General features: G+C 71.7%; 55 protein-coding genes, 1 tRNA gene, 1 pseudogene and 1 riboswitch. Of the genes and pseudogenes, 28 read left to right on the forward strand and 29 right to left on the reverse strand.

Annotated features, from left to right (window positions below):
* Positions 1–47: 47 nt before the first annotated feature.
* Entirely contained in the window at positions 48–206 is a 159-nt protein-coding gene (locus ACN6LD_RS07820; protein ID WP_199863797.1) for a hypothetical protein, read from the reverse strand.
* Between the two features lie 166 nt (positions 207–372).
* On the reverse strand, positions 373–1098 hold the full coding sequence (gene phoU / locus ACN6LD_RS07825; protein ID WP_319194600.1) for a phosphate signaling complex protein PhoU: 726 nt from the start codon (positions 1096–1098) through the stop codon (positions 373–375).
* Positions 1099–1353: 255 nt separating this feature from the next.
* Here phoU and ACN6LD_RS07830 point away from each other — a divergent pair, with 255 nt between their 5' ends.
* Together ACN6LD_RS07830 and ACN6LD_RS07835 are read left to right on the forward strand one after the other, a co-directional pair.
* On the forward strand, positions 1354–2721 hold the full coding sequence (locus tag ACN6LD_RS07830) for a sensor histidine kinase (RefSeq protein WP_319194602.1): 1368 nt from the start codon (positions 1354–1356) through the stop codon (positions 2719–2721).
* The gene (locus ACN6LD_RS07835) at positions 2718–3398 is read left to right on the forward strand and encodes a response regulator transcription factor (protein ID WP_266890667.1); all 681 of its coding nucleotides are present in this window, start codon (positions 2718–2720) and stop codon (positions 3396–3398) included. Before ACN6LD_RS07830 ends, ACN6LD_RS07835 begins: the two co-directional genes overlap by 4 nt.
* A 215-nt stretch (positions 3399–3613) precedes the next feature.
* On the opposite strand, the gene ACN6LD_RS07840 is transcribed toward ACN6LD_RS07835, so the two are convergent.
* Complete coding sequence (locus ACN6LD_RS07840; RefSeq protein WP_319194606.1) at positions 3614–4276, reverse strand: copper chaperone PCu(A)C; 663 nt, start codon at positions 4274–4276, stop codon at positions 3614–3616.
* A 674-nt stretch (positions 4277–4950) separates the two neighbouring features.
* Between ACN6LD_RS07840 and ACN6LD_RS07845 the strand changes: the two genes are divergently transcribed.
* The 6 genes from ACN6LD_RS07845 to ACN6LD_RS07870 all read left to right on the forward strand — a co-directional run bounded on the left by ACN6LD_RS07845 (position 4951) and on the right by ACN6LD_RS07870 (position 11479).
* On the forward strand, positions 4951–5433 hold the full coding sequence (locus tag ACN6LD_RS07845; RefSeq protein WP_003953493.1) for a CarD family transcriptional regulator: 483 nt from the start codon (positions 4951–4953) through the stop codon (positions 5431–5433).
* 322 nt (positions 5434–5755) lie between these two features.
* On the forward strand, positions 5756–6508 hold the full coding sequence (ispD, locus tag ACN6LD_RS07850; protein ID WP_319194607.1) for a 2-C-methyl-D-erythritol 4-phosphate cytidylyltransferase: 753 nt from the start codon (positions 5756–5758) through the stop codon (positions 6506–6508).
* The gene (gene ispF, locus ACN6LD_RS07855) at positions 6498–7004 is read left to right on the forward strand and encodes a 2-C-methyl-D-erythritol 2,4-cyclodiphosphate synthase (protein WP_319194609.1); all 507 of its coding nucleotides are present in this window, start codon (positions 6498–6500) and stop codon (positions 7002–7004) included. The genes ispD and ispF overlap by 11 nt, the downstream gene beginning before the upstream one ends.
* Before the next feature lie 144 nt (positions 7005–7148).
* Positions 7149–8549, forward strand: a complete 1401-nt coding sequence (gene cysS / locus ACN6LD_RS07860) for a cysteine--tRNA ligase (RefSeq protein WP_319194611.1) — start codon at positions 7149–7151, stop codon at positions 8547–8549.
* A gap of 113 nt (positions 8550–8662) precedes the next feature.
* A complete protein-coding gene (rlmB, locus tag ACN6LD_RS07865) occupies positions 8663–9604 on the forward strand; it encodes a 23S rRNA (guanosine(2251)-2'-O)-methyltransferase RlmB (protein WP_319194613.1) in 942 nt (313 codons plus the stop codon).
* Positions 9605–9811: 207 nt separating this feature from the next.
* A complete protein-coding gene (locus ACN6LD_RS07870; protein ID WP_319194615.1) occupies positions 9812–11479 on the forward strand; it encodes a DoxX family protein in 1668 nt (555 codons plus the stop codon).
* A gap of 242 nt (positions 11480–11721) precedes the next feature.
* Here ACN6LD_RS07870 and ACN6LD_RS07875 read toward each other — a convergent pair whose 3' ends face one another.
* From ACN6LD_RS07875 to ACN6LD_RS07885, 3 genes are all read right to left on the reverse strand, one after another.
* The gene (locus tag ACN6LD_RS07875) at positions 11722–12453 is read right to left on the reverse strand and encodes a nucleotidyltransferase family protein (RefSeq protein ID WP_057579422.1); all 732 of its coding nucleotides are present in this window, start codon (positions 12451–12453) and stop codon (positions 11722–11724) included.
* A gap of 100 nt (positions 12454–12553) precedes the next feature.
* Positions 12554–13024 carry a hypothetical protein gene (locus tag ACN6LD_RS07880; RefSeq protein ID WP_307044004.1) on the reverse strand — a complete coding sequence of 157 codons (471 nt, stop codon included), beginning with the start codon at positions 13022–13024 and terminating at the stop codon, positions 12554–12556.
* Positions 13025–13283: 259 nt separating this feature from the next.
* On the reverse strand, positions 13284–14369 hold the full coding sequence (locus ACN6LD_RS07885) for an ABC transporter ATP-binding protein (RefSeq protein WP_319194618.1): 1086 nt from the start codon (positions 14367–14369) through the stop codon (positions 13284–13286).
* Between the two features lie 405 nt (positions 14370–14774).
* On the opposite strand from ACN6LD_RS07885, the gene ACN6LD_RS07890 reads away from it, so the two are divergent.
* Positions 14775–14848: transfer RNA gene (locus ACN6LD_RS07890), tRNA-Thr, on the forward strand.
* 67 nt (positions 14849–14915) lie between these two features.
* On the opposite strand, the gene ACN6LD_RS07895 is transcribed toward ACN6LD_RS07890, so the two are convergent.
* The gene (locus tag ACN6LD_RS07895) at positions 14916–15806 is read right to left on the reverse strand and encodes an aminoglycoside phosphotransferase family protein (RefSeq protein WP_445042820.1); all 891 of its coding nucleotides are present in this window, start codon (positions 15804–15806) and stop codon (positions 14916–14918) included.
* A gap of 49 nt (positions 15807–15855) precedes the next feature.
* Between ACN6LD_RS07895 and ACN6LD_RS07900 the strand changes: the two genes are divergently transcribed.
* A complete protein-coding gene (locus ACN6LD_RS07900; RefSeq protein ID WP_415924953.1) occupies positions 15856–16494 on the forward strand; it encodes a rhomboid-like protein in 639 nt (212 codons plus the stop codon).
* Between the two features lie 135 nt (positions 16495–16629).
* Here ACN6LD_RS07900 and ACN6LD_RS07905 read toward each other — a convergent pair whose 3' ends face one another.
* On the reverse strand, positions 16630–17601 hold the full coding sequence (locus ACN6LD_RS07905; RefSeq protein WP_445042767.1) for a zinc-binding dehydrogenase: 972 nt from the start codon (positions 17599–17601) through the stop codon (positions 16630–16632).
* A gap of 110 nt (positions 17602–17711) precedes the next feature.
* Between ACN6LD_RS07905 and ACN6LD_RS07910 the strand changes: the two genes are divergently transcribed.
* Positions 17712–18458, forward strand: coding sequence for a pentapeptide repeat-containing protein (locus tag ACN6LD_RS07910; protein ID WP_445042768.1), 747 nt, complete (start codon positions 17712–17714; stop codon positions 18456–18458).
* A gap of 6 nt (positions 18459–18464) precedes the next feature.
* On the opposite strand, the gene ACN6LD_RS07915 is transcribed toward ACN6LD_RS07910, so the two are convergent.
* Entirely contained in the window at positions 18465–18965 is a 501-nt protein-coding gene (locus tag ACN6LD_RS07915; RefSeq protein ID WP_319196868.1) for a hypothetical protein, read from the reverse strand.
* Between the two features lie 58 nt (positions 18966–19023).
* Here ACN6LD_RS07915 and ACN6LD_RS07920 point away from each other — a divergent pair, with 58 nt between their 5' ends.
* Positions 19024–20430 carry a M1 family metallopeptidase gene (locus tag ACN6LD_RS07920; protein WP_445042769.1) on the forward strand — a complete coding sequence of 469 codons (1407 nt, stop codon included), beginning with the start codon at positions 19024–19026 and terminating at the stop codon, positions 20428–20430.
* Between the two features lie 105 nt (positions 20431–20535).
* Here the strand turns inward: ACN6LD_RS07920 and ACN6LD_RS07925 are convergent, their stop codons facing one another.
* From ACN6LD_RS07925 to ACN6LD_RS07935, 3 genes are all read right to left on the reverse strand, one after another.
* On the reverse strand, positions 20536–21495 hold the full coding sequence (locus tag ACN6LD_RS07925) for a bifunctional GNAT family N-acetyltransferase/NUDIX hydrolase (protein ID WP_319196862.1): 960 nt from the start codon (positions 21493–21495) through the stop codon (positions 20536–20538).
* Between the two features lie 28 nt (positions 21496–21523).
* On the reverse strand, positions 21524–23119 hold the full coding sequence (locus ACN6LD_RS07930) for a N,N-dimethylformamidase beta subunit family domain-containing protein (RefSeq protein ID WP_319196860.1): 1596 nt from the start codon (positions 23117–23119) through the stop codon (positions 21524–21526).
* A 257-nt stretch (positions 23120–23376) separates the two neighbouring features.
* A complete protein-coding gene (locus tag ACN6LD_RS07935) occupies positions 23377–23952 on the reverse strand; it encodes a TerD family protein (protein ID WP_057579155.1) in 576 nt (191 codons plus the stop codon).
* Between the two features lie 176 nt (positions 23953–24128).
* On the opposite strand from ACN6LD_RS07935, the gene arfB reads away from it, so the two are divergent.
* Together arfB and ACN6LD_RS07945 are read left to right on the forward strand one after the other, a co-directional pair.
* The gene (gene arfB / locus ACN6LD_RS07940) at positions 24129–24566 is read left to right on the forward strand and encodes an alternative ribosome rescue aminoacyl-tRNA hydrolase ArfB (RefSeq protein ID WP_445042770.1); all 438 of its coding nucleotides are present in this window, start codon (positions 24129–24131) and stop codon (positions 24564–24566) included.
* A gap of 113 nt (positions 24567–24679) precedes the next feature.
* Positions 24680–25654 carry a sigma-70 family RNA polymerase sigma factor gene (locus tag ACN6LD_RS07945; RefSeq protein ID WP_445042771.1) on the forward strand — a complete coding sequence of 325 codons (975 nt, stop codon included), beginning with the start codon at positions 24680–24682 and terminating at the stop codon, positions 25652–25654.
* Between the two features lie 128 nt (positions 25655–25782).
* Here ACN6LD_RS07945 and ACN6LD_RS07950 read toward each other — a convergent pair whose 3' ends face one another.
* Positions 25783–26394: a GNAT family N-acetyltransferase gene (locus ACN6LD_RS07950; protein ID WP_445042772.1), complete on the reverse strand. Its 612-nt coding sequence runs from the start codon at positions 26392–26394 to the stop codon at positions 25783–25785.
* 84 nt (positions 26395–26478) lie between these two features.
* A complete protein-coding gene (locus ACN6LD_RS07955; RefSeq protein ID WP_415924946.1) occupies positions 26479–27054 on the reverse strand; it encodes a flavin reductase family protein in 576 nt (191 codons plus the stop codon).
* Positions 27055–27402: 348 nt separating this feature from the next.
* Between ACN6LD_RS07955 and cdgB the strand changes: the two genes are divergently transcribed.
* Together cdgB and ACN6LD_RS07965 are read left to right on the forward strand one after the other, a co-directional pair.
* On the forward strand, positions 27403–29070 hold the full coding sequence (gene cdgB, locus ACN6LD_RS07960) for a diguanylate cyclase CdgB (RefSeq protein WP_319194301.1): 1668 nt from the start codon (positions 27403–27405) through the stop codon (positions 29068–29070).
* Between the two features lie 147 nt (positions 29071–29217).
* A complete protein-coding gene (locus ACN6LD_RS07965) occupies positions 29218–30171 on the forward strand; it encodes a CBM35 domain-containing protein (protein ID WP_445042773.1) in 954 nt (317 codons plus the stop codon).
* Positions 30172–30254: 83 nt separating this feature from the next.
* On the opposite strand, the gene nagA is transcribed toward ACN6LD_RS07965, so the two are convergent.
* Entirely contained in the window at positions 30255–31463 is a 1209-nt protein-coding gene (gene nagA, locus ACN6LD_RS07970; protein ID WP_445042774.1) for an N-acetylglucosamine-6-phosphate deacetylase, read from the reverse strand.
* Positions 31463–32404, reverse strand: coding sequence for an ROK family protein (locus ACN6LD_RS07975; protein ID WP_445042775.1), 942 nt, complete (start codon positions 32402–32404; stop codon positions 31463–31465). The genes nagA and ACN6LD_RS07975 overlap by 1 nt, the downstream gene beginning before the upstream one ends.
* 164 nt (positions 32405–32568) lie before the next feature.
* On the opposite strand from ACN6LD_RS07975, the gene ACN6LD_RS07980 reads away from it, so the two are divergent.
* Genes ACN6LD_RS07980 through otsB form a run of 3 tightly spaced genes read left to right on the forward strand, consistent with a single transcriptional unit; the run spans position 32569 to position 35070 of the window.
* A complete protein-coding gene (locus ACN6LD_RS07980) occupies positions 32569–33858 on the forward strand; it encodes an extracellular solute-binding protein (protein WP_445042776.1) in 1290 nt (429 codons plus the stop codon).
* 34 nt (positions 33859–33892) lie between these two features.
* Positions 33893–34174 (forward strand): DUF3263 domain-containing protein, encoded by a 282-nt coding sequence (locus ACN6LD_RS07985; RefSeq protein ID WP_319194311.1) that lies wholly within the window; start codon positions 33893–33895, stop codon positions 34172–34174.
* A 29-nt stretch (positions 34175–34203) separates the two neighbouring features.
* Positions 34204–35070, forward strand: a complete 867-nt coding sequence (otsB, locus tag ACN6LD_RS07990; protein WP_445042777.1) for a trehalose-phosphatase — start codon at positions 34204–34206, stop codon at positions 35068–35070.
* On the opposite strand, the gene ACN6LD_RS07995 is transcribed toward otsB, so the two are convergent.
* Both ACN6LD_RS07995 and ACN6LD_RS08000 read right to left on the reverse strand, forming a co-directional pair.
* Entirely contained in the window at positions 35058–36473 is a 1416-nt protein-coding gene (locus ACN6LD_RS07995; protein ID WP_445042778.1) for an alpha,alpha-trehalose-phosphate synthase (UDP-forming), read from the reverse strand. The two genes, otsB and ACN6LD_RS07995, sit on opposite strands and share 13 nt — an antisense overlap.
* A gap of 116 nt (positions 36474–36589) precedes the next feature.
* Positions 36590–37534, reverse strand: a complete 945-nt coding sequence (locus ACN6LD_RS08000; protein ID WP_319194317.1) for a glucosyl-3-phosphoglycerate synthase — start codon at positions 37532–37534, stop codon at positions 36590–36592.
* A 165-nt stretch (positions 37535–37699) separates the two neighbouring features.
* Positions 37700–37855, forward strand: a riboswitch (SAM riboswitch).
* A gap of 18 nt (positions 37856–37873) precedes the next feature.
* On the opposite strand from ACN6LD_RS08000, the gene thrC reads away from it, so the two are divergent.
* The 4 genes from thrC to groL all read left to right on the forward strand — a co-directional run bounded on the left by thrC (position 37874) and on the right by groL (position 42102).
* Positions 37874–39172: a threonine synthase gene (thrC, locus tag ACN6LD_RS08005; protein ID WP_319194319.1), complete on the forward strand. Its 1299-nt coding sequence runs from the start codon at positions 37874–37876 to the stop codon at positions 39170–39172.
* Complete coding sequence (locus tag ACN6LD_RS08010; protein ID WP_057579127.1) at positions 39169–39444, forward strand: MoaD/ThiS family protein; 276 nt, start codon at positions 39169–39171, stop codon at positions 39442–39444. The genes thrC and ACN6LD_RS08010 overlap by 4 nt, the downstream gene beginning before the upstream one ends.
* A 451-nt stretch (positions 39445–39895) precedes the next feature.
* Positions 39896–40102 (forward strand): cold-shock protein, encoded by a 207-nt coding sequence (locus ACN6LD_RS08015; protein WP_007493268.1) that lies wholly within the window; start codon positions 39896–39898, stop codon positions 40100–40102.
* 377 nt (positions 40103–40479) lie between these two features.
* Positions 40480–42102 (forward strand): chaperonin GroEL, encoded by a 1623-nt coding sequence (gene groL / locus ACN6LD_RS08020; protein ID WP_057579125.1) that lies wholly within the window; start codon positions 40480–40482, stop codon positions 42100–42102.
* A gap of 78 nt (positions 42103–42180) precedes the next feature.
* Here groL and ACN6LD_RS08025 read toward each other — a convergent pair whose 3' ends face one another.
* From ACN6LD_RS08025 to ACN6LD_RS08040, 4 genes are all read right to left on the reverse strand, one after another.
* Positions 42181–42861, reverse strand: a complete 681-nt coding sequence (locus ACN6LD_RS08025; protein WP_445042779.1) for a Uma2 family endonuclease — start codon at positions 42859–42861, stop codon at positions 42181–42183.
* 59 nt (positions 42862–42920) lie between these two features.
* A complete protein-coding gene (locus tag ACN6LD_RS08030; protein WP_445042780.1) occupies positions 42921–43772 on the reverse strand; it encodes a hypothetical protein in 852 nt (283 codons plus the stop codon).
* Between the two features lie 288 nt (positions 43773–44060).
* Entirely contained in the window at positions 44061–44252 is a 192-nt protein-coding gene (locus ACN6LD_RS08035) for a DUF397 domain-containing protein (protein WP_319198402.1), read from the reverse strand.
* On the reverse strand, positions 44233–45075 hold the full coding sequence (locus ACN6LD_RS08040) for a helix-turn-helix domain-containing protein (RefSeq protein WP_445042781.1): 843 nt from the start codon (positions 45073–45075) through the stop codon (positions 44233–44235). The genes ACN6LD_RS08035 and ACN6LD_RS08040 overlap by 20 nt, the downstream gene beginning before the upstream one ends.
* 115 nt (positions 45076–45190) lie before the next feature.
* On the opposite strand from ACN6LD_RS08040, the gene ACN6LD_RS08045 reads away from it, so the two are divergent.
* On the forward strand, positions 45191–45424 hold the full coding sequence (locus tag ACN6LD_RS08045) for a hypothetical protein (RefSeq protein ID WP_319198400.1): 234 nt from the start codon (positions 45191–45193) through the stop codon (positions 45422–45424).
* Positions 45421–45648 (forward strand): hypothetical protein, encoded by a 228-nt coding sequence (locus tag ACN6LD_RS08050; protein ID WP_445042782.1) that lies wholly within the window; start codon positions 45421–45423, stop codon positions 45646–45648. The genes ACN6LD_RS08045 and ACN6LD_RS08050 overlap by 4 nt, the downstream gene beginning before the upstream one ends.
* On the opposite strand, the gene ACN6LD_RS08055 is transcribed toward ACN6LD_RS08050, so the two are convergent.
* A complete protein-coding gene (locus ACN6LD_RS08055; RefSeq protein ID WP_319198230.1) occupies positions 45633–46313 on the reverse strand; it encodes a class I SAM-dependent methyltransferase in 681 nt (226 codons plus the stop codon). The genes ACN6LD_RS08050 and ACN6LD_RS08055 overlap by 16 nt on opposite strands.
* A 180-nt stretch (positions 46314–46493) precedes the next feature.
* Here ACN6LD_RS08055 and ACN6LD_RS08060 point away from each other — a divergent pair, with 180 nt between their 5' ends.
* The gene (locus tag ACN6LD_RS08060) at positions 46494–47621 is read left to right on the forward strand and encodes an NADH:flavin oxidoreductase (RefSeq protein WP_445042783.1); all 1128 of its coding nucleotides are present in this window, start codon (positions 46494–46496) and stop codon (positions 47619–47621) included.
* 37 nt (positions 47622–47658) lie between these two features.
* Here ACN6LD_RS08060 and ACN6LD_RS08065 read toward each other — a convergent pair whose 3' ends face one another.
* The 3 genes from ACN6LD_RS08065 to murQ form a co-directional block, all read right to left on the reverse strand.
* Entirely contained in the window at positions 47659–48228 is a 570-nt protein-coding gene (locus ACN6LD_RS08065; protein WP_319198234.1) for a hypothetical protein, read from the reverse strand.
* A 64-nt stretch (positions 48229–48292) separates the two neighbouring features.
* Entirely contained in the window at positions 48293–49798 is a 1506-nt protein-coding gene (locus tag ACN6LD_RS08070) for a PTS transporter subunit EIIC (protein ID WP_445042784.1), read from the reverse strand.
* Between the two features lie 16 nt (positions 49799–49814).
* Complete coding sequence (gene murQ, locus ACN6LD_RS08075) at positions 49815–50750, reverse strand: N-acetylmuramic acid 6-phosphate etherase (protein ID WP_445042785.1); 936 nt, start codon at positions 50748–50750, stop codon at positions 49815–49817.
* 177 nt (positions 50751–50927) lie between these two features.
* Between murQ and ACN6LD_RS08080 the strand changes: the two genes are divergently transcribed.
* On the forward strand, positions 50928–51326 hold the full coding sequence (locus ACN6LD_RS08080; RefSeq protein ID WP_319197437.1) for a hypothetical protein: 399 nt from the start codon (positions 50928–50930) through the stop codon (positions 51324–51326).
* 7 nt (positions 51327–51333) lie between these two features.
* Entirely contained in the window at positions 51334–51687 is a 354-nt protein-coding gene (locus ACN6LD_RS08085; RefSeq protein WP_445042786.1) for a DUF4031 domain-containing protein, read from the forward strand.
* Here the strand turns inward: ACN6LD_RS08085 and ACN6LD_RS08090 are convergent.
* From ACN6LD_RS08090 to ACN6LD_RS08100, 3 genes and pseudogenes are all read right to left on the reverse strand, one after another.
* Entirely contained in the window at positions 51677–52534 is an 858-nt protein-coding gene (locus ACN6LD_RS08090; protein ID WP_319197440.1) for a hypothetical protein, read from the reverse strand. The genes ACN6LD_RS08085 and ACN6LD_RS08090 overlap by 11 nt on opposite strands.
* 112 nt (positions 52535–52646) lie before the next feature.
* A pseudogene (locus tag ACN6LD_RS08095) lies at positions 52647–53141 on the reverse strand (GNAT family N-acetyltransferase); the annotation flags it as partial.
* 32 nt (positions 53142–53173) lie between these two features.
* Positions 53174–53818, reverse strand: coding sequence for an HD domain-containing protein (locus ACN6LD_RS08100; protein WP_445042787.1), 645 nt, complete (start codon positions 53816–53818; stop codon positions 53174–53176).
* Positions 53819–53898: the final 80 nt, after the last annotated feature.

Here is a 53898-nt window from a genome sequence, read left to right on the forward strand (position 1 = left end):
GTCGACCGGCGCCGGAGCCCTCGTCCGGCATGGTTCGCTCGGTCGACTCAGCCGCACTGGCAGGGGCTGCCCGACTGGCAGCCGCAGCCGCACCCGGAACCGCAGCCGCACGCTCCGATCAGCATCAGGTTCCTGATCTCGGCGGGCTGCTCGGTCGGGTGTTCCTGGGTGGGGTCGGACGTCGGAGCGCTGGGGGACTCGGCCATGGGTTCCTCCCGGAGGCGTAGGGCCTGTGCCCATTCCATGCCCGTTCCCCTGGGCGCATCAACGGCGCACAGTGGCTTGCGCACGCCCTGAGCCGGATCCGGCACGCCCCGGCCCGCGTCCCGCCGCCTCCGCCTCGGTGCGCGCGCCGCCCCGCTTGCGCGCCGCCTACGCCCCGGTCCCGGCGTCGGCACCCGTGGCGCCGGAGCCCGCCGTCGGCTGGATCTCCGGCGGCAGGTCCTGCTGGAGCTCGTCCGCGTGCTCGCCCGTCACCAGGAACACCACACGCTTCGCGACGGCCACGGCGTGGTCGGCGAACCTCTCGTAGTAGCGGCCGAGCAGGGTCACGTCGACCGCGGTCTCGATGCCGTGCTTCCACTTGTCGTCCAGCAGGTGCTGGAAGAGCGTGCGGTGCAGCAGGTCCATCTCGTCGTCGTCCTGCTCCAGCTGGAGCGCCAGGTCGACGTCCTTCGTGATGATGACCTCGGCCGCCTTCGCCATCAGGCGCTGCGCGAGCTGGCCCATCTCCAGGATCGTGGCGTGCAGGTCGTGCGGGACCGCACGGTTGGGGAAGCGCAGCCGGGCCAGCTTCGCCACGTGCTGGGCGAGGTCGCCGGACCGCTCCAGGTCGGCCGACATCCGCAGGGACGTGACGACGATCCGCAGGTCCGTCGCCACCGGCTGCTGCCGGGCCAGCAGCGCTATGGCCCGCGCCTCCAGGTCGTGCTGCAGCTCGTCGACCCGCTGGTCGGCCTCGATCACGCTCTCGGCCAGCTTCAGATCGGAGTCGAGGATGGAGGTCGTGGCGCGTCCGATCGCCGACCCGACCAGCCGGGCCATCTCCACCAGGCTGTCGCCGATCGAGTCCAGTTCCTCGTGGTACGCGTCCCGCATCAGGGTTCCCTCTCGTACGTGGTTCTCGGGGTTCGGTTCGGGTTCGGGCTCGGGTTCGCCGGGGTCCGCTCCTGCTGAAGTCCGGGTCCTTCTCGGGCTCCGGGCCCCACGGTGCCACGGTCCGCCCCGTACGCGTCGATTTCCGTCACCCCAAATGAACCACCACTGGCTCCAAGGTGAACTCTGGGCGACGAGTGTTCGAGGTCGCACCTCCGTAGCTGTGGCCAGGACGGATGGCATGCCTAACCTGAGGGCATGAACGTGAACGCGGCGGTCGCCGCAGCGGCAGCGATCGCCGGTGTGCTCACCGGTGTCATCGCCGTGCTGGCGTTCCGCTGGAGCGAGCGGGAGCAGAAGCGCCCCACCCGCACCTCGCTGCATACGGACCCCATGCTTCCGCCCGGCGTGGACACCGTCCTGTCCGTCCTGCGGTCCTCCGCCGTCGTCCTCGACGAGGCCGACGCCGTCGTCAAGGCCAGCTCCGCCGCCTACGCCCTCGGGCTGGTGCGCGGCGGCCGGCTCAGCGTGGAACCCATGCTGAAGATGGCCCGGGACACCCGGCGCGACGGGGAGATACGCCAGGTCGAGCTGGACCTTCCCCGGCGCGGGACCGGGCGCGGCGAGGCCCTCGCCGTGTCCGCCCGGGTGGCGCCGCTGGGCTCCCGGCTGGTGCTGCTCCTGGTGGAGGACCTCACCGAGGCCCGTCGCATCGAGGCGGTCCGGCGGGACTTCGTGGCGAACGTCAGCCATGAGCTGAAGACCCCGGTCGGCGCGCTCTCGCTCCTCTCCGAGGCCGTCATGGACGCCTCGGAGGACCCGGAGGCGGTGGAACGGTTCGCCGGCCGTATGCAGATCGAGGCGACCCGGCTGACCAGCCTGGTCCAGGAGCTGATCGACCTGTCGAGGGTGCAGAACGACGATCCGCTCGAGGACGCGGAGCCGGTCGGCGTGGCCGAGCTGGTCGCCGAGGCCGTGGACCGCTGCCGGCACCAGGCCGGCGCCAAGCAGATCACCATGGCCTCGAACGTGGGCGCGCCCGACGGACCCGACCCGTCCGGCGTACCGCTCGAGGACGACGCCTGCGGGCTGCGCGTCTGGGGGAACCGCGGCCAGCTGGCCGCCGCCCTCGGCAACCTCGTCGAGAACGCCGTCAACTACTCGCCCGCCCGCACCCGCGTCGGCATAGCCGCCCGCCGGGTGAGCGCGCCGGGCGGGGACCAGATCGAGATCGCCGTGACCGACCAGGGCATCGGCATCTCCGACAAGGACAAGGAGCGCATCTTCGAGCGCTTCTACCGCGTCGACCCGGCCCGCTCCCGTGCCACGGGCGGCACGGGCCTCGGGCTGGCGATCGTCAAGCACGTGGCCGCCTCGCACGGCGGGGAGGTCACGGTGTGGAGCGCCGAGAACCAGGGCTCCACGTTCACCCTGCGACTGCCGGAGGCGGGCCCGGCCCGTGACCGCGCGGAACAGTACCCGGACCCGGACGAGGTCGACGACGTCGACGACCTCGACGAGGTCGCCATCTCCTCCTCCCATCCTTCGCCCCGGGCCCCGTCCCGCGCCTCATCCCCCGATTCGACCGCGTACCAGACGCTTTCCGCCCCGGAGGTCCTTCCGTGACCCGAGTGCTCGTCGTCGAGGACGAGGAGTCCTTCTCCGACGCCCTTTCCTACATGCTCCGCAAGGAGGGCTTCGAGGTCGCCGTCGCGACCACCGGGCCCGATGGACTCGACGAGTTCGAGCGCAACGGCGCCGACCTCGTGCTCCTCGACCTGATGCTGCCGGGGCTGCCCGGCACGGAGGTCTGCCGCCAGCTGCGCGGCCGCTCCAACGTCCCCGTGATCATGGTGACCGCCAAGGACAGCGAGATCGACAAGGTCGTCGGCCTGGAGATAGGGGCCGACGACTACGTCACCAAGCCCTTCTCCTCGCGCGAGCTGGTCGCCCGCATCCGGGCCGTCCTGCGCCGCCGCGGCGAGCCCGAGGAGGTGTCGCCGGCGGCCCTGGAGGCCGGTCCGGTCCGGATGGACGTCGACCGGCACGTGGTGACGGTCTCCGGTTCCAAGGTCGACCTCCCGCTCAAGGAGTTCGACCTGCTGGAGATGCTGCTGCGCAACGCCGGGCGCGTCCTGACCCGCATGCAGCTCATCGACCGGGTCTGGGGCGCCGACTACGTGGGCGACACCAAGACCCTCGACGTCCACGTCAAGCGCCTGCGCGCCAAGATCGAGCCGGACCCGGGCGCGCCGCGCTACCTGGTCACGGTGCGCGGCCTGGGATACAAGTTCGAACCCTGAGCCGCCCGCCGGTCCCGCACCGTCGGGCCCTCGCCGTCGGGTGGACGGGGAGGCCGAACGCCTGTGGGGCGCCGGTAGCACCTGGAGGGGGCCAGGCGCGACGCGGTCAGCAGGAATCCCCGTGAGGGGTGCGCCAGGAGTTCGAGCCGTGGGCTCAGGACCGCCGAGGGCGGGAACCCAACCAGGTTCCCGCCCTCGGACGTTCTCACGACCGCTCAGTGGCCGGCCGCCGCGCTGTTCGAGGCGCTCGCGGAAGCCGGGCCGGACGGGGAGGGCGAGCCGGACTCGGCGGTGCCGCCCGCGCCCGCCGACTCCGAGGGCGACGGCGAGGCGCCCTTGGAGGGGGACGCCGAGGCGGTCGGGATCTTGCTCGGTCCCCAGCCGGAGAAGTAGCCCTCGGCCGGCACGACGAAGGCGGCCAGCTTGACCGCGCCGGTCTTGCTGAAGGTGAAGGTGATGTTCTGCGCGTCGCCGTTCTTGACGGCCTCACTGCTGTTCGGCAGGACGGCCGAGGCGTTGCCGGCGCCGCCGATGACGAGCGAGCCGTGGGCCGGGACCGTCAGCTCGCCCCTGCCCTTGGCGGGCTTGAGCTCGGCGGACTTGCCGGTGCCGTCGAGGGTGATGGAGTCGAGCGTCTGCGGGTCGTCGTCGGCGTTGAAGACGGTCGCCGAGACCACGGCCGGCCCGGTGGACTCCAGGTCCGGCTGAGTGATCACGACGACGTTCTGCAGCTTGATCTCGCCGACCTGGGCGGCGGCGTTGTCCGGCTTGATCTCCAGGGTCTGGGAGTCGTTTCCGGCGCCGCAGGCGGCGAGCGAGGCGATCGAGAACGCGATGGCGGAAGCGGCGAGGGCGCCGCGTCGAAGGCTGCTGCTCACGGCGGCTGCAACTCCTTGAACGCACGGGCGGCTCTCATCCGAGACAAAGCCGCCCTAAGGATCAGTCAGGGGCCTCAGGTTATCGAGCCGTTCCGGCGCCGCCGCACCCGACCCGCCTCTTCGGCGATCTCGGGCCGAGTCGGACGCGCGGCGGGGGTTCGTCCCTCCTGTTCCGAGTGGGCCCCGTCACTTCCGTCACTCTCGCCCCAAGAGTCAGAAGCAACGCGTCAGCCACTTTGGCTTCACCGGTCGTCCGCCTGCTCGTCGGTCATTCACATAAGCGCGGTCGACGCGCACTCGCGGATTTTCCGTGAAGGAATGCGAGGCCGTCCGGGGAATTGATCACGGCGCCGGGCGAACGGCCGATGATCAATTCCGGAAACGAGCGGTAACCGGCCAGGCGCTCCGAACGGAGTAGCGGAAGTCGCACGCGCGCAAGCGGACATATGTGGACGTTCGTCCGTTCGGGCGGGCCTCCGGATGCGTGTAACGTACGCGTTTCGCCCCCCTCGGAGAGTGGCTCCGACCTGCGAATACCCGCTTCCGGGGACCCTCCGCAGCACGTTCGTGTCGCAGTTGTCAAGCCCCGAGATATGCCCTGACCTGCGAAAACGCCATTCAGGAACCGCAGTTTCCGTGTTACCCTGGATAGCCACGGAAGGGGTACCTGTCACATGACGTTCAAGGTTGGCGACACCGTGGTCTATCCCCATCACGGGGCCGCGCTGATCGAGGCTATCGAAACTCGCCAGATCAAAGGCGTGGACAAGACCTACTTGGTCCTGAAGGTCGCCCAGGGTGACCTGACGGTACGTGTGCCAGCGGACAATGCGGAGTTCGTCGGCGTGCGTGATGTGGTCGGTCAGGACGGGCTGGACCGGGTCTTCGAGGTGCTGCGCGCGCCGTACGCCGAGGAGCCCACGAACTGGTCGCGTCGTTACAAGGCAAATCTGGAGAAGCTCGCCTCCGGCGATGTCATCAAGGTCGCGGAAGTCGTGCGTGACCTGTGGCGTCGTGAGCGCGAGCGCGGACTCTCCGCAGGTGAGAAGCGCATGCTCGCCAAGGCTCGCCAGATCCTGGTGAGCGAGCTCGCGCTCGCGGAGAACACCAACGAGGACAAGGCGGAAGCCCTGCTCGACGAGGTTCTCGCGTCCTGACGCCGGGCCTGGACCGGCCTCAGCGCACTGAGGAACACTGAACTGCCGCGGTGCCCGATGACGTATTTCCGTCGCCGGGCGCTGCGGCATGTCCGCGCCCGGACATCGCCCTGCGCCCGGCTCTGTACGACTCCTCCGGTGCGCACCGCCCGACGAGTCGACCGATCCGCCCCACGAGGGTGAAGATCCCCCGATACTTGGTGTGCCGGGCCCGGGCTGCCGCCTGACCGGCGCGTCACGGAAGGGTCCGGTCAAGGCGTCGCGCCCGGCACTTCCCAGGCCATACCCACGCCAGGCCGGCACACAAACCTGACAGGAACCGATGTCTGACGATTCGCGTCCCTCCCCCGCGCCGACCCGCACCGCGGCGGTGATTCCGGCCGCCGGGCGAGGTGTCCGCCTCGGTCCGGGCGCCCCCAAAGCGCTCCGCACGCTCAGCGGCACGCCCATGCTGATCCACGCGGTGCGCGCGCTCGCCGCGTCCCGCGCGGTCTCCCTCGTCGTCGTCGTGGCCCCACCGGACGGCACCGCGGAGGTGAAGTCCCTCCTCGACGCGCACGCGCTGCCCGACCGCACCGACTTCCTGGTCGTCCCCGGCGGCGAATCCCGTCAGGAGTCCGTGAAGCTGGGCCTTGACGCGCTGCCGCCCGGCCACGACATCGTGCTGGTCCACGACGCCGCCCGGCCCCTCGTCCCCGTCGACACGGTGGACGCCGTCATCGAGGCCGTGCGCGACGGCGCCCCGGCGGTCGTCCCGGCACTGCCGCTCGCCGACACCGTCAAGGAGGTCCGGCCGGCCGAGACCGCGGGCGACCCCGAACCGGTCGTCGCCACTCCCGAGCGCGCCCGGCTGCGGGCCGTCCAGACCCCGCAGGGCTTCGACCGCGCCACGCTGGTCCGCGCCCACGAGACGATCACGGACGACGTCACCGACGACGCCAGCATGGTCGAGCAGCTCGGGCTGACCGTCGTCGTCGTCCCCGGTCACGAGGAGGCCTTCAAGGTCACCCGCCCCCTCGACCTGATCCTCGCCGAAGCGGTCCTGGCCCGCAGGAGGCTCAACGATGGCTTCTGAGACGCCCTCCGGAGCCGTGCCGCTGCCCCAGGTGGGCATCGGCACCGACGTCCACGCCTTCGAGGAAGGCCGCGAACTGTGGTGCGCCGGCCTCAGATGGGAGGGCGAGGGACCCGGACTGGCCGGACACTCCGACGCGGACGTCGTCGCCCACGCCGCCTGCAACGCGCTCTTCTCCGCCGCCGGACTCGGCGACCTGGGGCAGCACTTCGGCACCGGACGCCCCGAGTGGTCCGGCGCGTCCGGCGTCACGCTGCTCACCGAGGCGGCCCGGATCGTCCGCGAGGCCGGTTTCCTCATCGGCAACGTCGCCGTCCAGGTCGTCGGACCCCGCCCCAAGATCGGCAAGCGGCGGGACGAGGCCCAGAAGCTGCTGTCGGAGGCGGCGGGCGCGCCGGTGTCCGTGTCCGGAGCGACGACGGACGGACTGGGCTTCCCGGGCCGCGGCGAAGGCCTGATGGCGGTGGCGACGGCACTGGTCGTGCGACAGGCGTGAGCACGCCGGGCCGAGGGCCACAGCGAGACCCCGGGGCGCGGCGCAGGGGCGACCGCCCGACCGCCCGGCCCGGCGTCCGCGAACGGCAAGCCTGCCGCCCGGAGGAGGTGTCGGACATCGCCCCGCGCCCACTACCCTGGAGTGGTGACTATTCGCCTGTACGACACCAGCGCCCGGCAGATCCGTGACTTCGCCCCGCTCACACCGGGTTGTGTCTCGATCTACCTCTGTGGCGCCACCGTGCAGGCCGCCCCGCACATCGGGCACATCCGCTCGGGCCTGAACTTCGACATCATGCGCCGCTGGTTCGCCCACCGCGGCTACGACGTCACGTTCATCCGCAACGTCACCGACATCGACGACAAGATCATCGCCAAGTCGCACACCCAGGGCCGCCCCTGGTGGTCGATCGGGTACGAGAACGAGCGCGCGTTCAACGACGGCTACCAGGCGCTCGGTTGCCTGCCGCCCACCTACGAACCCCGCGCCACCGGGCACGTCCCCGAGATGATCGAGATGATGCGCGGTCTCATCGAGCGGGGCCACGCCTACGAGTCCGACGGCAACGTCTACTTCGACGTGCGCTCGTTCCCCGGCTACCTGGAGCTGTCCAACCAGGACCTCGACGACCTGCGCCAGCCCTCGGGCGACGGCGAGACCGGCAAACGCGACCACCGCGACTTCGCGCTGTGGAAGTCCGTCAAGCCGGGGGAGCCGAGCTGGGAGACGCCGTGGGGCCGCGGGCGGCCCGGTTGGCACCTCGAGTGCTCGGCGATGGCGCACAAGTACCTGGGCCCCGTCTTCGACATCCACGGCGGCGGCCTCGACCTGATCTTCCCGCACCACGAGAACGAGATCGCCCAGGCCAAGGCCTTCGGCGACGAGTTCGCGCGGTACTGGGTGCACAACGCCTGGGTCACCATGAGCGGCGAGAAGATGTCGAAGTCGCTGGGCAACAGCGTCCTCGTCGCCGAGATGGTCAAGCAGTGGCGGCCCATCGTGCTGCGCTACTACCTCGGCACGCCCCACTACCGCTCGATGATCGAGTACAGCGAGGAGGCCCTGCGCGAGGCCGAGTCGGCGTTCGCGCGGATCGAGGGCTTCGTGCAGCGCGTCGTCGAGAAGGCCGGCGGGGTCGTCGAGCCCGCCGCCGAGGTGCCGCCCGCCTTCGCCGACGCGATGGACGACGACCTCGGCGTGCCGCAGGCGCTGGCCATCGTGCACACCACGGTCCGGCAGGGGAACTCGGCCCTGGCCGCCGACGACAAGGAAGCCGCGGTGGCCCGCCTCGCAGAGGTCCGCGCCATGCTCGGCGTCCTCGGCCTGGACCCGCTGGACGCCCAGTGGGCCGACGAGGAGAGCCGGGGCGAGGACCTGCACGGCGTGGTCGACAGCCTCGTACGGCTCGTCCTCGACCAGCGCGAGTCGGCCCGCGCCCGCAAGGACTGGGGGACCGCGGACGCCATCCGCGACCAGCTCGCCCAGTCCGGCCTGACCATCGAGGACGGCCCGCAGGGTCCGCGCTGGACGCTGGGCCCGCGCTAGCGCCGCGACGGGGCTCCGCGAGGAGTCCCGTCCTTGATCGACTGTGCCGCCCGGCCGTCCGGGCGGCACACTGCATAAGACATACGTACGACGCTCACGGAGACGAGAGACACATGGCAGCCAACAACCGCCGCATGTCCGGCAAGAAGGGCGCGCAGGTCGGCAGTGGCGGCCAGCGGCGCAAGGGCCTCGAGGGCAAGGGTCCGACCCCGCCCGCCGAGATGCGCAAGAAGCACAAGGCGAACCGCATCGCGAACGCCAAGGCGAAGCAGACCGCGCGCCGGCCCGTCCCGCGCGGCCGCGGCGGCAAGGGCACGTCCGAGATGGTCGTAGGCCGCAACCCGGTCGTCGAGGCGCTGCGCGAGGGCGTGCCCGCGACGATGCTGTACGTCCAGCAGTTCATCGACAACGACGAGCGGGTGCGCGAGGCGCTGCAGCTCGCCGCCGAGCGCGGCGGCATCCACCTCATGGAGGCCCCGCGTCCCGAGCTGGACCGTATGACCAACGGCCTCAACCACCAGGGTCTGGTCCTCCAGGTCCCGCCGTACGAGTACGCGCACCCCGAGGACCTGGCGTCGGCCGCCTACGACGGCGGCGAGGACCCGCTGATCGTCGCCCTCGACGGCGTCACCGACCCGCGCAACCTGGGCGCCGTCGTCCGCTCGGTATCCGCCTTCGGCGGGCACGGCGTCGTCGTCCCCGAGCGGCGCGCGGCCGGCATGACGGCCGGCGCCTGGAAGACCTCCGCCGGCACGGCCGCCCGCACCCCGGTCGCCCGTGCCACCAACCTCACCCGGGCCCTGGAGGCCTACAAGAAGGCCGGCATCGCGGTGGTCGGCCTGGCCGCCGACGGCGAGCACGAGGTCGGCACGCTGAAGGCGCTGGACGGCCCGGTCGTCATCGTCGTCGGCAGTGAGGGCAAGGGGCTGTCCCGACTCGTGGGCGAGACCTGCGACTTCCGCGTCCGCATCCCGATGCCGGGCGGCGCGGAGTCGCTCAACGCCGGTGTGGCGGCGGGCATCGTGCTGTACGAGGCGGCTCGCCGCAGGAGCTGACGCGGCTTGGGTGGACTCGACGACATGCCCGCCTTCAAGCCAGGCGACAAGCCGGGTTTCGTGTCCGGCGACATGCTCGAAGACGCGAGAACGCATGTCCGCGAGTTCACCCGAACGGGTTAATCCCGGCGCGTAGTGCAACCTTGACGGAGTCCGGACAGATCCGGCGGGTCAAAGCAGTGTCCTAACGACACGTCACTCGGTTAGATGAGTGTGGACACCAGAACACCCCGCACACCCACGGGGGACCGCTCGTCGGGATTCGACGACGCTCCCGCGCTGAGCATGGTGAAGGTGCCGAGCGACCCGGCGCAGATCATCGTCAGCCACGCGAGCTTCCGCGTGCAGCTGGCCGCGTCGACGCGGCGTAACCAATCCCCGCGGATCGCCCGGCATGTGAGCGCCATCGATGACACCGCGCGCATGGCCGCCGTCGGGGCGGTGGGCCGAGCGGGCGCCGCCTCCGCGGGCCGCCGTCGGGCCGTCGTCTGGAGCGGCAAGTCCGCCCCCGACGACACCGGCGCCCACCGACTGCTCCAGGCCGTGCGGGCAGGCAGCATCGGTCACGGCGAACCGCCCGCCGCCGACGCCGGAGCCACCCAGGTCATCCCCCGCGTCGGCGACCGCGGATACGACGGCGACCTCGCCGCACAGACCCTCGAGACCCCCGTCGTCGGCGCCCAGCGCCGGCCCGCCGCCGGCGAACACCGCATCCTGCCCCACATGCGCACCGTCGGCAGCGCCTACGACGAACCGGCCTACGACGACGCCCAGTTCGAGGACTTCGGCCCGACCGGCGCCGGCCCCGACCCGGACCGGGCACCCGCCCCCCGCACCCGGCGGCACGGCGAGGACCCCGCCCGGCACGCCTACTTCCCGGGCCGCCGGATGAACCTCGGCGTGGTCCTGCTCCCGCTGCGCATCTTCCTCGGGTTCATCTCCATCTACGCCGGCATGGGCAAGCTCTGCGACCCCGTCTACTTCGACGGCGGCAAGCGCGGCTCCATGGTGAAGTGGCTGAACACCCTGCATCCCTGGGAAGTCGCCGAGCCCCTGCGCCAGTTCGCCCTCCACCACCCCGTCGGCTCCGGCCTCGTCATCGCCTTCCTCCAGGTCGTCGTGGGCGTGCTCACCGTCCTCGGCTGCTGGCAGCGCATCGCCGCGGTCGTCGGCGCCGGGCTCTCCGCCGCGCTCATCGTCACCGTCAGCTGGAAGACCACCCCGGTCTACGACACGCCCCACATCATCTACCTCGCCGCCTGGTCGCCGCTGATCATCGCGGGCGCCCCCGTCTACTCCATCGACGGCCGCCTCGCCGCCGGCGCCTGGCGCCGTCTCGGCCCCCGTTCCGACCTGTGGGAACTGCGACGCTACGTCCTGCGCCGCGGCGCCCTCGTCACCGCGATCGTCGTCGGACTGACCCTGCTGACCGGCTCCCTGCTCGGCGGCGCCGTCCGCGACGCCGACCGCGTGATCGTCCCCGGCCCCGGCGAGCCCCCGCGCAACGAACTGCCCGGCTCGCCCCTGCCCGGGAAGCCCGGCACGCACAAGGCCTCCCGCAAGCCGGCCGCCTCCACCTCGCCCACCCAGGACGCCACCTCGGCCGCCCCGACGGCCGGCGCCGACAGCGAACCCTCCGAGTCCCGCGACACCGGCACCGCCGGCGCCGGCGGCGGAGCGCCCAGCCAGACCCAGGGCACCGCCGGCCAGGCCCCGCCCGAGCACTCCGCCCCGCAGCAGCAGGCCCCCAGCACCAGCTCCGGCCCCAGCTCGGGCGGCTCCACCAGCAGCTCCGGCGGCTCCGACGGCGGCTCGAACGGCGGCGGCTCCACCTCCTCCGGCCAGCCCGGCCTCGTCGGCGGCCTCCTCGGGTAGACCCGCCGGCCCGGATGCGAGGGCCCTCGTGAGCGGAGAAGGGTGCCGTGCGCGGTGAGCGCACGGCACCCTTCGTGTCGTCCGCGGGCGCAGCGGGAGCACCCGGGCCCGCAGCCGGACCATCCGGGCTCTCACAGGCCGGTCACGACCGCCCGACCGGCGGTGCGACCCTCGTCAACGCCCTCAACGCCCTGGCCGCCCCTCGACGCACCTCAGCGCCTGTCGGTGGCCCTCTGCGATCCTCAGCGCCCCTGCGTCGCCAGTTCCTTCGCCGCCTCCGTCAGATCCTTCGCGGTGTCGATGGCCCGCCAGTATGCCCCCTGCGGAATCGGGAAACCGGCCAGCCGCCGCTCACGCGCCAGATGCGGGAACGTCGTGCGCTCGTGGTCGCCGCGCTCCGGCAGCAGCCCGGCGAACGCCGGCGAGAACACGTACACACCCGCGTTGATCTCGTACGTCGTCGGCGGCGCCTCGATGAAGTCCGTGATGTGACCGAAGCCGTCCGTCTGCACCGCACCCCACGGAATGCGCGGGCGCGCCAGGGCCAGCGTCGCTATCGCGTCGCGCTCGGCGTGGAAGTCGGCCATCTCGCGCAGCGAGAAACGGGTCCAGATGTCACCGTTCGTGGCGTACCAGGGCCGGTCGGGACGGGGGAGACGAGCGGCCGCGTACTTCAGGCCGCCGCCGCGGCCCAGCGGCTCGGTCTCCACGACCGTGGTGACGTCGACGGGCAGATCGGCCGTCTTCAGCCAGTCCTGCAGCACCTCGGCGAGATGTCCGCAGGAGACGACCACGTCCGTCACGCCCTCCTCGGCGAGCCAGACGAGCTGATGGCCGATGATCGGCGTCCCCGTGCCGGGGATCTCGACCATCGGCTTGGGCCGGTCGTCGGTGTAGGGACGCAGCCGCGACCCCTGGCCACCGGCCAGGATGACGGCTTGTGTGGGACGGGACGCGGCGTGCGGATCGGTCATGACCGCACTGTACGTGCCGCCCGTGCGCAGGCAGGAGTGCGGATCCCCCGGCGGGAGGGGAGCCCCACGCTCCGGAACGGGCGCCGGGCCCGGCGGCCCCTCAGCCGCGCGCCGCCAGGACGCCCGACGCGAAGGCCGTGTCGCACACCGGGCGGGAGTACGACTGCGCCCGTGACGGGCCGTACATACGGACCGCCGCGCGGCCCAGCGCGCGGGCGATGGACGAACAGTGCCGCGCCAACGAAGGCTTACCGTTCACGGCGGCCTGGAGATGGGTCAGGGCGACGCCCGGATCCTTCTCCTGGAGCTCGGACAGCAACTGGTCGCGCAACACGTCCTGCGGGGCCTTGGCGGCCTTCCGCGAGGACTGGTGCACGGCGGAGACGTCGGAGGCGGTGAGCACCGAATCCGAGGGGTTCCCCGACCAGTTGACCCGGGTGACCGCGAGGGTCCCGGAGAGCACCATGACGACGGGCAGGACGAGAGCGAGCGAGCGGCCGATCCGGCGGGCTGGGCCGCCCCGGCCGCTGCGCGTGCGCTGGGTGGTGGAGTGGTTCGCGGAGTGCTTCACGCGTGAGAGGGTAGCGTGCAGTAATGAGTCCGCGACAATGAGTCACCCGTACGGGGGATGGAGCTTTGCTCCTTTTCGGGTAGGGCGTTGACGACCGCGCACCGAAATGTCCGCTGTGCCGGGGATTTCGCGCGCACGAAAAAAAGGCCCCGCAGCAGGCTGCGAGGCCTTTTTCACCGACCAGAGTGAATCGACGGCGTTTAATCAGGCGCCGTCCACGGTCGTCGGCCCGTTCCGGGCAATCCCGGGGCGGGTCCGGTCAGTCCGACAGACGGGCGCCCGTCGACGTCGAGAACACGTGGGTCTCGCCCGCACGCGGAACGACGTGCAGCGTGCTGCCCTTCTCCGGGACGTCACGGCCGCCGACGCGCACCACGAGGTCCTTCGTCTCGCTGCCGACCTGGGCGCTGCCGTAGACGAAGGCGTCCGAGCCGAGCTCCTCGACCACGTTCACCGTGACCGCGAGACCCTTCTCCACCCCGGTGGCCACGTCGAAGTGCTCCGGGCGGACGCCCACCGTCACCGTCTTGTCGGTGGCGGCCGCGAGCGCGTCACGCTGCACCGGCACCACCGAGTTGCCGAACTTCACGCCGCCGTCGGTGATCGGCACCTCGACGAGGTTCATCGCCGGCGAACCGATGAAGCCGGCCACGAACAGGTTCGCGGGCCTGTCGTACATGTTGCGCGGGGTGTCGACCTGCTGCAGCAGACCGTCCTTCAGCACCGCCACCCGGTCGCCCATCGTCAGCGCCTCGACCTGGTCGTGGGTGACGTAGACGGTGGTGATGCCGAGACGGCGCTGCAGGGACGCGATCTGCGTACGCGTCGACACACGGAGCTTGGCGTCCAGGTTCGACAGCGGCTCGTCCATGAGGAACACCTGCGGCTCGCGCACGATGGCGCGGCCCATCGCGACACGCTGGCGCTGACCACCGGAGAGGGCCTTCGGCTTGCGGTCCAGGTACTCGGTCAGGTCGAGGATCTTCGCCGCCTCCTCGACCTTCTGCCGGATCTCCGCCTTGTTCACGCCGGCGATCTTGAGCGCGAAGCCCATGTTGTCGGCGACCGACATGTGCGGGTACAGCGCGTAGTTCTGGAACACCATGGCGATGTCCCGGTCCTTCGGCGGCAGGTGGGTGACGTCACGGTCGCCGATGCGGATCGCACCGCCGTTGACGTCCTCGAGCCCCGCGAGCATGCGGAGCGAGGTGGACTTACCGCAGCCGGACGGGCCGACCAGGACGAGGAACTCGCCGTCCGCGATGTCGATCTCGAGCGCGTCGACGGCGGGCTTCGTGGAGCCCGGGTAAATCCGGGTCGCCTTGTCGAACGTAACAGTGGCCATGGCTCTGAGGCCCCCTTCTACCGGCAGGAACGTGCCGGACGATCCGTTGTAGGAAGGTGGTTGGTGTAGTCCACATGAGCGAACTGGGTCAGGACGCTACCCCGCGTTCGCCGGATCTGTCAGTACTCGAAGGCATGTGAACTTCGCGGAAATTCTCGAGCGAGGCGGAGCGAATCACTTTTGACCCTGATTCCCGCTGCGCCGCCCGCAGCCGCCCGCACGCAGCCCTGTGAGCTGCGCCTGACCGGCCTTGCCCGGGCTCCACAGGCGATCCGGCCGACGGCCCGTCGGTCCTCCACCTCCTTCGCGGCCCTCGCGTGGCGCGGAGGGGAGATGTTCGTGGCCGTGAGAAACGGGGGCTGTGTACAGTGGAGCCGCCTCGCGTGCGGCGTCGTCGCGCGCGGTGCCTCCTTAGCTCAGCTGGCCAGAGCAACGCTCTTGTAAAGCGTAGGTCGTCGGTTCGAATCCGACAGGGGGCTCCTTCAGGGAAAGCCCAGGTCAGGATGTTTCTGGCCTGGGTTTTTCCGTGCTCTTCGGGCGTTGTCGTCAGCCGCGCAGGAGGCGGGCGGTCTCCAGCCGTCTCGGCTCCGGGGGGCGGCCGTCCTCGATCTCCCAGAGGCAGTCCTGGAGGACCCGGGCGAGGGTCCAGGCGCGGGCCCGTTCGCGGTCGAGGCCGAGGGCGGCGGTCAGCGCGTCGAAGCGCCAGCGCACGTCCGCCGGGTCGTAGCGGTCGGCGATCGCCGGCAGGAGTTCGAAGCCCGGGTCGCCGGCGAGGGGTTTGGGGTCGATGGCGAGCCAGGGGGCGCGGTCGGCGGCGAGGACGTTCTCGTAGTGCAGGTCCCAGTGCAGGAGCCGGTCGCCGGGTTCGGCGACGACCTCGCGCAGGGCGGCCGCGCAGTCGGCGATCAGGCGGCGGTCGGCCGGTTCGGGGACGTGTTCCAGGGCTCGGGGGGCCTCTTCCAGCATGGCGTGGGCGATGTCGCCGAGGCGGCGCATGTCCCTGGGCGCCGGGAGGGTCGTCAGGCGGGTCAGCAGGCCGGCGATGACGAGGACCGCCTCGTGGACGTCGTCCAGGTGGGACAGCATGCGGGTCGGGTCGAGGCGTTCGAGGAGCATCGTGCCCGTGGGCTCGTCGTGCCGGAGGAGGCGGACGGCGTGGTCGCCGTTCCAGAGGCGCAGGGCGACGGGTTCGCCGGCGCTCTCCCCGTCGAGGATCTGGAGCTTGAGGACGGCCCGGGTGTCGTCGGCGGCGGTGACCGGCAGGACCAGGGCGCTCACCCCGTGCATGGAGGGGCCGTCGACCCGTAGTCCCCAACGGTCGAGGAAGCTCTGGGCGAGGGCCGGGAGAGCGGTGATGAAGGCGTGCCCCGCCGGGCCGTTGTACTTCACCTGTTCCGCGGCGAGTGCGGCCGGAACGTCGATCACCTCGGGGACGATACTGGGCCGGGTGAGAGGGCTCAGGGGATTTTCCGGGGTCGGGCGGGCGGTGTGGGCGTACGTCCGCAGTGCGCCCGGCACGTATGTGTGGCTGGCGGTCCTCTTCGTCACGACGGTCGCGCTGCACCGCATGTCCCCGGAGTTCGAGCAGGAGTTCCTGCGGCAGCGGTCGACGAACATCCATGAGCTGTCGAGGCATCCGGTGCGGGTGCTGGTGGCGAGTGCGATGTGGATCGACGGGGGGCACTGGGTGCCGTACGCGGTGCTGTACACGGTGTTCCACGCCCGGGCGGAGCGCTGGCTGGGGACGGCGCGGTGGCTGGCGGTGTGCGCGGCGGCGCATGTGCTGGCGACGTTGGTCAGTGAGGGCGCGCTGGCGGTGGCGATCCAGGAGGGGCTTGCTCCGCAGTCGTCGGTGGAGACTCTGGATGTGGGGGTGAGTTATGCGCTGTCGGGTGTGGTGGCGGTGCTCTTCTACGGGATGCGTTCGCCGTGGCGGTATGCGTATCTCGTGGGCGTCCTCGGTTTCTACGGTCTTCCGCTGGCGGTGGCGCCGACGTTCACGGACTTCGGGCATTTCGTGTCCGTGCTGATCGGGTTGGGGTGTTTCCCGCTGGTCAGGGGGCGGGGAAAGGTGCGGGATCCGAAGGGGACAGCGGCTGTGCCACCGGGTCAGCGATCACGGTGAAGGCGACTGCGCGCCGCTCGGGACACGACGACGGGACGGGGGCGTTCTTCGGCTCGTGGCTGCTCATGGCTGCTCGTGGCTGATCACCGCTGTCTGCCGTCGGGGCTGATCACCGCTGTCTGCCGGCGGGCGGGGTCACGGGGTCAGGATCACTTTGCCGGTGGTTCCGCGGGTTTCGAGGGCGTGGTGGGCTGCGGCGGCTTCGGCGAGGGGGAAGGGGTGCACGGCGGGGGTGAGGCGGCCGGCGGCGGCTTCGGCGAGGGCGCGTTGTTCGAGGGCGCGGAGGCCGCCGGCCTTCTCGAGCATCACGGGGCCGAGGACCGAGCGGGAGACGCCGTCGACGAAGTGGCCCCGGCCGTCGCGGATGCCTTCGGCGGACCAGCCGAAGACCAGGTGGCTGCCGCCGGGGGCGAGGAGCGCGACGGCCTCGCGGGCGGCGTCCGCGCCGACTCCGTCGAAGACGACGGTGACGGCGCGGGGGCCGAGGCGGGCGCGGACCTCGGCGGGCCAGGCGGGGTCGGTGTAGTCGACGGCGAGGTCGGCGCCGGCGGCTTCCACGAGGGCGGTCTTGCGGGGGCCGCCCGCGAGGCCGACGACGGTGGCGCCGGCGTTGCGGGCGTGTTGGACGAGGAGGGCGCCGATGCCGCCGGCGGCTGCGGTGACCAGGGCGACGGAGTGGGGGCCGAGGTCGGCGAACTGGGCGATCCCGAGGGCGGTGCGGCCGGTTCCGATCATGGCGACGGCCTGGGCGGCGTTCAGCCCGGCCGGGATCTCGTGGAGGCGTTCGACGTCGGTGACGGCGAGTTCGGCGTAGCCGCCGGGGGCGAATCCGAGGTGGGCGACGACGCGTCTGCCGAGCCAGGTGTCGGGGGTCTCCTCGCCGAGGGCGTCGACGACGCCGGCGACTTCGCGGCCGGGGACGGTGGGCAGGGTGGCGGGGAGAGGCGCGGGGCCCTGGACGCCTTCGCGCAGGGCGGTGTCGAGGAGGTGGACGCCGGCGGCCTCGACGGCGATGCGGACCTGGCCGGGGCCGGGTACGGGGTCGTCCACCTCCTCGTAGCGGAGGTTGCCGGCGGGGCCGAAGGCGTGGAGGCGGATGGCGTGCATGTGGGTCCTCCGGTGGGTGCTGCGGGTTGGCTGCTCCAGCGTTCAACCTCAAGTCCGGTCGAGGTCAAGGGGCGGCGGCGATTGTCAGTGGCGGGGTGCAGCATGGGGGTATGGCGAGGACAGGCACAGGTGCAGGCGGGGGCGCGCGCTCGGGGGCGGCCACGGGCGGGGCCGGAGGCAGGGGGTCCGGAGGCAGGGGCGCCGGCGTGGTGAAGGGCGCTCGGCGGCCGGAGGTGCGGCTGCCGGTGCTGGAGCCCTTCGCGGACGGCGAGCTGGAGCCCGACGGGGACTACGACGGTGTGGAGTTCCGTGAGCTGGATCTGGCGGGGCAGGACGGCGGGGGCGCCCGGTTGATGGACTGCGCGGTGACGGGGTGTGCGCTGGACGGGACGCGGCTGCGCAAGGCCCGCGTCCTGGACTCCGTCCTCACCGGGCTGCGGGGCGTCGGGACGGATCTGGCGGAGGCGACGCTGCGTGACGTCGAGGTGCTCGAAGCCCGTCTGGGCGGTGCGCAGCTGTACGGGGCGGTGCTGGAGCGGGTGGTGGTGCGCGGCGGCAAGATCGACTATCTGAACCTGCGTCAGGCGCGGTTGCGGGACGTCGTCTTCGAGGGGTGTGTGCTGGTCGAGCCGGATTTCGGGGGTGCGCGGCTGGAGCGTGTCGAGTTCGTCGACTGTGCGGTGCGGTCCGCCGACTTCACGGCGGCGACGCTGAGCGACGTGGATCTGCGGGGGGCGGTGGAACTGGGCATCGCGGGGGGTGTGGGCCGGTTGTCGGGCGCGGTGATCAGCGCGGCCCAGCTGCTGGATCTGGCTCCGGTGCTGGCGGGTGAGCTGGGGATCAGAGTGGAGGGCTGACGGGGGTCATTTCACGCGGGGGAAGCGTGCCTGGAGCGTCCAGACGGCCGGGTTCTCGCCCAGGTCGTCGTGCAGGTCGATCAGGTCGGCGAGCAGGTCGTGCAGGAAGTCGCGTGCCTCGCGGCGGAGTTCGGCGTGCGAGAAGGTCAGCGGGGGTTCCTCGGCCGGCATCCAGTCGGCCTCGACGTCGACCCAGCCGAAGCGGCGTTCGAAGATCATGCGGTCGGTGGACTCGGTGAAGTCCAGTTCGGCGTACTGCGGGCGGGAGGCGCGGGAGCCCGCCGGGTCCTGGTCGATGTGCTCGACGATGTCGCACAGCGCCCACGCGAAGTCCAGCACCGGCACCCATCCCCAGGCTGTGGACACCTCGCGGTCCGACTTGGTGTCGGCGAGGTAGACGTCCCCGCAGAACAGGTCGTGGCGCAGGGCGCGGACGTCCGCGCGCCGGTAGTCCGTCTGCGGCGGGTCGGGGAAGCGGTTGGAGAGGGCGTAGCCGATGTCGAGCACGTAGGCGATGGTGTCACGGCCCGGTGTGGGCGCCGGACGTCCCCATAGGATCACTGGTATGTCCAGATCCATGCGGTGTGTTCCGTTGGCGGCCGGGTTACTTGCCTGCAGCCTCGCCCTGGCGGCATGCGACGGGGATGCGGGGGGCGGCTCCGACGGGGCCCCCGGTGTGGGCGACCCGTACTTCCCGAAGGCGGGCAACGGCGGCTACGACGTCTCGCACTACGGCCTGACGCTCGCCTACGACCCGGACGGCGGGCGTCTGAGCGGCTCTGCCGTCGTCACGGCCCGCGCGACTCGGGATCTCTCCGCCTTCCGCCTGGATTTCGCGGGCCTGGAGGTGGCGGGGGTGACCGTCGAGGGCGCGGCGGCCGAGTTCCGGCGGGACGGCCAGGAGCTGACCGTCCGCCCGTCGGACTCCCTGTCCGAGGGCGAGACCTTCGAGGTGGCGGTCCGCTACTCCGGCAGCCCGCGCACGATCACCGATCCGGACGGTTCGAAGGAGGGCTGGCTGCGCACCGAGGACGGGGCCCTGGCCCTCGGTGAGCCGGTCGGTTCGATGGCCTGGTTCCCGGGCAATCACCATCCGTCGGACAAGGCGGCCTACGACATCGCCGTCACCGTCCCGGAGGGCCTGACAGCCGTCTCCAATGGGGAGTTGAGGAGCCGGAAGGCGGCGGGCGGCGGCCGTACGACGTTCTCCTGGCGGACCGCCGAGCCGATGGCGAGCTATCTGGCGACGGTCGCCGTCGGCGACTTCACGGTCACCGATTCCACGACGCGCGACGGTCTGCCGGTGTATGTCGCGGTCGATCCGACGCAGGCGGCGGCGAGCCGTGCGGTGCTCGCCCGGCTGCCCGAGGTCATGGAGTGGGCGCAGAACAACTTCGGCCCGTACCCCTTCTCGTCGGCCGGGGCGATCGTCGACCGCCCCGGGGACGTCGAGTACGCCCTGGAGACCCAGAACCGGCCCGTCTACCCGGGCGCCCCCGACCTGCCGACCCTGGTGCACGAGACCGCGCACCAGTGGTTCGGCGACTCCGTGACGCCGAAGAGCTGGCAGGACATGTGGCTCAACGAGGGATTCGCGACCTACGCGGAGTGGCTGTGGGCGGAGGACGAGGGCGGTGCCACGGCGGAGCAGACGTTCACCGGGCTCTACGACCACGGCGTCGAGGAGTACGCGGATCTGTGGGACTTCCCGCCCGCGAAGCCGACGAGCGCCGCCCATGTCTCCGACGCCCCGGTCTACCAGCGCGGCGCGATGGTGCTGCACCGCATCCGGCAGACCGTCGGCGACGACGCCTTCTACGACATCGTGCAGGGCTGGGCAGCCGCCCACCGGCACGGGAACGCCGACACGGACGCCTTCACGGCGTACGTCGAGAAGGCGGCTCCGGACGCGGACTTCGACGACATCTGGGCGGACTGGCTGTACGGGAAGGGCAAGCCGGAGCTCCCCTGAGCCCTCCGAGCCCCTGAGCCCTCCGAGTCCCTTATGCCCTCCGAGCCTCTTGGGCCCTCCGAGCCCTGAGCCCGGTCTGTCTCCCCGCCTTGCCCGGCGTCGCGGTCAGGCCGTGCGGTGCGTCGCCTCGTGTTCGTCGAGCAGGCGGGCGAGGTCGGACGGCCACACCGGCTCGGCGGACGCGTGCAGTTCCCGCCGGGGCCACCAGCGCCAGCCGAGGATGCCGTCGGCGGTGTGGGCGGCTGCCAGGTCGGGGCCGGCGGGCTCGCGGTGCGGGCCCGGGGTGACGTAGATGTGCTCGTGCTGGCGGATGACGACGTCGGAGCGGGTGAAGTCGTGCTCCCAGGTGCACAGGAGGGGCCCGGGCTCCAGGTCGTTCCAGCCGGTCTCCTCGCGCAGCTCGCGCAGGGCTCCCTCGCGGGGCGACTCGCCTTCCTCGAGTCCGCCGCCGGGCAGTGCCCAGTGCGCGCCGGCGTCGGGGTCGACGTACCGGAAGAGGAGGACGGAGCCGCCGGGGTCGACGACGGCGACACGGGCGGCGCGGCGCAGCCGTGGCAGCGGTTTGCGCAGCACGGCGCAGGGGCGTCCGTGTCGCAGATCCGGGCGGTGGCCGATGACCTCGTACCCGAGGGCGGTCCAGAACGCGAGGCCCTTGGGGTTGGCGTCGAGCACGGCGAGCCGGAGGCCGCCTCGGCCGTCCGTCCGGAACCGCTCCTCGATCTGCTCGGCGATCCGGCGGCCGTGCCCCTGGCCGTGCTCGGCCGCGTCGACCATCAGCAGGCCGATCCAGGGGTCCGGGTCTGCCGGGTCGGGGTGCCGGGCCAGGGTGATGACCACCCCGACCAGTCTTCCCCCGCTGCGGGCCAGCAGCACCTCCACCCCTTCGGTCGCCGCCTGTTCGGCGAGCGCCGCCGCCACCTGCTCCGGCCGGATGTCGTGCGGATCCGGGAAGTCGCCGCTGAGGGCCTGGAATTCGCGGTTGGAGGCGTAGAGGGCGGTCAGTTCGGTGAGGAGGGGGCCCGGGATGTCGTGGTCGGCGGCGAGGGGGAGGGCAGTCAGGATCATGGGCCGCAGGGTAGGGCCTGCCGGCCGGTCAGACCCCGACCGATTCCGCTCCGACCTGGCCGCGTGAGAGCAGCATCCGCTCGAGGAGGTTGCGTGTCGCGCGTTCGACGCGCGGGTCGTGGTGGTCCTCGTCGTGGAGGGCGAGGGGCCAGAAGAAGGTGCCGGCGGCGAAGACGAGGGTGCCGCCCTCGTGTTCGGTGAGGCCGGTGTTCTGGATGCGCCGCTTGTGGCCGCTGCCCTTGGCGGACTTGTAGCGGTAGGGGGACTCCGAGAGGAGGGTGCGGGTGGCGCCCTTCGGGGACGGCATCCTGGTGTCGTAGCCGTCGGCCTCTACGGCCACGAGGCCGGGTATCTCCTCGCCGTCCTTGAGCCCGGTGCCCTCCCAGAACCAGTGGTCCGGCCGGCGGACGACCAGGGGCGCGGGTTTGGCCAGGATGCCGTTGTACTGGACGCCCAGCACGCCCTGTTCGGCCCGCCCGCTCTTCTTGCCGTGCTTGTCCTCCAGGTCACGCCAGCGTTCGGTGGGGCCGTTCGCGTCGGGGGACGGGTCCACGGCGGTCTTGTAGCAGGCGACGGTACGGGACGGGGCGCCGTCGGCCGCGCCGGTGAGCCGAATGTGGAAGTAGACGTTGTTGGCCGCGAGGAAGGCGAGGTGGGTGCCGGCGTCGACCGCCTTGTCCAGCACGTCCCGCATGGCCTTCGACCAGTACTCGTCGTGGCCGGGGAAGATCATCGCCGTGTAGCGCCCGGGGTCGATCCGGCCCTCGTGCAGGTCGGCGCTGGTCGCGTACGTCACATCGTGGCCCTCGGCCTCCGCCCAGCGCGTGAACGCGACGTCCAGCTCGGCCCACCGGGGCATGCCGTGGTCGGAGTAGGGGCGGTCGAACGACACCTGGAACGCGCGGTGGTCGCTGTCCGCGACCGCTCCGGGGCGGGGGTAGCCCCGGTAGAGGTTCTTGCCGGTACGGCCGTCCATGGGCCATTGGTTGTAGGCCTGGTAGGTGGTGAAGGGGAGGACCACCAGGAGGTCCGACGCGCGGTTCTGCTCGCGGACGACGAACGGGGTGCAGCTGCGGTGGCCGTCCTCGGCCTCGAAGACCGCCACGTAGACGCCCGATATCCAGGTGCTGGGGATGACGTGCGTCCAGGACGGACGCCAGTCGCACACGATGGCGCCGGTCTCGGGGTGCGGGGCGGGGGTGGGCTGCCGGGAGCCGGTGAGCTCCGGTCCGGTGGCCATCAGGCGGCCGCCCTCGCCGTCGTAGTGGCCGAGCCGGTAGAGGGTGACGCGGAAGGGCTGCGGGACCCGGACGGACACGTGGAAGGAGATCGGTTCCCCGGGGGCTACGGAGGTCGTCGACGCGTAGCCGTGGATCTGCCCCAGATGGTCCTTGGTGCTGAGGCGTGCGTCCGCAGGGACTTCCCAGTCGGGCGTTCCCTCGTGCGTGTTCTCGTTCACGACCGGGTTGGCGCCCATGGCGGTGGCCTTGCGGACGGTCGGCGGGGACGCCGACGGGGGCTCCGCGGGGGTCTCGCGGTAGGCGTAGGCCGCTCCGATCCCGGCGGCGGCGACCGCCCCCACCCCGAACGTACCCATGGCCCTGCGACGACTGACGACGGACATGTGGAACAGGCCCCCCTGGCACCGGCACACGGTCCGCGCACGCGCTGTTCACTCGTCGCACTGCCGTGTGGACTGTCAAACCTCTCTGCTGCACCGCGAGCTCGGTCGCAGTGCAGGTTCGGGGTCGTGACGGTCGAGCGACTGGTCAAGCCGCTGGTCACACGAAGACCGCCCGCCCTCTTGGTAGAGGGCGGGCGGTCCGGTGAGGTTGCCTGGGAAACCTTTGTTGTTCGAACGTTCTGTGACGTTCGGGTGGATCAGACGCTGACGCCGAAGTCCTGGGCGATGCCCACGAGGCCCGACGCGTAACCCTGGCCGACCGCGCGGAACTTCCACTCCGCGCCGTTGCGGTAGAGCTCGCCGAAGACCATGGCCGTCTCGGTGGCCGCGTCCTCGGAGAGGTCGTAGCGGGCGATCTCGGCCCCGCCGGCCTGGTTGACGATGCGGATGTAGGCGTTGCGGACCTGGCCGAAGTTCTGCGAGCGGTTCTCCGCGTCGTAGATCGAGACCGGGAAGACGATCTTGTCGATGTCGGCGGGGAGACCCGCCAGGTTCACGTTGATCGCCTCGTCGTCGCCCGCGCCCTCGCCCGTGCGGTTGTCGCCGGTGTGGACGATGGTCTGGTCCGGCGTCTGCTTGTTGTTGAAGAAGACGAAGTGACCGTCGGAGTAGACCTTGCCCTGCAGGTTGACCGCGATCGCAGAGGCGTCGAGGTCGAAGTCCGTGCCGGTGGTGGTGCGGACGTCCCAGCCGAGGCCCACGGTGACGGCGGTCAGGCCCGGAGCCTCCTTGGTGAGCGAGACGTTGCCACCCTTGGACAGGCTTACAGCCATGGTTGGGAGTCCTTCCCTCGTTGCGTACGGCTTCGTACGGGCTTCGTACGGGCACGAAGCTACAGCTATCCCTATGAACGCAGCGAAGGGTGCTCAAGGTTCCCCGCCACTCCGCGTTTCTTTGCTTTCTTTACCGAGGGATATTCGCGTGACTCGGGCCGGTCCGGGGCGGGAACATGGTGGGCATGTCTGGTCCCTATGTCGTCCGCGGCTCTGTCTCGCTTCCCGAGGCCGAGCTCATGTGGCGTTTCTCGCGGTCTTCGGGGCCGGGCGGGCAGCACGTCAACACCAGCGACTCACAGGTGGAGCTCCGCTTCGACGTCGGCCGCACCGAGGCGTTCCCCGAGGTGTGGAAGGCGCGGGCGCTCGAGCGGCTGGCCGGGCGGCTCGTCGACGGCGTCGTCACCGTCCGCGCCTCCGAGCACCGCTCCCAGTGGCGCAACCGCGAGACCGCCGCCGTACGCCTCGCCGCCCTGCTCGCCGAGGCCACCGCCCCGCCGCCCAAGCCGCGCCGGCCGACCCGGATCCCGCGCGGGATCAACGAGCGCCGGCTGCGGGAGAAGAAGCAGCGGTCCGACACGAAGCGGGGCAGGACCGGCCGCGACTGGTCCTGACGCCGCGGCGCCTGATCGCGTTCGTCCGCCGCGTCCTGTCACATTTCCGGTGGCCCGTCCGTCTTCCGTAGGACGAGTGGGATCGACGGTCCCACCGCGACGAGGGACTGAGGATGCAACCGATGACGACGACGGGCGACGACGACCTCCCGGCCGAGACGGCTGACGACGACTTCCCGGTCGAGACGGCTAGCGACGACCTCCCGGCCGAGGCGGCTGACGACGACTTCCTGGCCCGGTCCTTCGAGGCGCACCGCGCCCGTCTGCGTGCCGTGGCCCACCGCATGCTCGGCTCCGCCGCCGAGGCCGACGACGCCGTGCAGGAGGCCTGGCTGCGGCTCAGCCGGAGTCACGGCCGCAGCGGGGGCGAGGAGATCGGCAATCTCGGCGGCTGGCTGACGACGGTCGTCGGCCGGGTCTGCCTGGACATGCTGCGTTCGCGCCGTTCCCGTGCCGAGGAACCGCTGGAGAGCTGGTCTCCCGCGCCGTCCTGCGCCGTGCCGGACCCGGCGCAGGACGCGCTGCTCGCGGACTCCGTGGGCGCCGCCCTTCTCGTCGTCCTGGACGCCCTGACACCCGCCGAGCGGCTGGCGTTCGTGCTGCACGACCTGTTCGGGGTGCCCTTCGACGAGGTCGCGACGATCGTCGACCGGACCCCGGAGGCCGCCCGGCAGCTCGCCAGCAGGGCCCGCCGCAGGGTGCGCGGAGCGCAGGAGCCCGAGGTCGACCTGGCCCGTCAGCGCAAGGTGGTGGACGCCTTCCTTTCCGCCGCGCGGGAAGGCGACTTCGAGGGGCTGCTCGCGGTTCTCGACCCGGACGTCGTGTCCCGTTCCGAGGCCGGAGTGACGGCCGGCGCGGCGGCGGTCGCGGCGGGTGCGTCCAGTTTCCACCGCCTCGCCCTCGCGGCCCGGCCCGGCCTCGGGATCCGGCCCGCTCTGGTGGACGGCGCGACGGCGGTGGCGGTGCTGGCCGGCGACCGCCTGGACCGGGTGGTGCGTTTCACGTTCGTGGGGGGCGGCCGGATCGCCCTGATCGACGTCGTGACCGAGCCCGCACGCCTCGCCCGGTTGGAGGTGACCCTCCTGTAGGCCGAAGCCGAAGCCGAAGCCGAAGCCGAAGCCGAAGCCGAAGCCGAAGCCGCGGCTTACGCCGGCTGGGAAGCGTGCGGCGGGACAGGAAGGGGCGGGGGCGGCGACGGGGCGGGCCCGGCGTCGCCTCAGGGCTGCTCCAGAGGCAGGACGCCGACCGTCTCGCCCTCGCTCTTCTCGCCGTTCTCGCGGAACCCCAGCCGCAGATAGAAGTCCTCCGGCCCGTTCTCGCCCTCGTGCCAGGTCACGTACATCTCCTGGGCCCCGCGGCGGCGCAGTTCCGCGGCGACCGACTCCACGGCGAACCGGCCGTAGCCGCGGCCCTGTTCGCCGGCGGCGACGTTCAGCCGCCACAGGCCGGAGCGCAGGAGAGGGGCGTCGCCGGTCCCGCCGGTCCAGTCGAGGTCGAGGAAGGCCATCAGGAAGCCGACGGGGCGGTCGCCGTCCATGATCAGGCGGGGCCAGGCGACGCCCGGCGGGTGGACGTAGGCCTCGGCGAGGGACTTCATGACCGGGGCGACCGCGAACTCCTGGTCGGGGCGGACGCGAATGCCGGTCGCGGCCCCGAAGTTGGCGGGTGTGATCTCGACCAGGCGCAGTCCGGAGTCCACCGCATCGGCGCTGTCGGCCCTGGCGGTGCCTTCGGCCGCGGCGGTGCCTTCGGCCCCGGCGGTGCCTTCGGCCCCGGCGGACTCCTCGGTCCTGCCGGTCCCTTCGGTCCGTTCTGTCGCGCGGGTCATGCGGGCACCCTAGGCGGACCGGTCGCGGGGCGGCCACGGCATTTCGGGGCCCCCGGTCGCCCGGGTCGCCCGTCTCCGGGGCCGTCAGCCCAACTGGCGGTAGCGGCCCCGGAAGTAGACCAGCGGGCCGCCGTCCGCGCTCGGGGTCGTCGCGGTCAGGACGCGGCCGATCACCAGGGTGTGGTCGCCCGCCGGGACGCGCTGCTCGGTGCGGCATTCCAGGGTGGCCAGCGCGCCGCCGACCAGGGGCGCGCCGGTGACCTCACCGCGCGCGTAGGGGATGTCCTCGAAGAGCAGGCGGTCGCTGATGCGGCCCTTCATGGCGAAGCGGCCGGCGATGTGCCGCTGGCTCTCGGAGAGCACCGACACCGCCCACCGCGGCTGTTCGTCGAGCAGGTCGTCCATCCGGGAGCCGTTGCGCAGGCTGACCATGACCAGAGGCGGGTCCAGGGAGACGGACACGAAGGCGGTGGCGGTCATGCCGACGTCCTCGCCGTCGGGCGCCCGGGGATCGTCCGGGTCCAGGGAGGGCTCCCGGGCGGTCACCAGGACCACGCCGTCGGCGAGCCGGGACATGGCGGCGCGGAACTCGTCGTTGCTCACCCCCTCAGCATGCCCGGAGGGGGTCTTCGGCACGGAGTCGATCACGTCTGTGGGCACGCTCGGAACGCTAGTGTCCGGGCGATGCCCGCCGCATCGGACCTCCGCCCGAGTAGGGTCGTAGGACCGTGGACCCAGCATCGCGTTCCGTGCGCCGGCGGCTGCTGTCCGTGTTCAGGAAACGCACAGGAAAAACGCGGAAACTCCACTCAAATGTTCACGTTCACCTGTGACTTGAGTCACAAGGCGCATTAATTGTTGACCCTGTGTACCGAGTGGGCAGCGCGCTGTGATTCAGTGGCGGAGGCGTCACAACAAGACACACACCGACAACGAAGCACCAGAAACGACGTTGCGCCGAAGACAACCCTTGATTCGCTGCGAAGTCTCGGGGGGAGGGCGAAACACATGGAGACCGAGTCGGAGCCGTACGTCCGTCTTGCGTCCCTGCGACAGCTGCACCAGGTCATGGCCGACATGAACACGGCCCGCAGCCTGGCCGACACACTGCAGACCGTCGCCGACGGCGTGGTCACGGCACTCGGGTACGAGCTGGCGTGCGTCAACCTCGTGCGCGGCGACGGCGATCTCGTGGTCGCCGCCTTCTCCGGCAACCCGGCCGCCGAGGCCCTCATCACGGGCCGGGTCGGATCGCGCGAGTCCTGGGAGCGCCGCCTCGGCATGGGCGAGACCTGGGGCGACCTGATCTTCATACCGCACACCGAGGGCTGGGTCCTCGACGACGACGACGTCCCGCAGTGGTACACCGACGGGCCCGCGCCCCGCTTCGAGGACGAGTGGCACCCCTCGGACCGGCTCTTCGCCCCCATGTACACGCCCGCCGCCGCCGGCAGCGGCGACGCCTGCGGCGAGCTGATAGGCGTCCTGTCCGTGGACCGGCCGCGCAACGGGCGCCGTCCCGGCGCGTGGGGGCGTGAAGCGCTCCAGATGTACGCCTTCCAGGCCGCCATCGCCATCAGCAACGCGCGTCTACGTGCGAACATGCAGCGGGCTCTGGTCCGGCTCGAACGCGAGCAGCAGGCCCTGCGCGCCAGTGAGGAAAGCTTCCGGCAGGCCTTCGAGTACGCCCCCTCCGGCATGGCGATAGCCGAGATGGGCGGCGACCAGCACGGGCGCATACTCCGCACCAACGACGCGCTGTGCCGCCTGCTGGGCCGGCCCGCCTCCGCGATGCGCCGCTACTCCTTCTCCGACCTCGTCCACCCCGAGGACATAGGCACCCTGCTCCGGACCTCCGCGGAAGGCGGCCGCGCCGAGCTGCGCCTCGGCCGCCGGGACGGCACCTACCTCTGGGTCAGCCTGCGCAACTCCGTCGTCGCCGACGCCGCCGACGGCCCCCGCTTCCTCCTCACCCACGTCGAGGACATAGAGGAGCGCAAGCGCCGCGAGCTGCAGCTCGCCCACCGCGCCTCCCACGACTCCCTCACCGGCCTGCCGAACTCGGCCGAACTGCGCTCGCGGCTGTCCGCCCGGCTCTGCCAGCGCCCGCTGTCGACCCACCCCGCCGCCGTCGACGCCATGGACACGGCCTACGGCCACGCAGCCTTCGACGCGAACGGCCACGGCTTCGACTACCGGCCCGGCGGCGCCGAGTCCTTCGACGGCTACGACCACCACGTGCACACCGCCGCCCCCGAGGACGGACGCGACGACGGCGCCAAGGGGCTCGCGGTGCTCTTCTGCGACCTCGACGGCTTCAAGTCGATCAACGACCGCTTCGGGCACAACGCGGGCGACGCGGTCCTCATCGAGGTCGCCCGCAGGCTCTCCCGCCAGGTCCGCGACGGCGACACGGTCGCCCGGCTCGGCGGCGACGAGTTCGTGATCCTCGCCGACGGCCTCGGCCGCGCCGACGCCGCCGACCTCGCCGTACGCCTGCGCAACGAGATCATCCAGCCGATCCGCGCCGAGGGGCGGGCCGTGCGGGTGGGCGCGAGCTTCGGCATCGGGTGGGCACATTGCGGGATGACCGCGGACGAAGTGCTGAAGTCCGCCGACGAGCGCATGTACGTCGAGAAACGATCTCGTCCCAAACAGCACAGGCGTGCGGGATGATCACCAGGTCAGCGGTCCTGTCGCCGCGCTGATGCGATCCGAGTCACCCGTTTGGGCGGTGGGGACCGGGTAGGCTCGCAGTTCTCACACGTATGGATACGCGTACGCGTGTCGCATCGGCCCCGCACTGTTGAGGAGTACGAAGGGATGACGCCCGGCAATAACGGCGCGAGCACGCCCGAGGACGACGACCCGTTCGGCTACCTCTACGCCGACGGCCAGGCCAACGGCGCGCAGCCGCCCTCCGGCGGTGGTTACGGCTACCCGAACTCGGTCAGCAGAGTGCGTGCGGTCGGCGAGCGCCAGTACGGACAGCAGCCGCAGCAGCAGACCGCGCAGTACGGACAGCCGCCCACGGTCCCGCAGCAGGGCCCGTACGGTCAGCCGAACACGCACTACGCCGCGCCGGAGAACTTCGCCGGCGGCGGCCCCTCGACCGGCCGGCAGCCCGTGCAGGGCGGAGGCGGCCGTGGCCGCGGGCCTAACACCAAGGGTCTGCTGATCGGCGCGGTCGCAGTGGTCGCCGCGGTCGTGATCGGCATCGCGGTGGCCATGGCCAACGGCGACAAGGGCACGGACGACGACAAGGCGGGCGGCGGCGCCTCCGCCCCGGCCTCCGCCCCGGCGAGCGCGTCGCCCAGCGCGTCGAACACCGGCGACGCGAACGAGGTCGAGCTGCCGGCGGTCGACGCGAAGGCGGCGAACCTGGGAGAAGGCGTCACCACCTCTTCCGACGTAAAGGGAGCGAAGGCGGCTGACGGAATCTACGTCACTAACTTCAACACCCCCGGCGCGGAGCTCACTTGGAACGTCAGCGGTATCCCCAAGGACGGCAAGTACACGCTGAACGTGAACTACGGGGTGCCCGGCAAGGACGCCAAGGCCACGCTCACGATCAACGGCACGGCGCAGACCCGTCCGCTGAACCTGGGGAACTTCGCCAAGGCCCCGGAGGGCGACTACGCCAAGGGCTGGACCAACACCTGGGCGAACATCATCCTCAACAAGGGCACCAACACCATCAAGATCTCCTGTGAGCAGGGCAATTCCTGCGACGCCAACTTCGACCAGCTGTCGCTCGAGGCGGGCTGGCGCAGCTAGGGCGTGTTGCACTGACATGACGAAGAGACGGTGGTCGGCCCGGTCGTCGGGCCGGCCACCGTCTCTTCGTGCGGGCGCGGATTTCAGGCCAGGTCGGGGGGCACCACCCAGGCCCCCTTGCGCATCACGCCCCTGACCTCGAAGGCGTCGTCCAGCAGGACCAGGTCGGCGTCCTTGCCCGGTTCCAGGGAGCCGACGCGGTCGCCCAGGCCCAGCAGGCGGGCCGGGTTGGCGGACAGGGCGGCGACGACGTCCTCGACGGGGAGCCGGTCGACCGTCACCGCCCGCTGGAAGGCGCGGTCCTGGGTGAGGGTGGAGCCGGCGATGGAGCCGCCCTCCACGAGACGGGCCACGCCCTCGCTGACCTCGACCTCCAGCGGGCCGAGCAGATAGCGGCCGTCGCCGATGCCGGCGGCGTCCATGGCGTCCGTGATGAACGCGACCCGGCCCGGGCCCGCGTGACGGAACGCCAGCTCGAGTGCGGCCGGGTGCAGATGCGTGCCGTCGTTGATCAGCTCGACCGTCACCCGCTCGTCCTCCAGGAGGGCGGCGATCGGGCCGGGGGCGCGGTGCCCGAGGGGCGGCATCGCGTTGAAGAGGTGGGTGGCGACGGTGGCTCCGGCCTCGATGGCCTGAACCGTCTGCTCGTAGGTGGCGTCGGTGTGGCCCACGGCCGCGATCACGCCGTGCTCCGCCAGCAGCCGTACGGAGTCCAGGCCGCCCGGCAGCTCGGTCGCGAGGGTGACCATCCTGGCGTGGCCGCGCGCCGCGTCCACCAGCTTGCGCACCTCCGCCGGGTCGGGGTCGCGCAGCAGCGCCTCGGAGTGCGCGCCCTTGCGGCAGGGCGAGATGAACGGGCCCTCGAAGTGGATGCCGGCCAGGTCGCCCTGTTCGGCCAGTTCGCTCAGCAGACCGGCCTGGCGGACGAGGACGTCCATGTCGTCGGTGACGGTGGAGGCGACGAGCGTGGTGGTGCCGTGCGCCCGGTGGGTGCGGACAGCTTTCAGGACGTCCTCGGCCGAGCCGGAGAAGGAGGCTCCGCCGCCGCCGTGGTTGTGCAGGTCGACGAAACCGGGGACCAGCCAGTGGCCGGACACGTCGATCACGTCGATCAGGTCGGCGGCGCCCTGTGGGGCTCCGTGCGGGGCTTCGGCCGTGATCTTCGTGCCGGTGACGGTGATGCGGCCGTCGGCGACCGTGCCCGTCGGCAGTACCACCTTGGCGCCGGTCAGTACCTGCGGGTGCGATGTGGCGGACTGCGCAGTTCCCCGCGCCCCTGGGGGGATGGCCATCAGGGTGTTACCTCCATGCCGTCGGTCGTGTTGAGGAGATCCCAGGCCAGCAGGCCCGCGCCGAGGCATCCGGCGGTGTCGCCCAGGGCCGCCGGGACGATCTCCGGCAGCTTCTGGAAGGTGACCCGCCGCCGGACGGCGTCCCGCAGCGGTGTGAACAAGGCTTCCCCCGCCTCGGCGAGGCCGCCACCGATGACGAGCGTGCGCGGGTCCAGCAGGGTGAGGGCGGTGATCAGGCCGTCGGCGAGAGCGTCCACGGCGTCCTGCCAGACGCGGACGGCGTCCGGGTCGCCGGACGCGAAGGCCTTCGCGCAGTCCGCGGCGTCCGCCTCCGGGTCCCCGACGGCCGCCGCCCATGCCTCGCCGACCGCCGCCGCGGACGCGAACCGTTCCAGGCAGCCGTGCTGCCCGCACGGACAGGGGGCGCCGCCCGGCCGTACGACGATGTGGCCGATCTCGCCCGCGAAGCCGTGCGCGCCCGCCTCCACGCGGCCGTCGACGCCGATCGCGCCCGCGATGCCGGTGCCCAGCGCCACGAACAGGAAGCGGTCCGCGCCCCGGCCGGCGCCGATGCGGCCCTCGGCGAGACCGCCGGTGCGCACGTCGTGGCCGAGGGCGACCGGGGCGCCGAGGCGTTCGGCGAGCAGGGCGCGCAGCGGGACGTCCCGCCAGCCCAGGTTGGCCGCGTAGACGGCGACGCCGCCGGACTCGTCGACGATGCCGGGCACGGCGACGCCGGCCGCGGCGGCGGGCTCGCCGAACTGCCGGGCGCCGTGCTCGCGCAGGTCGGCGGCGAACCCGAGGATGCCGGCGACCACGGCGTCGGGTCCGCGCTCGCGGCCGGTGGCCCTGCGGGCCCGGTGCAGCAGTGCGCCGTCCGCGCCGATCAGGGCGGCCTTCATCCCGGTGCCGCCCACGTCCAGGGCGATGACATGTCTCACGGGGGACAGTGTGGACCGAGGAACCGCGAGAGGTCTAGTCCACTTCCGGTTGTGGGGGTACCGTGCCGGACCGGAGGCCCGGATGGGTCTGGTCCGGACGAGTGGTGTAGACCTTGATCCGGATATCGGTCCATTGGTATGAGCAATCAGTTGGGAGCAGTGCGGTGCAGCGGCGGGCACGGAAGTCAGCAACGATCACGGCGACGGCGGCGGGGGTGTCCGCCCTCGGCCTGGCAGCGGTGCTCTCCGGCTGCGGACTGACCTCGGGCTCAGGCGACGTCACCCTCAGACTCGTCGCCGCCGACTACGGCGACAGCAGCGCCAACAGCTCGAAGAAGTACTGGGACGGGCTCGTCGCCGCCTACGAGAAGGACCACCCGGGCGTCACCGTCGACGTGAGCGTGTACTCCTGGAACGACGTCGACGCGAAGGTCAAGGCCATGGTCGACGCCGGCGACGCCCCCGACATGGCCCAGATCGGCGCCTACGCCGACTACGCGGCCGACGACCTGCTGTACAAGGCGGGCGACGTGCTCTCCATACCCGTCGAGGCCGACTTCGTGCCCCAGCTCGCCCGTGCGGGCCAGGTGCGCGGCCTGCAGTACGGCATGCCGTTCGCCTCCTCCACCCGGCTGCTGTTCTACAACAAGACCCTCTTCGCCCGGGCCGGCATCAGCGCGCCCACCACCTGGGCCGAGCTCGCGAAGGACGCGCGGGCGCTCAAGAAGGACGGCGTGAAGTACCCCTACGCCCTCCCCCTCGGCCCCGAGGAGGCGCAGGCCGAGACCCTGCAGTGGCTGCTCAGCGGCCGGGGCGGCTACACCCAGACGGTCAGCAGCTACAGCTTCGACTCCGCCGAGAACGTCGAGACCCTCGACTGGCTGAAGACCGACCTGGTCGGCAAGGGCCTGACCGGTCCGGTCGCCCCGGGCAGCCTGAACCGGGCCACTGCGTTCGCGGCCTTCGCCGCCGGCGACGTGGGCATGCTCAACGGACATCCCTCGCTGATGAAGACCGCCGCCGCCAAGGGCGTCGAGTTCGGCATGGTGCCGATGCCCGGTCTCGACGGCCCCAGCAAGACCTCCCTGGGCGTCGCCGACTGGATGACCGCCTTCAAGCGGGGCGGCCACGGCGACGAGATCGGCGACTTCCTCGACTTCGTCTACAGCGAGAAGAACGTGCTGGACTTCTCCCACGAGTACGACCTGCTGCCGGTCACCACCTCCGCGTCCCTGGTCATGGGCGCCGCCAAGGAGGACGCCGACCTCAAGCCGTTCCTCGCGGAGCTCCCGCTGTCCGAGAGCTACCCCGTGGGGCGGACCTCGTGGGCCAAGGTCAGCGCGCAGATCAAGAAGCGGATCGGCCAGGCCGTGACCGCGAACGGCAGCCCCGCCGACGTGCTCGGCGACCTGCAGACGACCGCGACGACGCTGGAGAGCGCCGCCGGCGAATGAACCGGATGTCAGCGGCGGGCGCTACCGTGCGGGCATGGAGGCAGACAGCGAGACGGGCGGCGGCCCGGGAGGCGAGCGGCGGCCGGAAGCCGACGGGCCGGCGGCGCGGGAGCGCGGCATCCTCGCCCTCGAACGGCGGGGCTTCCTGGGACCCGGCGCGAAGGAACGGGCGATACGCGAGGAACTCGACCTGTCCCCGGTGCGCTACTACCAGCTCCTCAACGCCCTCCTCGACGACGCCCGCGCGCTGGCCCACGACCCGGTGACGGTGAACCGGCTGCGCAGGGTGCGAGAAGCGAGGCGGACGGAGCGTTAGCGGCGGCGCTCGCTGGTTATCGTCGCTGTATGGGCACCCCAAAGACGCACTCCACGGCACCCGGCCCCCTTCCCGTTCCGGTCACCCGGGCGGGCCGCGCGGCGCTCGACGCGATCGTCGGCCGCCCGCGGGCCGCCCTCGTCGCCCTCGACTTCGACGGCACCCTCGCCCCGATCGTCGAGAACCCGCAGGACGCCCGGGCGCACCCCGACGCCGTCCCCGCGCTCGCCGCGCTCGCCCCGAAGGTCGCCGGCGTGGCCGTCGTCACCGGGCGGCCCGCCGAGGTCGCCGTCCGACACGGCGGATTCGCCGGGGTCGAAGGGCTGGGCGGGCTCGCCGTGCTCGGCCACTACGGCGCCGAGCGCTGGGACGCCGGCACCGGCGCCCTCAGCGCCCCCGAACCGCACCCCGGCGTGGCCGCCGTCCGGGCCGCGCTCCCGCAGGTCCTCGCGGCCGCCGGCGACCGGCCCGGCGTCTGGATCGAGGAGAAGGGCGGCCGGGCCGTCGCCGTCCACACCCGGCGCGCCGACGACCCCCAGGCGGCTTTCGACGCCCTGCGCGGCCCCCTCGCCGACCTGGCGACCCGGCACGGCCTGATCGTGGAACCCGGCCGTATGGTCCTGGAGCTGCGCCCGCCGGGCATGGACAAGGGCGTGGCCCTGCTGGACCACGTCCGCGAGACGGGCGCCCGGTCCGTGCTCTACGCCGGCGACGACCTCGGCGACCTCCCCGCCTTCGCCGCCGTGGAGAAACTGCGCGCCGACGGCGTCCCCGGCCTGCTGGTGTGCAGCGGCAGCACGGAGGTCGGGGAACTGGCCGAGCGTGCGGACCTCGTCGTCGACGGGCCCGCCGGGGTCGTCCGGCTGCTGCGGCAGCTGGCCGCTCAGCTCGGCTGAATCGCGCGCAGGGCGTCCAGCTGGTCCAGGAACCAGCGGGCCGGGGGCAGCGCGGTCGCCGCGGCGGACAGCCGCTTCGTGCGCTCGGCCCGCTCCTCCGGCGCCATGGACAGCGCCTGGTGCAGGGCGCGGGCGGTCTCGAGGACGTCGTACGGGTTCACCGTGATCGCGTCCTCGCGCAGCTCCCAGTACGCGCCCGCCTCGCGCGACAGCACCAGCGCGCAGCCCTCGTCGGAGACGACCGGGACCTCCTTGGCGACCAGGTTCATGCCGTCGCGGATCGGGTTGACCAGCGCCACGTCCGCGAGGCGGTAGGCGGCCAGGGAGCGGGCGAAGTCGTCCTTGAGGTTCAGCAGCACGGGGGTCCAGCCGGGCGTGCCGTAGCCCGCGTTGATCTCGTCCGTCAGGCGCTGCACCTCGGCCATGTAGTCCCGGTAGACGGCGAGGTCCTGGCGGGAGGGGTAGGCGAAGGCCACGTGGACGACGCGTTCGCGCCACTGCGGCTGGTCGTCGAGCAGCTGCCGGTAGGCCAGGAGCCCGCGCACGATGTTCTTGGACAGCTCGGTGCGGTCGACGCGGACGATCGCCTTGCGTCCCTGGCCGATCTCCTCGCGCAGTGCCGCCATGCGCTCCTCGACGTCCGGCCGGTGCGCGCGCTCGCGCAGGAAGTCGGCGTCCGCGCCGAGACCGTGCACGCCGACCTCGGCGCCGCCCAGGCCCCCGGTGGACTGCTCGCAGCACGCGGTGAAGGCGTCCGCCCAGCGCCGGGTGAGGAAGCCCAGCCGGTCCGCGCCGAGCATGCCCCGCAGCAGCTGCTCACGGATGTCCCGCGGGAGCAGGGCGAAGTAGTCCGGGGGAGCCCACGGCGTGTGCGAGAAGTGCCCGATCCGCAGGTCGGGACGGAGTTCGCGGAGCATGCCGGGGACGAGACACAGGTGGTAGTCCTGGACCAGCACGGCCGCGCCGTCCGCCGCCTCCTGCGCGAGCGCCTCGGCGAAGGCCCGGTTGTACGTCTCGTACGCGGCCCACTGTCGGCGGAACTCCGCGTCGAAGACCGGCTCCAGCGGGGTCTGGTACAGCAGGTGGTGGACGAACCAGAGCACCGAGTTGGCGATGCCGTTGTACGCGTCGGCGTGCACGTCGGCGGGGACGGGCAGCATGCGCACGCCCTCCTCGCCGACCCCGCGCCGCACCGCCTCCCGGTCGCCGTCGGAGAGCGCCGAGCACACCCAGAGCGCGCCCGCGTCGGGTCCGATGGCCGACAGGCCGGAGACCAGTCCGCCGCCGCCGCGTTTGGCGTGCAGCGAGTCGTCCTCGCGTACCTCGTAGGAGACCGGACCGCGGTTGGACGCGACCAGCACCTCGGCGCCCCGGGCGGCAGACGTGTCGTGCGTGGAAGCCATAAGCCTCAACCTAGCCCGCTCTGTAAACGCTCAAACGTACGGTCGCGCTGAGTGGAGGGGTCGTATCCGGCCGTGTCGCCGCTGCCGGCGCCCTGCGCAGGAGGCCGGGCACGCGCTCAGGCCACCCTGCGTCGCGCGTACTCCGAGACGTCCGCCATCGGGGGGCGTTCCTCCGTGTCGACGGAGTAGGTGTGCGGTTCGAAGCCGTCCGGGCCGCGCTCGAACTGGGTGAGGGCGGGGCGGACCAGATGGCCGCGGGCCAGCCGCAGCTGGGCGGTGCGGTAGATCGCCGCCGCCATCCGGCCCAGAGCCTGGCCGTCCTGGTGGCGATGCTTGCGCACGCCGACGTCGACCTGGGCGAGGGCGTCGAGGCCCACCAGGTGCAGGGCGTCGACCAGCATGCCCAGTTCCACGCCGTACCCCACGGGGAAGGGCAGCTGTTCCAGCAGGCTCCGGCGGGCCGCGTACTCGCCGCCGAGCGGCTGCACGAACCCGGCGAGCTGCGGCCAGTGCATGTTGAGCAGGGGGCGGGCCATCAGTTCGGTGACCCGTCCGCCCTGACCGGCCGCACCGCCCAGCGGACGGTCGTACATGGCCTTGACCAGGTCCACGTCCGGATCGGTGAGCAGCGGGCCGACGATCCCCGAGACGAAGTCGGAGGAGAACTCGCGCAGGTCGGCGTCGACGAAGCAGACCACGTCCCCGCGGGTGACCAGCAGCGAACGCCACAGCACCTCGCCCTTGCCGGGCACGGCGGGCAGGCGGGGGAGTATCTCGTCGCGGTGGACGACGCGCGCGCCCGCGGCCGCGGCGACCTCGGACGTGCGGTCGGTCGATCCGGAGTCGACGACGACGAGCTCGTCGACGAGGGGGACCTGCAGCATGAGGTCGTGACGGATCACGGCGACGATCTCGCCGACCGTCTCCTCCTCGTTGAGCGCGGGCAGCACGACGCTCACCGACTGGCCCGTGCGCTGTTTGGCGGCGAGAATCCGGTGCAGTGGGCGGTCCGTCAGGGACCAGGAACGGGTGCTCAGCCAGCGCTCGACTTCTTCCAGCACGTCGGCGGCTCCTCTGCGTTCTCTCGGCGAGTACGGTCCTGCGTGATCCATCTCGCGGTTCGGACGACTATCTCAACTGTCCTGGCCTTCGGTTACAGTCTTGAACAACGCGGCTGACCATCGCATGTCAGGGTCGTCGGCGCGTACAGATCAACAACCGAATACCGCTCATCCAGAGGGGCAGAGGGACACGGCCCGATGAAGCCCCGGCAACCCTCCAGTCGGTTCTCGTAGATCAGTGTTGATCGTTCAGCGAGGCTCCCGGCTCGGGAAGGTGCCAAATCCGTCTCACGGCGAAGTGCGTCGTGAGGAAGATGAGGAGAAAGGGCCTCGCCTCACATGGCTGCGCAGACTGTTGCAAGCACCACGGACTCTACGACCTCCGCTGTCGACCTCGGTCCGGCCACCGCGTTGAGCTGCCGCGAGTGCGGCCACCGCGTCCCCCTCGGTCCGGTCTTCGCGTGCGAGGAGTGTTTCGGCCCGCTCGAGATCGCGTACGACTTCTCCTCCTACGACACGGAGGAGCTGCGCAAGCGCATCGAGGCGGGACCCGCGAACATCTGGCGCTACGCGCCGTTGCTGCCCGTCCCGGCGGACGTGGCCGACAAGCCGAACATCAACCCCGGCTGGACCAAGCTCGTGCAGGCCGACAACCTCGCCCGCGAGCTGGGCGTCGACGCCGGCAAGCTCTTCGTCAAGGACGACTCCGGCAACCCGACCCACTCCTTCAAGGACCGGGTCGTCGCCCAGGCCATCGAGGCCGCCCGCGCGTTCGGCTTCACCACGCTCTCCTGCTCCTCCACGGGCAACCTGGCCGGCGCCGTGGGCGCCGCCGCCGCCCGCGCCGGGTTCCGCTCGTGCGTCTTCATCCCGCACGACCTGGAGCAGGGCAAGGTCGTCATGGCCGCGATCTACGGCGGCGAGCTCGTCGGCATCGAGGGCAACTACGACGACGTCAACCGCTTCTGCTCCGAGCTCATCGGCGACCCGGCGGGCGAGGGCTGGGGCTTCGTCAACGTCAACCTGCGGCCGTACTACGCCGAGGGCTCGAAGACGCTGGCGTACGAGATCTGCGAGCAGCTCGGCTGGCGGCTGCCCGACCAGCTGGTGGTGCCCATCGCGTCCGGCTCCCAGCTCACGAAGATCGACAAGGGCCTTCAGGAGCTGATCAAGCTCGGGCTGGTCGAGGACAGGCCGTACAAGATCTTCGGCGCGCAGGCGGAGGGCTGCTCCCCGGTGTCCGTGGCCTACAAGGCGGGGCACGACGTGGTCCGCCCCCAGAAGCCGAACACCATCGCCAAGTCGCTGGCCATCGGCAACCCGGCGGACGGCCCGTACGTCCTCGACATCGCGCGGCGGACCGGCGGCGCGGTGGAGGACGTGAACGACGAGCAGGTCGTCGACGCGATCAAGCTGCTGGCGCGCACCGAGGGCATCTTCGCGGAGACCGCCGGCGGCGTGACCGTGGGCGTGACGAAGAAGTTGATCGAGAGCGGTCTGCTGGACCCGACGAAGACCACCGTCGTCCTGAACACCGGCGACGGCCTGAAGACCCTGGACGCGGTGGCCGGCACCGGACTCACCGCGACCATCCGCCCGAACCTGGACTCTTTCCGAGAGGCTGGCCTCGCATCATGAGCGTCACTGTTCGCATCCCGACCATCCTGCGCACCTACACCGGCGGCCGGGCCGAGGTCTCGGCCGAGGGCGCGACCCTCGGCGAGGTCATCTCCGACCTGGAGAAGAACCACACCGGCATCGCCGCGCGCGTCCTGGACGACCAGGGCAAGCTGCGCCGGTTCGTCAACGTGTACGTGAACGACGACGACGTCCGCTTCGAGCAGGGTCTCGAGACGGCGACTCCGGCCGGCGCCGGCATCTCGATCATTCCGGCCGTCGCAGGTGGCTGACCGTCGGTCAGTACCCGCCGGTAGTAACCGTCGGTAACAGCGATTACCGAGAGTTCATCGAATTGCCCTCTCCGCGATAGAAGCGGAGGGGGCAATTCAGAGTGGTTGAGCGCGGTACAGTTGGGGAACCCGGTCCTGATCACCGGTTCCGGAGCCTTTTATTTCCGCCCGCGCCCGACAAGAAGCAGCCAAAGTACGCGCTGCTTTCGTGGCTTTTGTGGCTTTTGCAGGGCCCGACTTGCCCTGAATTCTGGCGAATTTGCGCCACATTCCGGATCTCGCACGTCCAGAATTCTCGTCCGAGTGACCTGTTGCAGACGGCAGTTGGGCAGATACATTCAGCCGCGGTCGACGCGTTCCGGCGCACGCCCCCAACCAACTGGGGGGTGAGGTCTGACCCGGATCCACGAAGTGTGGATCTGTGCAAGGGCCAGTAATAGGGGAGTTAGGCATGGCTCAGGGCACCGTCAAGTGGTTCAACGCGGAGAAGGGGTACGGCTTCATCGCGGTCGACGGTGGTGCGGATGTATTCGTCCACTACAGCGCGATTCAGATGGACGGCTACCGCACCCTGGAAGAGGGTCAGCGGGTCGATTTCGAGATCTCGCAGGGCCAGAAAGGGCCGCAGGCGGACATGGTCCGTCTTGCGACCGGCTGAAGCACGCGCCGACTGACAGCGTCGTTCTTCTGTTTCATCTTCGAAGGGCTCGCGCCTCCCGGGGTGCGAGCCCTTCGGCATGCCCGGAAGCGGGAGCGAGTCCAGGGGCGGGCCTCCTCGACCCCTCGGCCGGCCGCAGACGGCGGGCCCGGACGCCCCCTGTTCACCTGCGGATCCTCCCGAGGCGCTTGCACTCGGCATGGGCGAGTGCTAATCATTGGCGTTAGCACTCTGAAGGTGAGAGTGACAACGAAGGACCGGGTCGGTGAGGCCCGCAGGCCAGGTGGGGCAAGGAACCACACGGCCGGCGAGCCGTCCGTCGCGGGCGCGGGCGCGGTCCGAAGGAATCACCCCCAGTCCTGGAGGGACCACTTCACATGGCCAAGATCATCGCGTTCGACGAGGAGGCGCGGCGCGGCCTCGAGCGCGGCATGAACCAGCTCGCGGACGCCGTCAAGGTGACGCTCGGCCCCAAGGGCCGCAACGTCGTCCTCGAGAAGAAGTGGGGCGCCCCCACGATCACCAACGATGGTGTCTCCATCGCCAAGGAGATCGAGCTCGAGGACCCGTACGAGAAGATCGGCGCCGAGCTGGTCAAGGAAGTCGCGAAGAAGACGGACGACGTCGCCGGTGACGGCACGACCACCGCGACCGTCCTCGCCCAGGCCCTCGTCAAGGAAGGCCTGCGCAACGTAGCCGCCGGCGCCAACCCGATGGCTCTCAAGCGTGGCATCGAGAAGGCCGTCGAGGCCGTCTCCGGCGCCCTGCTCGAGCAGGCGAAGGATGTCGAGACCAAGGAGCAGATCGCCTCCACGGCCTCCATCTCCGCCGCCGACACCCAGATCGGCGAGCTCATCGCCGAGGCGATGGACAAGGTCGGCAAGGAAGGCGTCATCACGGTCGAGGAGTCGCAGACCTTCGGTCTGGAGCTCGAGCTCACCGAGGGCATGCGCTTCGACAAGGGCTACATCTCGGCGTACTTCGCCACCGACATGGAGCGTATGGAGGCCGTCCTCGACGACCCGTACATCCTGATCGCGAACTCCAAGATCGCCAACGTCAAGGACCTGCTCCCGCTCCTCGAGAAGGTCATGCAGGGCGGCAAGCCGCTGCTGATCATCGCCGAGGACGTCGAGGGCGAGGCCCTGTCGACCCTGGTCGTCAACAAGATCCGCGGCACCTTCAAGTCCGTCGCGGTCAAGGCCCCGGGCTTCGGCGACCGCCGCAAGGCGATGCTGAACGACATCGCCATCCTCACCGGTGGCGAGGTCATCTCCGAGGAGGTCGGTCTCAAGCTCGAGAACACGACCCTCGACCTGCTCGGCAAGGCCCGCAAGGTCGTCATCACCAAGGACGAGACGACCATCGTCGACGGTGCCGGCGACTCGGACCAGGTCGCGGGCCGGGTCAACCAGATCCGCGCCGAGATCGAGAACAGCGACTCGGACTACGACCGCGAGAAGCTGCAGGAGCGCCTGGCGAAGCTCGCCGGCGGTGTCGCGGTCATCAAGGCCGGCGCCGCCACCGAGGTGGAGCTCAAGGAGCGCAAGCACCGCATCGAGGACGCCGTCCGCAACGCGAAGGCCGCCGTCGAGGAGGGCATCGTCGCCGGTGGTGGCGTGGCGCTCATCCAGGCCTCCGCCGTCTTCGAGAAGCTGGAGCTCGAGGGTGACGAGGCGACCGGCGCCAACGCCGTGCGCATCGCGCTCGAGGCCCCGCTCAAGCAGATCGCCGTCAACGGTGGTCTCGAGGGCGGCGTCGTCGTGGAGAAGGTCCGCAACCTGCCCATCGGCCACGGTCTGAACGCCGCGACCGGTGAGTACGTCGACATGATCGCCGAGGGCATCATCGACCCGGCGAAGGTGACGCGCTCTGCTCTGCAGAACGCCGCCTCCATCGCCGCGCTGTTCCTCACCACCGAGGCCGTCATCGCCGACAAGCCGGAGAAGGCCGCCGCGCCCGCCGGCGGCGGCATGCCGGGCGGTGACATGGACTTCTGATCGACCTGACGGTTGATCGCCTGTCCTTCGACCGAGGGCGGCACTTCCCGGAAACGGGGGGCGCCGCCCTCGGGCGTTTCAGTCGGCGAACTGCTTGAGCTGCTCAGTGTCGAGGGTGATACCGACAGGAGCCGGAAGCGGCACGGTGGCACCCCAGGAGTAGGACACGGACTGCTGGTAGCGGCCGTCCTTGGGCTCGCTGAACACGACGACCGTGTTGTTGTCGCGGTCGACGAGGAGGTAGACGGGAATGGCCGCTCCGTCGTCGCCGACGGGCTTGTCGATACGGTCGCGCTGGTCGGTGTCGCGATCGTGGGAGGTGATCTCCACAGCCATCAGCGTGCCGTCCGGGGCGGACCACTCCCCGTCTTCGACGAAGTGGTTCACCGGCGCGAGGAAACCGTCCGTGCGGGCGCGACCCTTTCGGTATGTCTCGGCTTTGACGCCGCGCTCGGGTGCTAGGTCCAGATCGGGGCGTTGGTGCATGCACTGGCGCAGCAGCCACATGAAGATCGACGTGTGCCTGCCGTCCGGCATCGCCTTGACTACTACCTTTCCGTTCACATACTCGAGCCGCACGGTCTCAGGCGCGGACGCAGCAAGCTCCTCGAACTCCTCGACGTCGAGCGGCCCGTGGCGGATGCACAGCCTCCCGCCGAGAAACCCCAGCCGGTCACGAAGCTCCCTCGGAGCTCTCTCGACGAGTTCTTCGAAGTCCTCCACGGACATCTGAGGGCGTTCTTCGATGTCAGGGGTCATGGCGTCGCCTCCTTCCCTCCATCGTGCCCCGGGGTGGCGTCGTCGGACCGTAGGAGCCGTCATACGGGTGTCCTCTCCTGTCGTTTCAGGGACATGGCAGCCCGGATCTCCCCCGCGCGGGCGTGGATCGCGGGGGACGGCAGGAGTGCGGCGGGGCGTGTGGGGGTGTGCTCGCCTCGGCAGCCGCGGCACACGCCCCCTGGCAGGGCCTCCGGGTGTCCGGGGACCCCGCATTCCGCGCACTCCAGACGACGGCGGGGCGGGGGTGGGGCCGGTGGCGGCGGAGGCGGGATCTTGTCCGTCAGGCGGCGGTGGAGCAGGGCGGCGGGGCTGTGGACCGGGGTCGGCAGACCGGCTGTGAGTGCGGTGTGGAGCGTCTCCTCCGTGGCCCCGCGCGCGAACCACTCCTCCACCAGCGGGGCGAGTCGCGCGCAGTCGGCGGCGGAGAGGGACAGTGCGGGGGCCGTGCGGCCGAGGGCGGCCAGGAGGATGTGGGCGCGGGAGCGGGTGGGGCGGGTGCCTTCAGGGGCAGGCCCCGGGTCCGGGTCCGGGTCCGGTGGTTCTCCGGGGGCGTCACCCCGCGTGAACCTCGCCCACCAACCGTCGTTGCGTGCGGTACGGGTGAACCACGTTCGGGTGATCCAGCGGTACTCGCCGGAGGTCGATTCCACGCGTTCCCGGCCCCGCCTCAAGTGCCCCGCCTGCTGGATGCGGTTGAGGGCGGTCCGCAGGGCGCACTGGCCGTACGGCGTCGTCTTGGCCAGCGTCTTCACGGAGATGTCCGTGCCGTCGGGCAGCTGGTCGAGGTACGCGGCGATCGCCGCCTCACGGGGCGGGAGGTGTGTGAAGTCGTGACGGGTGCGGGCGAGTTGGTCCGGCGCGGTTCGTTTGCCGTAACCCGGATTGGCCATCGGGTGCGGGGATGCGTGCGCGGACTGGGGGTCAGTACTAAGCTTGGCTGCAGCCACGGATCGAGTCTCTTTCGATCTTGCAGGTCAGGCCCCCGCAGGTGTTGGTAGCACCTGGCGGGGGCTGTTTCGTTCTGCGCACGCTAGAGCGTGGTGACCTTCCGTGGCAAGTCGGTCGCTCCGCGTCAACTTGCCGGGTGGGAGGGTGGGTTGAGGCCCTCCACCCGTTCCTTGGAAAGAGGGCTCGGCGCTGGACGCTTGAGCCTCGGGGCGGTCGCGGCGGACGGCGGGTCAGCCTGCCTTGAGGTTCTCCACGAACGCGGACCACGCCTCGGCCCGGAACACGAGCCTCGGGCCGAGGGGGGCCTTGGAGTCCCGGACGGGGACGAGGGGGGAGCGACCGGCGGCGACTTCGAGGCAGTCGCCGTTGTCGGCACCGCTGTAGCTCGACTTGTACCAGGACTCACGGCTGTGTCGCGTCATGTGTCCAATCCTCTGCCACGGATCCCAGCAGGGCCAGGGAATCCTGTGGAGAGAGTGCGCTGGCCCTGATCAGGTCGAACGTCAGCTCATGGCGGGCGACAGTTGCCGGGTCGTCTATCAGGCGTCCCACGTCGATGCCTTCGACGTATGAGAGCGGAGGCGCGTCGGGGAAGTACATGAGCTTGATGCCGCTTACCTGAGATCCGATGGCGCCTGCACTGAACGGGAGCACCTGCATGATGATCCGCCGTCGCTGGGCGAGGGTCGCCACGTGTTGGAGGGCCTGTGCCATGACGGCCGTTCCACCGGCAGGGCGGCGCAGGGCGGCTTCGTCGAGGACCGCCCACAACAACGGGGTTGTTGGATCGTCGAGAAGGCGGGTCCGGGCCATTCGCATGGCTACCAGTTCGTCGATTCTCGCGTCTGGTTCTGTAGGCCAGTAGGCGCGGAACAGGGCCTCCGCGCAGCCAGGCGATTGCAACAGCCCGGGAAGCAGGGTGGGCGTGAACTGCCTGATCGACGAAGCGAGTTCCTCTGCTTCCACTGCCTGGGTGAAGTGGTGTGCGTACTTGGAGTTCGTGGAGGCCGTGCAGTTGCGCCGGAAGAAGCCGTTGGTGCCCAGGGTTTCGTCGATCTTGACGGCGTACTCCAGGAGCATCCGTCGCGTCCCCGCCTCCAGTTGCCCGATGAACGAGCCGCTGACGAACAGCAGCTCGCCCAGGTTCGCCTGACTCAGCCCCTTCTTCTCGCGGGCGTGCCGCAACTCCGCACCCAGTAGTGCTCGGGGGGACGATGACGGATCGAGGTCCTTCGGTCCTGGCATGGCGACTCCCTGTCACACAGGTGGGTTTGTTGGGACGCCGTATCTGGCCAGGTTAGAAGCCGGGCGGCCACGCTGTGTGGTGAACGGGAACACTCAGCGTGGAGGGATCGGCGCAATGGAGATGCCCAGAACATCGGCGGAGGATCGGCCCGCCCGGACGGTCCAGGAGGCCCTGGAGCAGTTGCGGAATGCCCTGCGCGAGGTGGGGATCATCCTGCCGTCGCTGCGGATCGACCCCGTCTCGGGCGCGCACGGCGACCCGTACGCCCTGGTGGATCTGGGCCGCTGCAACCTCGGCGTGGCCTCGCGACTGGCGGCGGCGCTGCGCGGGGCGGGGGGCGACGCGTGAGCGGGGCGTACGTCAGGGACGTCGGGAGCGGGCGGATCGGGGAGGCCATGGAGCGGCTGGCGGATCGGGTGGTGCTGCGGCCGGTGGGGGGCGGTCGGGAGTGGGACTGTGCGCCGGCGGACGTGGGGGAGGTGGCGCCTGCCGAGGTGTTGCGGGAGCGGGTGCGCAGGCTGAACAAAGACACCCGCTCCCGTGACGCGGCCGTCGGTCAGGAGGCGGTGTAGTGGGAGGCGATGGCGGGCTGGCCCGTGTAGTTGGGGCCGGCGGTCGGGTCGGCGCCCAGGTAGTGAAACGGGAGACGGACGGCCCGGGCGCCTCGGAGGGCGAGGAGGTGGCGGCGGGGGCTGTAGTCGTAGCCTGCCGCGCGCAGGGCCGAGACCACCGGTCTCGCGGCGGTCGAGCCGTCGGCATGGCGCACCGACTGCGGGTCGAAGTGCGCGGCCAGCAGGCCGTCCTCGGTCAGCCAGGACGCGGCGCGGGCGAGCAGGCCGAGCTGGTCGCCGACGTAGTGCAGGCCGTGGACGCAGGTGATCAGGTCGTACGTCCGGGCCGGGGTCCAGGACGAGACGGAGGCGACCGTCTCCTCCAGGGCCGACGGGGCGGGCAGCGGGACGAGCGGGCCCACCAGGTCGACGGCGGTCAGGACCGCCCCGGCGGGCAGCGCGGAGGCGGCCTCGCGCAGGGCGCGGCCCTCGCCGCTGCACAGGTCCAGCCAGGAGGGTGCGGGGCGGTGCGCCAGGTGGGCCAGGAGGTCGATGCCCAGTTCACGGGCGTAGCTGTTGACGCCGGTGAGGCCGCGCTCGCGGTTCATGGTGCTGTTGGCGACCACGGAGGACCGTTCCAGCTCGGGGGAGGAGAGCAGGGAGGGGAGCGGCGGCGGCTTGGGCATGGCGTCATTCTCGCGGCCGGGACGGGCGGCAGCGAGGTGCCGCCCGGGGTGCGTGGCCGGGATCACAGGGGTTGTCTCCCGGGGCTCGGAATGGCGCGCGGGGCCGAAGGGTTTGAGTGGGAGAGACGCTCAATGCATGTGCACATACCCACCGGTCCATCGTCCCGAGGAGCCCCCCACGTGAGCATCACCCCGCCCGCCGCCACGCGCGCCGCCGAGATTCTCGCCCGCCCGGTGTCCATCAACGGACTCACCGTCCCGAACCGCATCGCCATGGCGCCCATGACGCGCATGTTCTCCCCGGACGGCGTCCCCGGCGAGGACGTCGTGTCGTACTACGGGCGCCGGGCCGCCGCCGGCGTCGGCCTCATCGTCACCGAGGGCACCTACGTGGGGCACGACTCCGCCGGGCAGAGCGACCGGGTGCCGCGCTTCCACGGCGAGGAGCAGCTCGCGGGCTGGGCGAAGGTCGCGGAGGCCGTGCACGCGGGCGGCGGGAAGATCGTGCCGCAGCTGTGGCACATCGGCATGGTGCGCAAGCAGGGTGAGCCGCCGTACGCGGACGCGCCCGCCGTCGGGCCTTCCGGCATCCGGCTGGACGGCACCGAGGGCGCCGGCAAGGCGATGACCCAGCGCGACCTGGACGACGTCATCGGCGCGTTCGCCGAGGCCGCGGCCGCCGCCGAGCGCATCGGGTTCGACGGCGTCGAGCTGCACGGCGCCCACGGCTACCTCCTCGACCAGTTCCTGTGGGCCGGCACCAACCGCCGGACCGACGCCTACGGCGGCGACCTGGTGGCCCGCACGAAGTTCGCCGCCGAGATCGTGGCCGCCGTCCGCGCGACCGTCTCCGCCGAGTTCCCGGTCGTCTTCCGCTACTCGCAGTGGAAGTCGGACGCCTACGACGCCCGTCTCGCCGAGACCCCCGAGGAGCTGGAGGCCCTCCTCGCCCCGCTCGCCGCCGCCGGCGTCGACGCCTTCCACGCCTCCACCCGCCGCTACTGGCTGCCGGAGTTCGACGGGTCCGACCTGAACCTCGCGGGCTGGACGAAGAAGCTCACCGGCAAGCCCGCCATCACGGTCGGCTCGGTCGGCCTCGACGGCGACTTCCTCCGGGGCTTCGCCGGCGAGGGCGCGCCGGTCAAGGGGATCGACGACCTCCTGGACCGTCTGGAGCGCGACGAGTTCGACATGGTGGCCGTCGGCCGTGCGCTGCTCCAGGACCCGGAGTGGGCGGCCAAGGTGCTCGGCGGCCGTCTCGACGAGCTGAAGCCCTACGACGCCGCCGCGCTGCGCACCCTGAGCTGAGCGTCGACCCGCCTGTGCCGCCCGCGAGACGGGGCGCTCAGAGGTTGCCGAGCGGCTCGATGTCGACCTTCACCGGGGTGCCCCAGATCCGCAGGACCTCGTAGTCGGTGAACTCGTGCACGAGCCGGTAGGCCATCGCGGGACGGGACCCGCGGCGCAGGGCGGCGATGTACAGCTCCGCCTCGCGCCGGTCCCGCCGCGGTGTTCCGCAGAGCTGCCACTCCTGGCCGTTCCACAGCTCCGCCAGCCAGCGCTGCTGGGGCTGCGGGCGGTCGGCGCGGGTGCCGTACCGCGAAGGGGCGGGAGCGGTGTGGGGCGCCTGCGGCGGCGGGCCGTTGAACTCGGCGCGCCGGGCCGCCCGGCGGCGCGTCTCGCACAGCAGGCACAGGTCGGCGGCCGCCTGGTCGACCGGGCCGTACGGGTGTTCGGCACAGCGGGTGGTCGGGACGGCGCCGACCACGCTGTCGTCCAGCAGCTCCAGCGCCCGCCGCAGATCGGCCTTGACCTCGTGCAACCGGGCGTCGGGGGTGTCGGCGGTGAGGGCGTCGCCGTGTTCGCCGAGCACACGGAGGGCACGGCCGAGCGCGGTGAGCTGGGCGTGGTTCATGGCCCCAAGGGTAGGGCTCGCGCCGGACGACGGCTCTCGCCGGCCGGCGTGCGCGGGAGCGGCCTCAGTGCGTGGGCGGGGTGCCCGTGGCGGTCGCGGTGCCCGTGGCGGTAGCGGTGGCCGGGTCGGGCGGGGTGAGGGGGCCGGGCTTGCCGGGGGGAGCGGTGTCGAGGGCGGTGGCCGTGGTCGTGGGGGACAGGGCCGCGGCTGCTGCTCGGACGCCGCCGAAGACGTAGGTGGCGGCGAAGCCGACCGCGTACCCGGTCAGCAGGCCGCCCGCGTAGACCGCCGCCGTGGCGCCCGGCCCCCGGTCGCCCGCCAGCAGCGGGAACAGGGCCCAGCCCGACGGGCCGATCGCCGTCGCCCCGACCCGGTCGCCGAGCGTCGCGAAGAACCCGATGAAGGCGCCGCCGGCCGCGCCTCCCGCGCAGGCGGTGAGGAAGGGGCGGCCCAGCGGCAGCGACACCCCGTAGATGAGGGGCTCGCCGACGCCCAGCAGTCCGGCCGGGAGCGCCGACCTGATCGTCGTCCGCAGCGCCGCGTGGTCGCGCAGCCGGACGTACACCGCCGCCGCCGCGCCGACCTGGCCCGCGCCCGCCATCGCCAGCACCGGCAACAGGACCGTGTACCCCTGCTGCTCGATGAGCGTGGTGTGGACGGGGATCAGGGCCTGGTGGAGGCCCAGCATCACCAGCGGCAGGAAGAGGCCGCCCAGCAGCAGACCGGCGAAGGCGCCCGCCGTCGTCAGCAGCCAGTTCGCCGCCGTGCCGACGGCCGCCGAGACCGCTCCCGCCGCGTACATCAGCCCGTACAGGGTGCCGAGACCGGCGACCAGGACCGTCAGGGCGGGGGTGAGGAGCACGTCCAGCGTCTCCGGGACCCGGCCGCGGCACTGCTTCTCCACGTACGTCGCCAGCAGCGCCGCCGCCAGCGCGCCGAGGACGCCGCCCTGGCCGGGAGCGAGCGTCACCCCGAACGCCGTCACCTTCGCGACCCCCGGATACACGACGACCGCCGCGACCGCGCCGCCCAGGACCGGTGTGCCGCCGAACTCCTTCGCCGTGTTGTGGCCGACGAACACGGCGATCAGTGCCATGAAGCCGGAGGCGACGGCGGTCAGCGCCGGCGTGAGCCCGGGCAGCAGGCCCGCGTTGAGGAGCAGGCCGTTGACGCCGGCCAGGACCCCGCAGCCGACGAGGGCCGGGACGAGGGGGACGAAGACCGCGGCGAGGCGGCGCAGGGCGCTCTTCAGCGGGGTCGCGTCGCGCTCGCGCCGGCGCGCCTTCAGTCCGGCGCCGCGTGCCGCCAGCCGGTGTGCGGCCGTCAGCTTCTCGAAGTCGGCCGTCACCCGCGTCACCACGCCAGGCCCGAGGACCACCTGGAAGGCGCCGTCGGCCACCACGACCCCGAGCACCCCGGGCACCGCCCGCAGCGCCTCCTCGTCCGCCCGGGACGGATCGGCGAGGTCCAGTCGCAGCCGGGTCATGCAGTGGGCGACGGACAGGACGTTCGCGGGGCCGCCCACCAGGGGCAGGATCGCGGCGGCTGTGGAGGAGGAGTCGATGCGCACCCCCCGAGCGTGCGGCTCAGCGGCCCGCCGCGGTGAGAGCGGCGCGCAGATGTCCCCCGGACTCCTCCAGAAGGCGGGTGGCGGCCGGCCCCTCCACCCCCGCAAGCACCACCAGGATCGCGGCTTTCACCTCGCCGTCCGCCGCCGCGAGAGCCGCCTCGATCTCGTCGTCCGACGCGCCCGTCGCCAGGGCGACGATCCGCCGCGACCGGGCGCGCAGCTTCTCGTTGGAGGCGCGGACGTCGACCATCAGGTTCCCGTACGTCTTGCCCAGCCGGATCATCGTGATCGTCGAGACCATGTTCAGCACCAGCTTCTGCGCGGTGCCCGCCTTCAGCCGGGTCGAGCCGGTGAGCAGCTCGGGGCCCACCACCACCTCGATCGCGTGCTCGGCGGCGGCGGCCAGCGCGCTGCCCGTGTTGCAGGCCAGAGCGACGCTCAGCGCGCCCCGGGCGCGGGCGTGCCGCACCGCGCCGACCGCGTAGGGGGTGCGGCCCGAGGCGGAGACGCCGATCACCGTGTCCTCGGGGGTGAGGGAGAGCGCGGCGAGATCCGCCTCGGCGAGCTCGGGGGAGTCCTCGGCGCCCTCGACCGGGACGGTCATGGCCGGCGGCCCGCCCGCGATCACCCCGACGACCCGGCCGGGGGCGGTGCCGAAGGTGGGCGGGCACTCGGAGGCGTCGAGCACGCCGAGCCGTCCCGCGGTGCCCGCGCCCGCGTAGACCAGCCTGCCGCCGCGCGCCATCCGCGTCGCCGTCGCGTCGACGACGGCGGCGATGCGCGGGAGCTGCGTGGCCACGGCGGCGGCGACGCCGGCGTCCTCCGCGTTCATCAGCCGGGCGATGTCGAGGGTGGGGAGGCGGTCGATCTCCGCGAGGTCGGGGCGGAAGGCCTCGGTGGTGAGGGTGTCGAGCGCGGTGCGCAGATCCTGGGAGCCGGCACTGGAGGTCATGGCGTTTTCCGGTTCTCTCGTCGGCAGGGGCCCTGCAACATCTACCGCCGGCGGTGGGCCGACGCCTCGTGCGACGCGGCCGGACCGGGCGCGGAGCTCTCCGGCGCGGCCTGCGGGGGCGGCACATGGATCGCATTTTCTGTCCGGGAGCGGGTCGGGAGTGCGCACAATGGGGGCATGGACCCCACCAGCCCCGATCCCACCAGCCCCCTGGAACAGACGTTGCACACGGCGCGTGCCCTGGTGCTCGCCGACCTGGCCTCGGGCGAGGTCGCCGCGGCGGACGTCGTGTCGATGGTCGAGGACTCGGTGGTGCAGCGCCGCTGGTGGGTCGAGCAGTGGCCGGACGGCGCGGCGTTCGTGGCCGGTCTGGTGGCCCAGGACGTGCAGGACGCGCTGCTGGAGCGGTACGGGCGATGGCCGCTGTGCCCGGTCTGCGGTTCCGGCGACCCGCACGCCCTCGACGTCGAGCCCGAACTGGGCCCCGACCCGCACTGGGTGTGCCACAAGGCCGGGGTGAAGGTCGCCTCGGTGGGCTCGCTGGGGTCGGCCATGGGAGGCGGGCCGTCCTCGTGAGGCGCTCATGACCGTCTACATCGACCCGCCGAACTGGCCGGGGCACGGCCGCATGTGGTCGCATCTGGTCAGCGACGTCTCGTATGCCGAACTGCAGGCGTTCGCCGATCGGTTGGGCGTCCCGCGGCGGGCCTTCGAACGCGACCACTACGACATCCCGTCCCCCCGCTACGACGAGGTGGTGGCGGCCGGCGCGGTCGAGGTGAGCAGCCGTGAGGTGGTGCGGCTGCTGACGGAGTCCGGCCTGCGCCGGCGCAAGGGCGCCGGCCGGGACGAGGGCGTGGGCGGCGGCCGGGGTGACGGCGCCCGGGACGTGGGCCGCGGGGACGTGGGCCGCGGGGACGGCGCCGTCAGCTGCTGAAGACCGGTTCCATGGTGTGCCACCAGGCCGCGAGGCTGGTGTGGTCGGGGCCGCTGATCTGGACCAGCGCGGGCCGGTCGTAGTACGAGCAGAGGAAGACGTACTGCCCGGTGTCCGACAGGAAGCAGACGACGTCCCCGGCGGAGTCGCCGGTGTTGTTCTCGCGCCAGGTGCCGTAGGCGTTGGTCTGCGCCTCGCAGTCGCCGGGCTGCAGTCGGGCGGCGTAGGACTGGAAGACGGCGTCCCGGTCGGACTTGGTCCCGTACATGATGACGCTCGCCTTGCCGGAGCCCGAGACGCCGTACTGGTCGACGGTGGTCACCGTGCAGTACAGGGCGGCGTCCGCGCCCCGCCACTCGGTGTGCGCGCAGCTGTCGCGCGACCACTGGTCGGTGTTGAGCGTGTCGCGCAGGGCGCGTTCGTCCGCGGTCAGCCCGTCGCTCGCGCTGTCGTCGGTGGCGCCTCCGCTGTCGGACGTCCCGCCGGAGTCGGAGGTGCCGGAGGTGCCGCCGGCCGTGCTTCCGCCGGTCGTGCTCCCGCCGGTGGTTCCGTCGGTCGTTCCCTCGGCGGCGCCGTCCGTCGTGGTCCCGTCCGTGCCGCCGTCGCCCGCCGTGGAGCCCGCAGCGGAGTCGCCGCCGGAAACGGAACCGGAGGCCGAGCCGGAACTGGAACTGGAACTCGAGCCGCCGGTTCCGCCGCCCCCGCCCCCGTGGGACGACTGGTAGATGCCCACGACGGCGAGCACCGAGCTGAGGACGACCCCGATGATGGCCCACCGCACGCTCTGTCGGGCCAGCCGGTGGGAGTCGGGAGGGTCCGGTGGCGTGGACGGGCCGGTCGTGCTCATGGCGTTCCCCCGTTTCCCCCGGCGTGCGCGACCGCGCGCGGCGCGGCCGTGTCGGAATTATCCGAAGCGGAGGGCGTGGGCCGGGAGGGAAAGCGACGAAGATCGGCCGCGGCTACGTCAGGTGCGGTCGGCCGCGCAGCTCATACGCGTACTCCCCCTCGCCTTCGCCGACCTGGACGAAGCCGGCCCGTTCGAGCACGGCCCGCGAGGGGGCGTTGACGTGTTCGACGACCGCGAACAGGCGTCGCACGTCGTCCCGCGCCAGCGCCCATCCGGCGAGCGCGCGCAGGGCCTCGGTCGCGTAGCCCCGGCCGCGGGCGGCCTCGACCAGGTCGTAGCCGATCTCCGTGCGGCCGTCGTCGTCGGGAGCGGCGTGGAAGCCCATGCTGCCGACGGCCAGACCGTCCGACCGCCGTACGAGGACGTACAGGCCGAACTCCGGGCGGTGCACTCCGGCCGCGTATGCGGTGGCCAGCATTCCGGCGGCGTCCCGGGTGCCCTCGAACGGGGCGCCCCCGAGCCAGTCGAAGCCCCCGCCGCCGCCCGCCCGCAGTCCGGCGGCGACCGTGGGGGAGACGCCCACGAGGGTGAGACGCCCGGCGGGGATGCGCGGGGCGGCGGGCAGGTGCGCGGCGGCGGTCATGAGGCCAGCAGCTCCAGCTCGCCCCGCAGGTTGTAGCGGGCCGTTTCCTCCCAGTGGTCGCTCCCGTACGGCGTCCTGAACAGCCTGGGGAGGGCGAGGAGTCGGCGCAGGACGTCCGAACGGCCGGCCCGGAAGGCGTCGTTCGGCACGAAGGAGTACTCCTCGCGGACGGCGGCGGTGTAGGCGGCGTACACGGAGGGCGGCGAGGCGAGGACCGCGAGGTCGGCGTCGCACAGCACCCGGCCGTCGGGGTCCTCGTCGGCCGGGTCGTGGGTGACCGTGAGCCGGACGAGCCGCGCGACCTCGGCCGTCTTCTCCGCGGGCGCGCCGGCCTCGGCGAGGGCGCGCTCGGCGAGACGGGCGGAGCGCTCCTCGTTCTCGGAGCGGTCGGGGAGATAGACGGCGTCGTGGAACCAGGCGGCCAGCCGGACGACGTCCGGGTCGGCGGCGTGCTTCTGGAGGACGTCGACGCGGTCGAGGACGTCGGTGAGATGGGTCAGCGTGTGGTAGCGGCGCTGAGGCTCCTGCCAGCGGGCGAGGAGGGCGTCGGCGTAGGGCGCGGGGTCGGGGCCGCCGCCCGGGCCCCGGACCCCTTCCAGTGCGTGGCTGAAACGGGTGCGCAGCGCGTCGAGATCGGCCATGGCCTCATTGTCCCGCCGACCGGCGTATTCTTAAATTGGACTAGACCTATAAGTGCCCGGGTGCGGACCGCCGACGAACT

This window comes from Streptomyces sp. SAS_272 (genome assembly GCF_052543235.1).

Excerpts from the sequence above, each read along its gene's own strand:
- ACN6LD_RS07820 (WP_199863797.1), bottom strand. The coding sequence starts at position 206 with ATGGCCGAGTCCCCCAGCGCTCCGACGTCCGACCCCACCCAGGAACAC.
- phoU (WP_319194600.1), bottom strand. The coding sequence starts at position 1,098 with ATGCGGGACGCGTACCACGAGGAACTGGACTCGATCGGCGACAGCCTG.
- ACN6LD_RS07830 (WP_319194602.1), top strand. The coding sequence starts at position 1,354 with ATGAACGTGAACGCGGCGGTCGCCGCAGCGGCAGCGATCGCCGGTGTG.
- ACN6LD_RS07845 (WP_003953493.1), top strand. The coding sequence starts at position 4,951 with ATGACGTTCAAGGTTGGCGACACCGTGGTCTATCCCCATCACGGGGCC.
- ispD (WP_319194607.1), top strand. The coding sequence starts at position 5,756 with ATGTCTGACGATTCGCGTCCCTCCCCCGCGCCGACCCGCACCGCGGCG.
- ispF (WP_319194609.1), top strand. The coding sequence starts at position 6,498 with ATGGCTTCTGAGACGCCCTCCGGAGCCGTGCCGCTGCCCCAGGTGGGC.
- rlmB (WP_319194613.1), top strand. The coding sequence starts at position 8,663 with ATGGCAGCCAACAACCGCCGCATGTCCGGCAAGAAGGGCGCGCAGGTC.
- ACN6LD_RS07870 (WP_319194615.1), top strand. The coding sequence starts at position 9,812 with ATGAGTGTGGACACCAGAACACCCCGCACACCCACGGGGGACCGCTCG.
- ACN6LD_RS07875 (WP_057579422.1), bottom strand. The coding sequence starts at position 12,453 with ATGACCGATCCGCACGCCGCGTCCCGTCCCACACAAGCCGTCATCCTG.
- ACN6LD_RS07885 (WP_319194618.1), bottom strand. The coding sequence starts at position 14,369 with ATGGCCACTGTTACGTTCGACAAGGCGACCCGGATTTACCCGGGCTCC.
- ACN6LD_RS07905 (WP_445042767.1), bottom strand. The coding sequence starts at position 17,601 with ATGCACGCCATCCGCCTCCACGCCTTCGGCCCCGCCGGCAACCTCCGC.
- ACN6LD_RS07910 (WP_445042768.1), top strand. The coding sequence starts at position 17,712 with ATGGCGAGGACAGGCACAGGTGCAGGCGGGGGCGCGCGCTCGGGGGCG.
- ACN6LD_RS07920 (WP_445042769.1), top strand. The coding sequence starts at position 19,024 with ATGTCCAGATCCATGCGGTGTGTTCCGTTGGCGGCCGGGTTACTTGCC.
- ACN6LD_RS07925 (WP_319196862.1), bottom strand. The coding sequence starts at position 21,495 with ATGATCCTGACTGCCCTCCCCCTCGCCGCCGACCACGACATCCCGGGC.
- ACN6LD_RS07930 (WP_319196860.1), bottom strand. The coding sequence starts at position 23,119 with ATGTCCGTCGTCAGTCGTCGCAGGGCCATGGGTACGTTCGGGGTGGGG.
- ACN6LD_RS07935 (WP_057579155.1), bottom strand. The coding sequence starts at position 23,952 with ATGGCTGTAAGCCTGTCCAAGGGTGGCAACGTCTCGCTCACCAAGGAG.
- arfB (WP_445042770.1), top strand. The coding sequence starts at position 24,129 with ATGGTGGGCATGTCTGGTCCCTATGTCGTCCGCGGCTCTGTCTCGCTT.
- ACN6LD_RS07945 (WP_445042771.1), top strand. The coding sequence starts at position 24,680 with ATGCAACCGATGACGACGACGGGCGACGACGACCTCCCGGCCGAGACG.
- ACN6LD_RS07950 (WP_445042772.1), bottom strand. The coding sequence starts at position 26,394 with ATGACCCGCGCGACAGAACGGACCGAAGGGACCGGCAGGACCGAGGAG.
- cdgB (WP_319194301.1), top strand. The coding sequence starts at position 27,403 with ATGGAGACCGAGTCGGAGCCGTACGTCCGTCTTGCGTCCCTGCGACAG.
- ACN6LD_RS07965 (WP_445042773.1), top strand. The coding sequence starts at position 29,218 with ATGACGCCCGGCAATAACGGCGCGAGCACGCCCGAGGACGACGACCCG.
- nagA (WP_445042774.1), bottom strand. The coding sequence starts at position 31,463 with ATGGCCATCCCCCCAGGGGCGCGGGGAACTGCGCAGTCCGCCACATCG.
- ACN6LD_RS07985 (WP_319194311.1), top strand. The coding sequence starts at position 33,893 with ATGGAGGCAGACAGCGAGACGGGCGGCGGCCCGGGAGGCGAGCGGCGG.
- otsB (WP_445042777.1), top strand. The coding sequence starts at position 34,204 with ATGGGCACCCCAAAGACGCACTCCACGGCACCCGGCCCCCTTCCCGTT.
- ACN6LD_RS07995 (WP_445042778.1), bottom strand. The coding sequence starts at position 36,473 with ATGGCTTCCACGCACGACACGTCTGCCGCCCGGGGCGCCGAGGTGCTG.
- thrC (WP_319194319.1), top strand. The coding sequence starts at position 37,874 with ATGGCTGCGCAGACTGTTGCAAGCACCACGGACTCTACGACCTCCGCT.
- ACN6LD_RS08010 (WP_057579127.1), top strand. The coding sequence starts at position 39,169 with ATGAGCGTCACTGTTCGCATCCCGACCATCCTGCGCACCTACACCGGC.
- ACN6LD_RS08015 (WP_007493268.1), top strand. The coding sequence starts at position 39,896 with ATGGCTCAGGGCACCGTCAAGTGGTTCAACGCGGAGAAGGGGTACGGC.
- groL (WP_057579125.1), top strand. The coding sequence starts at position 40,480 with ATGGCCAAGATCATCGCGTTCGACGAGGAGGCGCGGCGCGGCCTCGAG.
- ACN6LD_RS08025 (WP_445042779.1), bottom strand. The coding sequence starts at position 42,861 with ATGACCCCTGACATCGAAGAACGCCCTCAGATGTCCGTGGAGGACTTC.
- ACN6LD_RS08030 (WP_445042780.1), bottom strand. The coding sequence starts at position 43,772 with ATGGCCAATCCGGGTTACGGCAAACGAACCGCGCCGGACCAACTCGCC.
- ACN6LD_RS08035 (WP_319198402.1), bottom strand. The coding sequence starts at position 44,252 with ATGACGCGACACAGCCGTGAGTCCTGGTACAAGTCGAGCTACAGCGGT.
- ACN6LD_RS08040 (WP_445042781.1), bottom strand. The coding sequence starts at position 45,075 with ATGCCAGGACCGAAGGACCTCGATCCGTCATCGTCCCCCCGAGCACTA.
- ACN6LD_RS08045 (WP_319198400.1), top strand. The coding sequence starts at position 45,191 with ATGGAGATGCCCAGAACATCGGCGGAGGATCGGCCCGCCCGGACGGTC.
- ACN6LD_RS08055 (WP_319198230.1), bottom strand. The coding sequence starts at position 46,313 with ATGCCCAAGCCGCCGCCGCTCCCCTCCCTGCTCTCCTCCCCCGAGCTG.
- ACN6LD_RS08065 (WP_319198234.1), bottom strand. The coding sequence starts at position 48,228 with ATGAACCACGCCCAGCTCACCGCGCTCGGCCGTGCCCTCCGTGTGCTC.
- murQ (WP_445042785.1), bottom strand. The coding sequence starts at position 50,750 with ATGACCTCCAGTGCCGGCTCCCAGGATCTGCGCACCGCGCTCGACACC.
- ACN6LD_RS08080 (WP_319197437.1), top strand. The coding sequence starts at position 50,928 with ATGGACCCCACCAGCCCCGATCCCACCAGCCCCCTGGAACAGACGTTG.
- ACN6LD_RS08085 (WP_445042786.1), top strand. The coding sequence starts at position 51,334 with ATGACCGTCTACATCGACCCGCCGAACTGGCCGGGGCACGGCCGCATG.
- ACN6LD_RS08090 (WP_319197440.1), bottom strand. The coding sequence starts at position 52,534 with ATGAGCACGACCGGCCCGTCCACGCCACCGGACCCTCCCGACTCCCAC.
- ACN6LD_RS08100 (WP_445042787.1), bottom strand. The coding sequence starts at position 53,818 with ATGGCCGATCTCGACGCGCTGCGCACCCGTTTCAGCCACGCACTGGAA.